Here is a 57,116-nt window from a genome sequence, read left to right as displayed (position 1 = left end):
CCGATGGCGAGCACGAGTGGTACGTGCGGTCACGTATGTACCTCTCCTTGTACGCCTACGAGGTCAGCTGTCGGGTTCGGGTGGGAGAAAGCACCCGGTCGAGCGGCCCGAGAACCGCCCGACTTCACCCCGAGGACGCACCCTGGCGCCCAAATTGGGTCCCCCGCCCCTGTCATGCGGGTTGTGGTGCCTCGGACGGTGACAGGGTTCGGCGTCCGTACGAGGACTCCGGCAGAGGAACTCTGCGGAGCGGTTCTGAACGTACCGGAAGCGTGGGGCGATGTCACGTTACCGTCACGGTCGCCCTGTGGCACCCGTCACAGTGGAGGCCGCTCGGCGCCCGGGGCACGACGTCGGCGCTGGTCAGGAGACCGCGACGAAGAGGTGCCGCGCCAGGTCTTCCGGGAGGTCGAGCACGCTCGGCGCGCCGTCCACGGACACCGTGTAGGTGCCGTCGGCGTGGCTCGCGATGATCCGGGCCCCGGGCACGAGGCCGGCGGCGGCGAGCCGCGCAAGGAGCTCCACGTCCGTCTGCAGGGGCTCGGCGATCCGCGTGAGCGACGCGCCGACCGGGCCGCGCACACCTCGCTTGGCCGCCGCCTCGAAGACCGCCGGCAGCGACACCACGCCCTCGAGGAACGGCACGTCGGCCAGATCCTCGCCGAGCTCTGCCAGGCCGGGGATGGGGTTGCCGTACGGGTCGTGGTGGGGGTGGTCGAGCAGCCCGACGAGCCGCTTCTCCACGAGCTCGCTCATGACGTGCTCCCACCGGCAGGCCTCGACGTGCACGTACTCCCAGTCGAGCTTGATGACGTCGGTGAGCAGGCGCTCCGCGAGCCGGTGCTTGCGCATCACGCGCATGGCCTTGTCGTGGCCCAGCTCGGTGAGCTCCAGGTGCCGGTCGCCCGTCACGACGAGGAGCCCGTCCCGCTCCATGCGCGCCACCGTCTGCGACACCGTGGGTCCCGAGTGACCCAGACGCTCCGCGATGCGGGCGCGCAGGGGCGTGATCCCCTCCTCGTCCAGCTCGTAGATCGTCTTCAGATACATCTCGGTGGTGTCGATCAGGTCGGTCACGTCAACTCCTGTCTCGCGTCTCGCGTGCCGCGCCGGGGAGCACGGGGTCGTCTCGGCCTCCGGCCGCACGCCGCCCCACGTCAACCCGGGTCCTAGTCTAGTTGGGGGCGCCCACACGCCCTTCATCCTGCCGCGCGTGCCTTCGGAGCAACCCATGACGCTGACCATCCCCGCACACCTGCTTCCCGCGGACGGACGGTTCGGCTCCGGACCCTCCAAGGTCCGTCCCGAGCAGGTCGCGGCGCTGGCGGCGAGCAGCCAGCTGCTCGGCACGTCGCACCGGCAGGCTCCCGTCAAGGACCTCGTCCACCGGATCCGCACGGGGATCACGCAGCTGCTCGGCCTGCCCGACGGCTACGAGGTCGCGCTCGGCAACGGCGGCTCCACCGCCTTCTGGGACGTCGCCACGCTGTGCCTCGTGCGCGAGAAGGCGCAGCACGCGGTGTTCGGCGAGTTCAGCGCGAAGTTCGCCACCGCCACGTCCCGCGCGCCGTTCCTGCGGGATTCGCAGGTGATCACGGCCGAGCCGGGCACCGTCGCCCACCTCGAGGCGGCCGGCGACGTCGACGTGTACGCCACGCCGCACAACGAGACGTCGACGGGCGCGATGATCACGGTCCGGCGCCCGGCGGGCGCCGCCTCCGACCAGCTCCTCCTCGTCGACGCCACCTCGGGCGCCGGCGCGCTGCCGGTCGACCTGCGAGAGACCGACGTCTACTACTTCGCCCCCCAGAAGGTCTTCGCGGCCGACGGCGGCCTGTGGCTCGCGGTCCTGTCCCCCGCGGCGGCCGAGCGTGCGGCTGTGGTCGAGGCGGGACGGTGGGTCCCCGAGTTCCTGTCGCTGACGACCGCGCTCGCGAACTCCCGCGCGGACCAGACGCTGAACACCCCGGCCGTGGCGACCCTGATCCTGCTCGCCGACCAGGTCGAGTGGCTGCTCAGCAAGGGAGGCCTGGACTGGGCCGTGAAGCGGTCGGCCGAGTCGGCGGCGATCCTCTACGACTGGGCGGAGACCCGCCCGTGGGCGACGCCGTTCGTCGCGCGCCCCGAGGAGCGCTCCACGGTGGTCGGCACGATCGACCTCGCGGCCGAGATCGACGCGCCGAAGGTCGTCGCGACGCTGCGCGCCAACGGCGTGCTGGACGTGTTCCCGTACCGCAAGCTGGGCCGCAACCAGATCCGGGTCGGCATGTTCCCGGCGGTCGACCCGGCGGACGTCGCGGCCTTGACCGCGTGCGTGGATCACGTCGTCGAGCACCTCTCCTGACGGTTGCCCGAATCACAGTTGTAATCCGCCCTAAACGGTCCCTACCAGGGGGTTATTCCGGTACGAACGGGTGAATCTGCCCCTGCTTCCGATTGTCCGCTCTGGTGACGGTATGTAACGTGGCCGGGGACCGGCGCCCATCACGCGCGCTGTGCACACGACTCCGGCGCGTCAAGCCACGGCGCGACGGTTCCGACGTTGTACCCCGAGGGGCCTGCATGCCAGTGATCGATCATTTCCTCTACGGGGCCGTCACGCCGGTGCTGGCGTACGCCCTGTCCTGCACGGGGGCCGCGACGGCCCTCTCCTGCACCTCCCGCGCCCGCGCGGCGACCCGCGCCGGCCGGCTGGTCTGGCTCGCCCTCGGTGCCATCTCCCTCGGCGGCACGGGCATCTGGGTCATGCACTTCATCGCCATGCTGGGCTTCGGCGCGAGCGGCGTGACGATCCGCTACGACATCCCGCTCACCCTGCTGAGCGCGCTGATCGCGATCGTGGTGGTCGGCGCGGGCCTGCTGATCGTCGACCTGGGCCGTGGCGCGGGTCCGTCGATCGTCGCGGGCGGCCTGCTCGCGGGCATCGGCGTCGCCGGCATGCACTACATGGGCATGAGCGCGATGAAGACGTCCGCCGAGGTGACCTACGACCCGGTGCTCGTCGCCACGTCGGTCGTCATCGCGGTGGTGGCGGCGATCGCCGCCCTGTGGTGCACGGTCCACATCCGCGGGATCGCGGCCATGATCGTGGCCACCCTCGTGATGGGCATCGCTGTGACGGGCATGCACTACACGGGAATGTCGGGCGTGTCGCTCGCCAACCCGACGAACACCGTGCCCGGCGGCGCCGACACCACCGAGCTGCTCCTGCCGCTCGTCATGGGCGTGTCCGTGGTCACGTTCATGCTCATCCTCGTGATCGGCCTGTGGCCGACCGAGTCCGAGATCCGCGCTCAGGCCGAGTTCGAGGCCAAGCTCAAGCAGCGCAGGATCGAGCGGGAGAACTCCCTCGTGGCAGAGCGGACCGTGACCGAGGCGGTCCGCCGGCAGGACCAGCTCCGCTGACCCCGGTTCCGCTACGCGGCGGCTCCGCTACGCGGCGAGCGTCGCCTCCTGCGCGCCCAGGCGGTCGGGGTAGACCACCTGGAGCTGGAGGCGCGGGAGCCAGGTGTCGTGCAGCACGCGGTAACGCACCGTGACGCGCCAGCGCCGCACCGCCCACACCGTCGCCGTGAGGGCGGCGGCGCCGGTCGCGACGGCACCGAGCAGCACGGCGTACCGCGGGCCGAGCGTCTCCCCGACCCAGCCGACCAGCGGCGAGCCGAGCGGCGTCGTGCCGAGCAGCACCATCATGTAGAGGGACATGACGCGACCGCGTATCAGCGGGTCCACGGAGAGCTGCAACGCCGCGTTCGCGGCGGTCAGCATCGTCAGCGACGCCAGGCCGACGGGGATGCACATCAACGCGTACGCGAGGTAGGTCGGCATGAGGGCCTGCACCCCCATCGCGAGGGCGAACGCGAAGGCCGCGCCCAGGACGAGGCGGACGCGCGGCCGGTCCCGCCGGGCGGCGAGCAGCGCACCGGCGAGCGACCCCACGGCCAGGACCGAGCCGAGAATCCCGTACTCGCTCGCGCCCCGGCCGAACTCGACGCGCGCCATCATCGCCGAGGTGAGCTGGAAGTTGAGCCCGAACATGGACGCCACACCCATCACGGCCAGGATGACGACGACGTCGGAGCGCCCCCGGACGTAGGCGATGCCCTCGCGGATCTGGCCCTTCTGGCGGGGCGCGCTCGGCACGGCGCGCAGGTTGCGCATGCGGGACAGCGCGAAGATGACCGCGGCGAACGAGACGCCGTTGATGACGAACACCCAGCCGCTGCCCACGGCCGCGATGAGCAGGCCCGCGAGGCCCGGGCCGATCAGGCGGGCGGCGTTGAAGCTCGTGCTGTTCAGGCCCACCGCGTTGGCGAGCCGCTCGGCGGGCACCAGCTCGGAGACGAAGGTCTGGCGCACGGGGTTGTCGATCGCGCTGACGACACCCAGGAGCGTCGCGAAGACGTACAGGTGCCACAGCTCGGCTCGTCCGCTCAGCGTCAGGGCGCCGAGGGCGAGGGCGAGCACTCCCATGGAGCCCTGGGTCAGCATGAGGAGCCGACGGCGGTCCATGCGGTCGGCGAGGAGGCCGGCCCACGCGCTGAGGAAGAGGGCGGGGGCGAACTGCAGGGCGGTCACGATCCCGACGGCCACGCCCGAGTTGTCCGTGAGGTCGGTCAGGACGACCCAGTCCTGCGCCACGCGCTGCATCCAGGTGCCGATGTTGGCGACCAGCGCCGAGGCGAACCAGATGCGGTAGTTGTGATACTTCAGGCTCGAGAACGTGGCACTCATCTGGCGGCGATCCGGCTCAACAGCGCGCCCGCGCGCGCGAGGACCGCTCGTTCCTCCTCTGTCAGGTCTTCCAGCTGGCGGGTGAGCCAGGCGTCCCGGCGGCGGCGGGTCTCCGCCACCTCCTTGATCCCCTTCGCGGTCAGGCGGACGACCACCTGTCGCTTGTCGCTCGCGTGCTCGTCCTTCTCCACGAGGCCGAGCTCTGCGAGCGCGTTCACGGCGCGCGTCATCGACGGGGGCTTGACGCGCTCGTGCTCGGCGAGGCTGCCGGGGGACATCTCGCCGTGCTTGTCCAGCACCGTCAGGACCCCGAACTGCCCCTCGGGCAGGTCGGCCTCGCCGCGCTGTGCGCGCAGGCGGCGGGAGATCCGGACCAGCGCCACGCGGAGCTCTCCGCCGAGGGTGGCCGGGGTCGTGGGTGTGGGCACATTCGTTAGCCTAGGTCATTACCTCGGCTAAGGGCAGGGCCTGTGCCCAACGTCACCTGCGCCTACTTCACGATGGCCGGCAGGACCGTCAGCTCGCCGGGGTGCTCCCCGATATAGGTCGCGACGGTGTCGCCGGCGACCGCTGCCATGAGCGGGTCGAAGCGTGGGCGGTCCAGCAGCACGATGGACTGCCCGCCGTCCGGCGAGCGGCCGGTGCCCGAGTACGGCGCGGTCATGAAGGTGACGTCCGAGATCGAGAGGTCGGCGGCGCTCAGCGCCAGCTGAGTCATCTCGTTGAACGTGAAGCCCTCGTCGACCGTGACCGACCTCGAGAAGGCCTCGACGAGCCGGGTCATCGCACCCAGGTCGTCCTTCTGGGTGTTGGCCTTGGCGAGAATTGCCCGCATCCAGTTCTGCTGGCGCTGTACGCGGCCGAAGTCCCCGTTCGCGAGCCCGTACCGCTCGCGCGCGTAGACGAGCGCCTGCTCGCCCGACATGGTGTACTCGCCCGCCGCGAAGAAGGTGTCGCCGGAGCCCACATCCTCCGGGATCAGGATGTCGACGCCGCCCAGGGCGTCGGTGAGCGTGGTGAAGGACACGAAGTCGGTGACTGCGAAGTGGTCGATGCGCACGCCGGTGAGCTGCTCGACCGTCTGGATCATCAGGGACGGCCCTCCCCACGAGAACGCCGCGTTGATCTTGGCGTCCCCGTACCCGGGGATGGGAACCCACGAGTCGCGCGGGATCGACATCACCTGGGCGGACTGCCGGTCGGCGGGCAGGTGCACCAGCATGATCGCGTCGGTGCGCTGTGCGCCCGCCTGCCACTGGCTCGGGTCGCCGGCGGAGATCCGGCTGTCCGAGCCCAGCACGAGGATGTTCATCGCGGCAAAGGGCGCCGCCGGATCGGACGGCGCCGCGGACGGGCGCGTGGCCTCGTCGATCGCCGCGAAGGGGTCCTCGAGGCGTTCGATGTTGTTGTTGATCGAGAGCTGGTAGACCCACAACGCCCCCGCCCCGCCGGCGATGACCAGCAGGAGAGCCCCGACCAGGACCGTGGCGACGAAGCGGGCGCCACGCCGCTTCCGGCGCGAGTGACGGAGGGTGCCGTCAGCAGTCGCTGAGGTGAGGAGATCGGTGATCCGATCGGGTTCGAACGCTGGCATACCCGGGATGCTACGACCGGGGCCGTTACTAGACTATGGCCGAGCCTGCAACTCGAGCGATTTCGCCCGCTCCCTTGCCGGGCCCCGGCGGTCCTCAGTCCGTGCCGTAGATGTCGCGCGTGTAGACCTTCTCGGACACGTCGTCGAGCAGCTCCGTGCGCCGGTTGGCGACGATCACGTCCGCGCGGGCCTTGAACTCCTCGAAGTCGTGCACGAGCTCCGAGTTGAAGAAGTGGTCGCCGCCGAGGCTCGGCTCGTAGACGATCACCTCGACGCCCTTGGCCTTGATGCGCTTCATGATGCCCTGGATGCTGGATGCCCGGAAGTTGTCGGAGCCTGCCTTCATGATGAGGCGGTACACCCCCACGACGCGCGGCTTGGTCGACAGGATGTCCGCCGCGATGAAGTCCTTGCGCGTCGTGTTCGCCTCGACCACGGCGTTGATCAGGTTCTGCGGCACGTCCTGGTAGTTCGCGAGGAGCTGCTTCGTGTCCTTCGGCAGGCAGTAGCCGCCGTAACCGAACGACGGGTTGTTGTAGTGCGAGCCGATCCGCGGGTCCAGCCCCACGCCCTCGATGATCTGCGCCGTGTCGAGGCCGCGCCGCGCCGCGTACGTGTCGAGCTCGTTGAAGTACGCCACACGCATCGCGAGGTACGTGTTGGCGAAGAGCTTGATCGCCTCGGCCTCGGTCGAGTCCGTCAGCAGGACGGGCACGTCGTCGTCGATAGCGCCCTCGAGGAGCAGCTCGGCGAACCGCTTCCCGGCCTCGGACCGGTCCCCCACGATGATGCGCGAGGGGTGCAGGTTGTCGTGGAGCGCCCGGCCTTCGCGGAGGAACTCCGGGGAGAAGAAGATGCTCGCTCCGGGGTGCTCCTCGCTGAGGCGGGCCGTGAAGCCCACCGGAACGGTCGACTTGATCACCATCGTCGCGGCCGGGTTGACCGCGAGGACGGCCTCGACCACCGACTCGACCGACCGCGTGTCGAAGTAGTTCGTCTTCTCGTCGTAGTCCGTCGGGGTCGCGATGACGACGAACGTCGCGCCGGTGAACGCCTCGGCTGCGTCCAACGTCGCCCTCAGCGAGAGCGGCTTCTCACGGAGGTATTCCTCGAGCTCGAGGTCCTCGATCGGCGAGACGCGATTGTTCACCTTCTCGACCTTGGACGGGTCGAGGTCCACGGCGACGACGTCGTGATGCTGGGCAAGGATGACGGCGTTGGACAGCCCGACGTATCCCGTGCCGGCGATCGCGATCTTCACGTTGGTCTCCTGTGGTCGGGTCGGCCGGACTCTACAAGCATCGTTCATCGCTCACACGAGCAACGGGTGAACACCGGGCTAACGCCCGGGCGACCCGGACCCGACGTCAGCCGCCGAGGAAGACCTGGCTGCACACGTACCGCGGGGCGGTCTGCGTCCCGCCGTCCTGGGCGCACGCGATCGCCCCTCCGGCGAACTCGGGCTTCACGATGTTGGCCATGTGCGAGGGCGAGTCCATCCACGCCCCGATCACGTCCTCGGGCGTGCTGTTGCCGCGCGACAGGTTCTCCCCTGTGATCGATGCATCGCAGCCGTCGAGCACCTCGGTCAGCGGTGCGTGCTTCAGCTCCGGAGCGCCCACGAGCGCCTGGGCGCGCTCCAGGGCAAAGCCCGCGGCGCAGTCGTCGTGAACAAGGAGCGCAAGTCCGGCGGCCCCCCGCTGGTCGTTGACGAGCCCCTCGAGCGCCTCGGCATACGCCTCGGCCCCGCTGCCCGACGGCGTCGCGCTCGGCTCGGGCGCGGGGATCACCTCGACCGGAGCGGACTCGGGCGGAGCGGACCCGGTCGCCACCACCGTCGGAGGGACGGGCGCGGCTGTGCTCGCCCCGCGCCCCGGCGCGGCTGACCCGCATGCGGCGAGAGCCGAGACCGCGGTCACGAGGACGAGGGTTCTGAGGATGCGCCGGGTCACGTGACGATCCGACACGGGCCGCAGCAATCGCGCAACCGGCATGGCCAGAGAGTCAGCCGGCGGACCTCGATCCCATGACGTCCTGGATCGCCTGGACGAGGTAGGGGCCGAGCGTTCGCGCCCACGTTGCCGTGACGTGTCCCGCCGTGTCTCGATAGACGACCACGTTCCCGACCACGCTCGGGCATCTTCCCTCCACGCAGTAGAACGACGTCAGGTCCACGACCGCCGCCCCGGGTACCCTGCGGGCCGCCTCGGCGAGCGGATCGTCCGCTCGGAGAGCCACCTCGACCGGCGTGCCGCACGGGTCGGTCGCCTCGAAGCCGAGCCGGGTGACGCAGTCGACGGCGTCCGGGCTCGGGTCAGGGTTGTCCGCGACGATCACGACCGCCGTGCCGGCAGCCACGACCTGCTCGATGGCTGCGACATGATCCGCAGCGGTGGTGGCCGCAACACCCCGCGACGCTGCGGCGACGACCAGGTCGAACCGGCCGGAGGACAGGGCGTGCTGGATCTGCACCAGGTTCCGGCCGCACCGTGCACGCTCCGGATCCTCCGGGACGTACCAGCGGCAGCCGTTGCCGACGAACGTCTCGACCCGCCAGTTCGCGTCCTCCAGCTGGGCTCGGACCATGGGAAGCATCGCGGCCGCATGGCTGTCGCCGACGAGCGCGACGCGCAGGGCGCCGGCGTCGCGGCTCCCGTAGACGCAGGTCTCGAGCGGCTCGCCCGCAGCCGCGTAGCAGTCGTAAGCGCCCTCGGTGTCGAACGGGGCGTCCGGCCCGTACGGGGCGAGCGACGGGCCGTCGTTGATCTGGTCGCAGTGATGTGCCGGATCGAGCGCCGCCGCACCGAAGCAGTCTGTCGGGCGGCCCGCGGTGTTCCCGGCAAGGACGACAGGCGCCGCCAGTGCAGGCGGCGCCGCGACGGCCCGTACCCAGGCAGAACCCACCACACCGAGGAGAAGGACCGCGACGGTCGCCGTCGCCGCGTGCCGCCAGCCCTTGGCGGGCCGGGGCAACCGGCGCGCGCCAGGCGAGTGGAACCACGCAGCGCGGCGCGCCGGCTGTTCCAGGTACCGGTACGTCATCGCGGACAAGACGAAGGTCAGCACGATCCCCGCGACCGAGTACGCCCACGAGCCCTTGGCGAGCGCCGTCAGCAGGAGCACCGCGACCGGGAAGTGCCAGAGGTAGAGCGAGTAGGAGATCTCGCCCACGTAGCGCGCCGTGCGGTTCGTCAGAAGCGGGTTGGCGACCGTCCCGCCGACCCCCGCCGCCAGCACCAGCGCGGTCGAGGCCACGGGAACCAGTGCCATCGGTGCTGGGAATCCCTGACCCGCCGTGACGATCGCGGCCGAGACGACGATCCCGGCGAGGCCGAGCAACGAGAGCACGGACCGCACCGCTCGGAGACCCACCGCCAACCACGGCGAGGCGATCGCGACCAGCGCCCCGGCGCCGAGCTCCCACGCGCGGGACGCCGTCGAGAAGTAGGCCCACGTCGGATGCGAACCGGTCTCGATCACGGCCCAGCCGAACGAGGCCGCCGAGATGACGGCGATCGCCACACCGGCGACGAGGCGGAGGTGCTCGTGCCGCCAGCCCACTCGTCGGTGCGCCAGCACGAGCAACCCCAGGAGAACCCACGGCCAGGCGAGGTAGAACTGCTCCTCGACCGCGAGAGACCAGTAGTGCTGGAGCGGCGACGCGGCCATCTCCTGCTGGAAGTAGTCCGTGCCCTTCTGCGCGAAGCGCCAGTTCGCCAGGAACGCGGAGCTCGCGACCGCGTCCTTGCAGATGTCGACGAACCGTACCGATCCCACCAGAGCAAATGAGACGCAGACAGTCACGAGCAGGACGAACGAGGCTGCGGGCAGGATCCTCTTGATCCGCCGGACGTAGAAGCGCGTGAACGAGATCGACCGGCTGATCTCGTATTCCCTGAGCAGCAGGCCGGTGATGAGAAATCCGGAGATGACAAAGAAGACGTCGACCCCGACGAATCCGCCGGCCGGACGCCCGGCCAGGTGGTCCGCGACGACTGCCACCACTGCTACGGCCCGCAAGCCCTGGACGTCCGGGCGAAAGCCGGGACGCTCTGTCTCCCCCTGCACAGGACGATTCGAACCGCGATCTGCTGTTGCCACAACCTGAGTCACAGCATCCCCAGAGGCATTCCCCGCTTCGGATGCCGGATCGGTTCGACCATGGTTCCCTGGTGAGTCGTCAGCCATCCGATCTGGGGGAATCGTGGTCGCGAAAGTACTCCGAAAGGCAGCCAAAGCGGGCAGGCTTGTTATGGCAGATCCGGCAGGGGTGATGCTGATCGAGCGGGTGCGCCGGAACCGGCTCACCTATCTGCCCCGGATCGCACTGCTGAACCTGCGGGAACGGATGCACCAGCTCGAGCGCGACAGCGTTCCTGGATCTGTCATCGAGGCGGGTTGCGCGCTCGGCGGCTCTGCGATCGTTCTCGCCGCTTCGAAGGCGAAGAGCCGGCGGATGACCGTCCACGACGTCTTCGGGACGATCCCGCCCCCGTCCGACAACGACGGGGACGACGTGAAGAGCAGGTATCAGATCATCCTCGACGGCCAGTCCGAAGGTATCGGCGGTGACGTCTACTACGGATACCGCTCCGACCTGAAGGCCCAGGTCGCGGCGAGCTTCGCCGACCTGGGCGTGCCCACCTGGCGCAACAACGTCACCCTCGTGCAAGGCCTGTTCGAGGACACCGTCGATCCGGAGGGGCCGGTCGCTCTCGCACACCTCGACGGCGACTGGTACGAGTCGGTCAAGGTCTGCCTGGAGCGGATCTGGCCGAAGGTGTCGGTGGGAGGTGCGGTGGTCGTCGACGACTACGACGCCTGGTCGGGCTGTCGGCGGGCGGTCGACGAGTTCCTGGGTCGGCAGGACGACGTACGGGTCGAACGCGCAGCCCGACCGCATCTGGTGAAGGTCGGCTGATCAACGAGGTATGGAAGCCTTCTCCTGGAATCCTCGGCGCAACAGGCTGCCGGGCCCACTGAACGGCCGGTTGATCGGCAGACGGACGAACAACTTCGGCGACCTCCTCGGGCCGCTCGTCGTCAAGGCCCTGTGCGAGCGGGAATCGCTCGCGTGGCCGCCGTCGCGGCCCGGCCGCCTCTTCTCGGTCGGCTCCGTCCTCCATCTCGCGAGGGACGGGGACGTCGTGTGGGGCTCGGGCGTCAACGGAAAGGTCGATCCTGCTGCGCATCGGTTCTCGCACCTCGACGTCAGGGCGGCACGGGGTCCGCGCACTCGCGCTTTCCTCCGAACGCGCGGTGTCGATGTGCCCGAGGTCTTCGGGGATCCCGCTCTGCTGCTCCCGCAGCTCGTTCCCGCCCTCCGCGAGTGGTCTGCCTCCAAGACACGTCAGGTCACGGCCGTTCCCAATCTGAACGAGTGGCACCTGTGGAGGTCCGCGCCCGCTGTCCTGAGTCCTCGCGCGAACGTCTGGCACTGCCTGCGAACGATCGCCGCAAGCGAGCGGGTCATCGCCTCATCGCTTCACGGGATCGTGGTCGCCGAGGCCCTCGGCATCCCGGCGACCCTCATCGCGAGCCCGATCGAGAGCCCGTTCAAGTACCACGACTACTTCGAGGGCACAGGCCGGGAGATGCCGGCCCCTTACCCCTCGCTCGAGCGCGCCTTCCTGGCAAGGCCTCGTGAACCAGACCTCTCGGGCTGGGACCCGGCATCCATGATTCGCGCCTTCCCTCGCGACCTGTGGGCCGATGGGCGCCACACATCGACCACGACCGTCGGCCAGACCGGAGAGCAATGACGACGCGCACCAGTGACAGCGTTCTTCTCGACGAGCTCCGGCAGGCGACGTCGGACGCCCTCGCCGCGGTCGTCGGCACGGGCAAGGACGTGGTCCTGCTCGACGCCCCGAACCAGCGCAACGTGGGGGACTCTCTCATCTGGGCCGGCGAGGTCGAGTACTTCCGTCGTCTGGGGCTCCGCACGCGATACGTGGCCGACCGCAGGAGCTACGACCCAGCGGCGCTGCGTGCCTCCCTGCGTCCAGGTGGCACTGTTCTCATCCACGGCGGCGGCAACTTCGGAGACCTCTGGGAGACGCACCAGTCCCATCGGGAGCAGATCGCGAGCGACCTTCCGGACTACAGGATCGTCCAGCTTCCGCAGTCGATCTGGTTCCAGTCACCGGCGCGGGCGCAGCGGGCGAACCGGCTCCTCGGCGCCCACCCAGACTTCCACCTGCTCGTCCGGGATCGAGAGTCGGCAGCCCGAGCAGCTGCACAGCTCCCCGATGTCTCGACGTCGTACTGCTGGGACATGGCGCTCGGCTGGCGGCCCGCCCGGCCCGTGACCCGGGGCACCGGTGTGCTGGTGCTCGCGCGCTCGGACCATGAGGGCACGTCAGGGTTGTCCTCCGCCGACCTCACGGGCGCGCTCGACCGTCCCGTCCCGTCCGTCGACTGGCAGAACCGAGGCCTTGCCGAGGGAGCCTGGCACGCGCTCCGGCTGGTCCCCCGGCTCGTTCACCGCTTCCCGGTCCTCCGCCGGCCCGCTCTTCGTCCACTGACGACGGCAGCCATCACCGGGATCAACCGCATCAACATCGACGGTGGTGTCCGCCTGCTCGGCGGGGCAGGTCTGGTCGTCGTCGACCGGTTGCATGCGCACATCCTGGCCGTTCACCTCGGTATCCCGCACGTCCTCCTGGACAACAGCTACGGCAAGCTGAAGGCCGTCTACGACGACTACACGGGGAGGTTCAGCACCGCGCACTACGCGCGAGACCTCGATGAAGCGATCGCGCTCGCCGCCGACCTCCACGACCAGAGCAGGCGGTGATCGCGTGCTGGCCTTCGTGACGTCGCTTCGCCACCCGCTGAACTCCGACGACTACGGGAGGGTCGAAGCGTTGCTGCGAGAGACCCTGCGGTCGGTGTGTGCGCAGACCAGCGACGAGTACGCCGTCTTCGTCGTCGGCAACAAGGAGCCCCGGTTCCCGCTGCCGGAGCCGGTCACGTTCGTTCCCGTCGACTTTCCGCCGCCCGTCCAGCACCACGGCCCGGTGACTCCTCGCGAGCCGTTCGTCTGGGACAAGGGGACGAAGATCGGCATCGGCCTCGCTGCGGCGCGTCAGGTCCGCCCGGACCACGTCATGATCTTCGACGCCGACGACTTCGTGCACCGGCGCCTCGCGGAGTACGCAGCAGATCGCCGGGCGGAGCCGGGCTGGGTCCTGACCGAGGGCTACATGTATTCGAGCCGCCGCCGCAGTCTCCAGCTGCGGCGCGACTTCAACCGCACGTGCGGCACGTCACACATCGTCCGTTTCGACGCCTACGGAGTACCGGACGACCTCGCTCCGTCTGCGACGCAGCAGGAGGTCGCCCACGCCTATGGCGACCGGCTCGGCGCCATTCTCGGTGCGCACCGTGACGCCGTCCATTGGCTTGCCGACCGCGGGTACGCGCTCGCACCGCTGCCCTTCCGTGGCGCCGTCTATCAGGTCGACACCGGAGAGAACCACTCCGGAAAGGGAATGCGTGGCCTTGCCCGGCCGCTCGGAGCGTCGACGGCGAACGCCTTCACCATCCCGCTCCACGGCTCACCGGTGCGGCGCGCCTGGACCGCCTTCGGGCCCGCCTACGTCGCCGAGTCAGCAGGAGGACTCGCACGGCGCGCGCTCCTGCGCCTCCGCTGACCGGACTATCCCTCGGTACCGACGCTCACCGGCTCGCGTCGCGACCTGCCGAGCAGCTTCCGGGTCCGGACGAGCTGGCGCGCGTCGTGACGGAACGCAGGCCACAGGACGAGCTCCAGCCCGAGGATCACCGTCATCACGACGCCGCCAAGGAGGATCGCCACCCACGGGTGGTCGGGACCGACCAAGGCCGCGACGAAGCCGGCACCCGCCGCCGCCCCGCTGTGCGCGACGACCGTGCGGGCCCCGCTGACGAACCACGGTCGCACCGAGATCCCGGTGACCCGCCCGACCCACCAGAGCGACGCCGGCCAGATGAGCGCCATCATCGCCGAGTAGCCCGCCGCAACTCCGATCACGCCCCAGATGCTGCCCAGGAGCACCCCGACGACCACCAGCGGCCTGGACACCAGCGCGAACTGGAGCTGTGCTCGCGTGTTGCCTGTCGACATGAAGACCCAGTTCGGCGCGAACCCGGCAGCCTGGAAGATGCCGCCCACCGCCAGGACGGCAAACACCGGGACGACGTCGACCCACATCGGACCCAGCACGATCTCCACGACCGGGCCCGCCAGGGCTGCGGCGAGCGCCAGGAACGGGACCATGGCGTTGAGCAGGATCGTCTGTCCGCGCACCAGAAAGCGGGAGAACTGTTCCGCGTCGTCCTGGAGGCGCGAGAGCACCGGCATGGCGACCTTCGCCGCCGGCCAGGTGAGCTGACGGATCGGAAGCATCATCATCTGGAACGCGCGGTTGTACAGCCCCGCGGCGGAGGCCCCGAACCGCGCACCCACGACCACGGTGTCGACGTTCATGCTCACGTAGGTGAGAGTCTGTGCGCCGAGGAAGTGGAGACCGTACGAGACGAACGTCCTCACCGACTCGTGACGTTTGGGCAGGCCCGGCCACCAGCGTGCGGCGAGGATCGCGCCGAGGGCCATCACGCCCGAGGCCACCACCTGCTGAGCGACGAGCGCCCAGTACGAGCCCTCGGCGGCCGCGATGGCGACGGCGACGACCAGTCCGAGGAGCGGACCGACGACGTCGATCACAGCGCTGACTCCGAACCTCAGGTCGCGGAGAAGGCCGGCGCGGAACTGTGCGGCCATCCCGCCGACCACGAACGGGATGGCGAGCCAGCGCGTGATCACTGCGAGTGCCGGCTCGCCGTACAGCAGGGCGACGAGCGGCGCGGCGACGAACACGGTGAGACCGGCAGCCGCACCGAACGCAAGATTGAGCCAGAACAGGTTGTCGCGCTGGCCCCTGGTGATCGACGGCGCCTGGATCGCCGCGCGCGACAGCCCGAAGTCCTGGAGCAGGTCGGCGATCCCGACCACCGCGGTCACCATGGCGACAAGGCCGTAGTCCGCGGGTCCCAGAAGGCGCGCCAGAAGGATGATGGAGGTGATCTGGATGCCGATGCGCAGCCCCTGCCCGGCCAGCGTGACGGCGCCACCACGAGCGGCGCTTCGACCGAGCGCACGGACGTTCGGCTGCGAGCCGCCGGAACTCATCGGACGTCCTCCCTCTGCGTCGGCCGCCGCGTACTGGTTCTGACCGTCACGAAGACCTGGGTACGCGAACCGACCACACGGCTCGGCGGAGCCTGCGCGCAAGACCCCTCACCAGGCGGTCCCGGCGTGACTGCTGACCGGCGGGACGCCCACCCGAACCTTCGACGTTCAGGCGCGGGAACGGCACCGCGTGGACGGGTCGTCCGAGGTGGCCAGGTAGGTACGCGAGCGGATCCTGGCCCTCGGCGATCGCACGACTCGACAGCACCTCGACACGTCGTGCCGGATAGAAGGCGGACTCATGATGGAAGGTCCGGAACCCGAGGATCTCGAGGGCCCGCACGAGCGTCGTGATCCCGGTCTTGTTGAGGCCGACGCCGAAGATCTTCCCCTCCATGCCGCTACTCCTCCCCGTCGTGTCGTGCACTCGCCCGTGCGGTCCTGACCCGGCTCCGGCTGTTCGCTCCGGCGAGCGACCGATAGAGCTCCGCGTGCCGTTCGCCCACGCGACTCCAGTCACGCGCCGTGAGGTTCGGCCTGCTCCCCGACGGGCGCTGTCGCGCTGTCGTCAGCGCCTTCGCGAGATCGGCCACGGCGAGATCTCCGTCGAAGAGGTACACCCAGTCCTGACCCACCTCCTCCGCCAGGGCGCTGGTCGCCGGGTTCCGCGGCAGGAGGACGGGACGATCGAGCGAGAGCGCGAGCAGCGCCGCCCCGGAGTTGTGCACGTCGCGATACGGCAGGGCGACGAGCTCGGCCTCGCGGATCTCGGTCGCGAGACGCTCATCGCTCACCCGATGCAGAGCGCTGGTCACGCGAGGGTCCTCGACCGACGCTGCCGTGATCGCCGCGACGACGTCGTCTCCCCAGGGCTCGCCGACGATCCGGAGGCTCGCCGGCTCGTCCCATGCCCGGAACGCCTCCAGCAGGCGCTCCGTACCCTTGTACGGCCGAAGCTGACCGAACTGCAGCAGTCGGCCGGGTACCTGACTCACCCCTGGGGCGACACCACGGTAGACGTCTCGGTAGTGACCGTGCGGGATGGTGACGGCACGAGCGTCGTCGGCGAGTGGCGTGACCGGGTTGAGCCGGACCCACGCCGCGGTACGCCTGGCGATGGCGACGAACAGGAGCCGCTCCGCCGGGCGCGTCGCCTCGTGCGGCTGCAGGTTGTGCATCGTCCGCACCACCGGTGTCCGGGAGAGCTGGAGTCTCGCGAGGAGCAACCAGGCGAGCCCGTGCTTGGCGAGCCGCTGGATCGCCCTGGGTGACCGCACGAGGTGTTCCGGCCAGTGGAGATGAAGGACGTCGTATCGGCCCAGGAGTGCTGTACGCCACGAGAACGTGAAGATCTCCACGTCCGCCGGCGCCCCTCCGATCATGTGGTCCACGTACTGCGTGGTCCCGTCGGGCCGGGGGAGCGCGTGCAGGACACGGATCCGGCGGTTCGTCTGGAACGTCACAATCGCACAGCACCACGACGGGCAGGGCGTCCGATCCCGCGCAGACCTCGGAGCTGGACGAACTGCCAGGCACGCCCGGAGAGGTGAACCGGGTGAGAGATCGCGGCCTGGGCAAGGCGTGCAACGGCCTCCGCGTCACGCCCCAGAGCCTGCGCCCGGCGCGCGCGCTGCAGGAACGCCTGGCACCTCAGGGCACGCTGCGACATCCCGACGTCGGGCACACCGATCCACGCGGCGTAGTACCGGCGGATCCGCTCCTTGCACTCCAGCACGGCGGCAGGGTTGCGGCTCGACTTGCCTTCGAACACGTGATAGCGAATGGACGGGATCGAGTGACGGAGGACCCTTCCCACCAGAGCCAACCGGACGAAGAGCTCGTAGTCCTCGGCGAACCGGGGGTTCAGCGGCAGCGGCAACGTGCGATCAGCACGGGCGAGGGACTCCCTCCGGACCACGGCCGCACCAGGCGGCCACGGGCCGAAGCCCGCGCGGACCATCGACGCGGCGGTGTTGTCCTCGTACTTCACCGGGATCACGCGCTCAGCGCCGTCCGGCCACACACCCACTGTCGCTCCCCCGGCCACGGACGCGCCCGCGTCGTCCCGCAGCAGCTCGACCGAGTGCGCGATCCCGTCAGGAATGAGCTCGTCGTCGGCGTCCAGGAACACCACGAACTCGCCCTGCGCACGGGCAAGCCCTGCGGCCCTCGCCCGGGACGGGCCCTGGTTCGCCTGTGAGACGACGGTCGCGCCGGCGGCTCGCGCAACGCCGGCAGTGTCGTCGGAGGACCCGTCGTCGACCACCATGACCTCGCTCGCGCCCGCGGCCCACGCGCTCTCGACCGCGGAACGGATGGTTCCGTCGGAGTTGTACGCAGGAATGACCACCGAGATCATCGACACGACCATCAGACCTCTTCCTTGACCGGAGCTCGCAACGCCGCCGCGTGCGCGAGGCTGCGCTCTTCACGCTCTCGCACGGGCGCCTGCGCGAGAACAGTGAGCTGGCGCTCATAGGCCTCGAGGACTCCCCGCCACGAATAGAGCGAGCGGGCGCGCTCGACCAGCGCACGACTCGTCGACTCCTGCCCTGCGGGATCGTCCAGAAGGGCGCCGAGCGAGTCGGCGATCGAGCGCGGCGACACCGAGGTGAAGATGCCGGAGGCGCCCAGCACCTCGCGGTTGAACACCGTGTCCCGAGCGACGACCGGGGCACCGCACAACATCGCCTGCACGAGAGCGGGGTTCGTCCCCCCGACGCTGTGCCCGTGGAAGTACGCACCCGCGTGGTGCCAGAGCGCATGCAGTCGACGGTCGTCGCTCACGTGGCCGAGCCAGTGGACCCGCGGGTTCCTGCGCGCCAGCTCGTCGACCGACCTCTCCAGGTCTCCGCCGTGCCCCGAGGAGCCGACGATGACGACGTCGCGGCTGTCGGCGATCATCTCTGCGGCGGCGACGAACTCGGACACCGAGTTCTCCGGGACCAGCCGGGCCACGAACAGCACATACTTCCTGCGCGGAAACTCCGGCGGGCGATGGTCGGCAACGTACTCGTCGCCTCCGTACGGGATGTAGACGCCCTCCCGCCCGAACTCGGCGGCCCACAGGCGGCCGATCTCCCTCGAGTCCACGATCAGCTCGTCGGCGGTTCGCGCTGTCACGCGCGCGCCCGCGGCAAAGACCCCTCGGGCTATCGGGCCCCACTTGTCGCGCTTCCACTCCATGCCGTCGACGTTGACGAGCGTCGGCACCCCCAGCGACTTCAGGAGCGGCAGCCAGAAGCCGTTCGCCACGTTCATCACGAGCGCGACGTCCGGACGCTGCCCGGCCGCATGCCACGAGGCGGTCGCTCCATGGGTCAACGTGCTCAGCGAGCGCGAGCTGACTCCCCGCGTCTCCACGACCCGTGCGCGGTGGTCGCGCGAAGGGTCGTCCGGGACGGTCGCTCCCGGTCGTCCATAGACCGTCACATCCCATCCCGCATCGATGAGATAAGGCGTGAGATGCCGGACGGCGGTCTCAAAACCCCCGTAATAGCTCGGATATCCCCGTGTTCCGATGATTGCGACGCGCGGATGCGAACCGAACATACCGATACCCCCCTGTCGGCAGCCGCTGTACCAATACCTGAACAGACCCACACGGATCTGGCAACTTGAAGACGGGAATCAGCAGTTTGCGACAACAGGAAACTTTGGCGCGACGCGCCTAGCATCCGGATGTACAAGGTCAGAAGGGATCAACAGCCCGCACCGCGTGCATGCCGGCATCGATTGGGAGACGTCAGAGAGTGGCTATCACATCAACTGTCCGACGGCGAGGTAAGTCCGAATCAACCAGCATTGTCCCGCTATGCCTGCTCGGCCTGTTCGTGGCGGGCCTCCTGCTCGCACCGCTCTTGCCGACCACCGCCTATGTCGTCACGGTGCTCTGCCTCGGATTCCTCACGATCGTCGTGCCGCTTGCCCTCCATCTGCAGCGGCAACGCGACATCGCGTTCTTTCTCCTGATCCCCACCATCATCTCGGCGACGCAGAACGTCTATCTGCTCACAGCCGTCGACGCCTTCGACAAGGCGGAGCTGCAGTTCGCGGTCGTCATCAACTTCGTGATAGCCGGCGTCGTCTGGGTCATGCTCTGCGGATCTCGTTCGCGGGTCGCGGTCGCTCGGACCGGCGAGTGGCGCACGCTCCATCGCGTCACAGCCGCCACCCTGATCGCGATCACGGCCTACGGCATGGCCTTGACCCTGCTGTTCCAGGCGTCGATCATCCCGGCGCTGGCGTCGTACCGAAACCTGATCACGCCGATGCTCTTCTTCTCCATCGGCCTGCTCGCCAGCCGGTTCGCCAGCCCGCGCAAGTACCTGTCGTCGCTCGTCGCACTCTGCGTGCTCGCCGTCGTGTTCGGCCTCGTGGAGGTCACGACGCCCCGCTTCTGGCAGGAGCTCGGCATCGCCGGCCTCTGGGAGGGCAAGGACATCGGCGTGAACGGCACGACCGGTATCCCGAACAACTTCTACTCGTCGGAGCTGATCGGTGGCCGACAGACACGCAGGATGGTCGGCCCGTTCGCCGACCCGGTCAACTTCGGCACGTTCCTGTTCGCCGCTTTCATGGCCGCGTGGGCGCTGCGGTCCAGACTGGCCGCGGTCCTTGCGGTCTTTGCCAGCGTCCTGGCCCTCAGCAAGGGTGCGCTGGTCAGCTTCCTCGCCTTCAGCGCGTTCTGGACCCGGTACTTCTCGTCACGGACGAACCATTTCCTCGCCGTCGTCGCTGCCGGCGGGGCGGGCCTCTACTTCTACGGATTCGCCACCGACAACTCGACGGGCAGCGTCGATGCGCACGTCGGCGGACTCCTCGCAGCATTCGTCGAGCTGCCCCAGCATCCGCTCGGCCGTGGGATGGGGAACATCGGCGTACTGTCGACGCTCTTTACCGAAGGGGCCGAGACCGATGTGAGCGAGAGCGGGTTCGGGATGGTTCTCGGCCAGCTCGGGCTGGTCGGCGGGATCGCCTATGCCGTGTTCTTCGTCGCCCTGGTGCGCGCAGCGCTGCGAGTTCGCTCCCGGCGTGCGCGCCTCCTGACCGTCGGACTCCTCATCGGGATAACCATCAATGCGGCGTTCAACGAGGTTGCGCTGAGCCCGAACTCGTCCGCGCCGTACTTCATCATCATCGGGCTGGTTATCGGTCGTGACCTCATCCTGAACCAGACCCGCGAGGACTACGGGACCATCTCGGAGCGTGACCTGTCGATCGAGTGGGGGCCGGCCCGGGACATCCCGGCAGACGCCGGGAGTGCTCAGGGCTGACGTGCACTGCCGAGGTCACACGGTCCGTACCCGGGCATCGCGCGTGCGTGCCGCCCCACCCTGGAGCGCGGTCGCCTCGTCCTCGGGGATCGCCCCGGGGGCCCCGTCGGTCACCGGTGAGAACGGGTGGGCTGCCACGCCCTCGGGCGACGCCTGCACCCCGCCGACGGGTCCGCGCCGGGGCCCAGGCTCCGGGACCGCCTCCACCGATGCGGTCGAAGGGTGCCAGTCAGGCGGCCTGCGCACGTGCCGCGGCCTGCCGAATCCCATCCGCCTGAGCCCACGCTGCAAGCGGCTCGGCGCGGCCCCGGTGTGAGGCTCCTCGGAGGAGTACTCGTAGTACCGGTACCGGTACCCGGCGTCCTCCTCGAGGGACATCCTGTTGAGGACGATGCCGTGGACACGGGCATCGACGGCGGCGAGCGCATCCATCGCCTCCGCGAGCTGTGGCCGGTGCGTCAGTCCCGCGCCGACGACGATCACCGCGCCACCGGCCAGCTTCGCGAGGACGGCACCGTCCGTCACGGGAAGAAGCGGTGCGGTGTCGAGGATGACGATGTCGTACGTGTCCCGCAGCACCTTGAGCAGGTCCGCCATCTGCCGGGACCCGAGCAGCTCGCTCGGGTTCGGGGGGATCTGCCCTGATGGCAGCACGTGAAGGTTCTGGTTGCCCCACGGCTGGACCGCGTCCTCGAGGGTCGTTCGCCCGATGAGGACGGTCGTGAGACCCACGGCTCCCTCGAGTCCCATGTACTTCGACACCGAAGGACGACGCAGGTCCGCGTCGACGATGATCACGCGCGAGCCTGCATCGGCCATCGTGATCGCGAGGTTGATGCTCGTCGTGGACTTGCCCTCCCCCGGGATCGCCGACGTCATGACCAGAGTCCGGCCGTCACCGTCCAGCGTCAGGAACTGGAGGTTCGTCCGAACTCTTCGGAGCGCCTCCGCCCGGGGACTGTGCGGGCTCTCCTGGACGATGAGCGGGTGCTGCGTGGCCTCCTCGTCGTACGAGATCATCCCGATCACCGAAGCATCCGTGACGGCCCGCACGTCTTCCGGCGTCCGGACCCTGGTGTCCAGGATCTCGCGGAGAAGGATCGCGGCGACCCCCAGTGCCAGGCCGAGCACGAGCCCGAGCCCGGCGTTCATCCTGGTGTTCGGCGACGCCGGCGCACCCGGCGGTGTCGCTGACCTCACGACGCTCAGCTCAACCGTCGACTCGCTCGCCGCCGGCGAGTTCTCGATCTCCGCCACGAGCACCGCGAGGTTCGCAGCGGTCGCGTTCGCGATGTCGGCGGCGACGGTCGGTGACGCGTCTGTCGCCTCGATGTTGATCAGGACGGTGTCCTTGGGCACTGACGCCTCCACCCGGCCCGCGAGCGAGGTCGCAGTGGCGTCGAGGCCCAGCTGCTCGATGACCGGTTCGAGGGCGCGCGGGCTCTTCACCAGCTCCGTGTACGACCTCACCTGCTTGGCGGTGAACGTCGTGCCCTGGACGAGCTCACTGGTCGAATCACCACCGCGCAGCGAGACGAACACCTGGGCGGACGCGCGGTACATCGGTGTGGAAGCCAGCGAGTACAGAAGGCCGATCGCCAGCCCGATCGCGGCGAGGGCGACGAGCCATCCCCAGCGGTTCCGTACCAGCCTGATGTAGTCGGCAAGCTCCATGAGTCCCCCTGCGTGCGTCGCGGCACGGTCAACGTCGGTACTTTTCAATCTGAGTCGGTCAAATCAGTTCAACACGAGGCATTCGTTCGCGCATGTTCGTTCCGGGACAGCCGTCAGTAGGCACCGCTCGGGAACATGACCGCCCGAGCCGTCCGCAACAAGATGGCCACGTCCCCGAGGAAGGACCAGTTCTCCACGTAGTAGAGATCCAGCCGCACGCTGTCCTCCCACGAGAGATCGGACCGCCCGCCGACCTGCCAGAGCCCGGTGACGCCCGGTTTGACGAGCAGTCGCCGACGAGCGGCGGCGTCGTACCGTTCCACCTCGCGCTCGAGCGGCGGACGAGGGCCGACAAGGCTCATGTCGCCCCGCAGGACGTTCCAGAGCTGGGGGAACTCGTCGAGCGAGTACCTGCGCATCAGCCGTCCGAGCGGCGTCACGCGGGGGTCGTTCCGGATCTTGAAGAGGACTCCCGCTCCCTGGTCGAGCGCGTGCAGGTGCTGCCGTCGCTCGTCGGCGTCGACGTACATCGACCGCAGCTTGTAGAGCGTGAACGGCCTGCCGTTGAGCCCGACCCTCCGCTGTTTGTAGAGAGCAGGACCCGAGCTGGTCGATCGCACCAGGCAACCGAGCACCAGGAGCGGCCCGAGCAGGATCGCGAGCATGACCGCCGACAGGACGACGTCGGCTGCTCGCTTCACGACGTGCTGAACCCCCGTGTAGCCGGGCGGCGTCACCTTCAGGACCGGGAGACCGTCGACCGTCGTCACCACCATCCTCGGACTGGAGACGTCCGCGAGGCCCGGGGCGACGACGAGCTCCGCCCTCAAGGGCTCGAGGTCCCAGGCGAGCTGCTTGATGACCTTGGGTGTCGCCTCGTTGGCTGCTGCGACGACGACAGCGTCGACTCCGAAGCTCTCGGCGACGGCCGCGGCCTGCTCCATGGTCCCCACGATCGGAGCATCGGCGACCGGAGACGAGCCGACGTCTCCGATCGGTCCGGCGAGACACACCCCGACGACGTCGAAACCGGCGCCCGGCTCGCGCTTGAGGCGGAGCCCGAGATCGTGAACCGGCCCCCACGCCCCGACGAGCAGGGTGCGCCGCAGGTGCAAACCCCGGCTGCGCTCTCGGTGCAGGCGAATCACCAGCAGCCAGCGCGCGAAGAGCACGAGGGTGAGCCCGACGGGCAGTGCGACGGCGACGTACGACCGCGCGAGATCGAACTTGATCAGGTAGCAGACCACCGCGACGAGCCCGAAGAGCCCGAACGATGCCCTGGCGACCCGGACGGCCTCCTCGCGACCGTGACCGAGCACCTGCGGGCTCCGGGAGCCGGCGACGCCCAGCGCGATCACCCAGGCCTCCACCAGGACCACGGAGATCAGGGCATACATGCCGCCGCGCGGCTCGAGCAGGCTCACGTCCGTGTGCGTGTCGAACCGCACGAAGTACCCGGCCGCCACGGCGACGGTCACCGCGACGACGTCCACCGCGAGCGTTCGCCGCACCAGGATGTCCTGCCAGCGCAGCGTCCGCCGCTTGTCCGGCCCCTGCGCGGGGTCGGCTACGGCGACCCGGCGAGGCTGGCGATCCGACGGATGGCCGGCGAGCAGGTCGGCAGCCGCCACGTCCCTCTCGATCGTCACGATCTACTCCTCGGCCCGAACTGACCGCCGCAGGAAAGCCGCGCGCTGCGCCCCGCCGTCTTTCGCGGCAGAGCGCAGCGCGTGCGGCAGCCCAGCAGCTCAGACGGCGGTCGACTCGGTCCTGCGGCCGCGAGCGCGAGCGCGGATCGCCACGAGCGCCGTCACACCTGCAAGCAGGAGTGCACCTGCCAGCACGAGGTACGGAGTGCTGCTCGCACCGGTCACGGGCAGAACGCCGCCGGTGGCAGCAGCCACGGCGGTGATGGTGGCGACGTTCGAGATGACGTTCCCGGCCGCGTCGGTGACGTAGACCTGGTAGGTGCCCGCCGCCGGAACGGTCACCGACCTGGTGGTGCCGTCCGCGTCGACCACGATGGTCTCCGTGGTCACACCGGCGATCTCCACCGCGCCGTCCGCCGCTGCGGCGCCGGACACGGTGAGGAACACCTGACCGTCCGGTCCGGTCGCGAGCACGCTGAAGGGCGTGCCGGCGGTGATGGTGCTCGACGAGACGAAGACCGTGTACGGCTCCGGGTCGGGCGTGTAGATGTCGGCGGCGGCCGTCCCGGCCGGCGCGACGAGGACCGCGAGAGCGATCCCAGCAGCACTGATAAGGCGTCGAAGCATGGCTCTGCCCCCTGTATTGGCCAACTGTTGCGCGTAAAGTGCCGAGGCTCCTCAAGCACCTGACCGCGCGCCCGGGCATGTTCAGCCGCGGTGCGCGCCCCCTGGGTCGTGTTGTCGTTCTGGGCGGGGATTCAATTCCTGAATGTCACCGAGGCCGGCCGAGCGCCTGGCGTGACCCGTATCAGGACATCCCCGGTTTGACGCTTCCCGGTGATAATTGCATAGGTCATGGCGGTTGTCTCGCCAGGGCGGATCACGACAGAACGTGATGCAACAGGCAACGCGTTGTGCACCTGGGGGGAAAGTCCGATTTCCTCGCCATTTACGGTGGAATTGATCAACGATCCACCGGCAGGTGCATAGACGAGAGAACGAATGCGGATCTCGCCTGCGTGCGCGAGATCTGGCCCGGTGACGTAGGCAGGGAGTTCTCCCACACCCGCGGCGTCCACCCTCGAGGTGTACTGCACGGTGACCTCGAGCTCGCGCGACCCGTCGGGCCGCGTCCTGCGCTCGGCCACCTCCACCGCCGTGTCGAGGTAGTAGCCGATCTTCGCCGCGTCGACGCCCTCCGCGAAGATGCCGATCACCGGCGACTCCTCGTTCACGCCACGCAGCGCCCCGTCCAGGACCGTCCCCGCGAGCAGGTCCTCCTCGTCACGGTCGGCGGACCACACCAGGAGGCGCCCCTCCCGTGCGGCGATCGAGAGCGCGTTGATCAGCCCCACCGAGTCCCCGGTGCCCTCCGACAGCGTCTCGAAGGCACGCTCCGCGACATCGGCGAAGATCGCGTCCTGGACGCTCGGCTCCTGAGTCCTGTAGACCCCGTTGAGCAGGTAGTCCACGAGCGCGTCACCCTGGAGCGTCCCGCCCGGCCCGGCGTCGATCGGCCCCGCCACGGCGAGCAGATCGGCCAGGAGCACCGGGTCGACGGCGAGCACACCGCCGACCTCCTGCCCCGTGTGAGCCCGCCACATCTCGCGCGCCACCTGCGCCGCCCGCGGGAAGTCGGGCGTCATGGTGACGTTCTGCATCCACCGGGCCATCTCCTCGTCGCCGAGCACCAGCTGCTCGTCCTCGCTCAGCGGGACGACCGGCTCGGGGAACGGACCGACCTTCTGCCCGGGCAGCTGCTGGACCAGAGACACGACCCCGCCCTCTGCGCGCAGCACGAGCACGGAGCCCACGATCCCGCCGAGCGCACGTGGCTCGGCGTTGTTCTGCACCAGGACCAGGTAGTCCCTCGGCCCGTCGGCCCCGAGCATCGGGGGGATGAGCCGGGCGGCGCGCGCGGCGGTCGCGGAGGTCATCCGTAGGTCCTCGAGCTGCCCACGGAGCTGCGTCACGGCCTCGCGCACGGGGGGCAGCATCGCCCCGTCGAGGCGCGTCACGCGCTGCAGCGCGGCGTCGATCGACTCGTCGGCCCGCACGACGTCGGGCGCGACCTCCTGCAACGGGCCGAGGTCGACCCGACCGTCGACGGGTGCGAACGTCGCGGGGCTGGCGAGCCGTACGACGCCCGCGAGATCGGGCAGCGGCCCGTTCGCCAGGTCGTCGACGACGTCGGCCATCGTCGCGACGGCAGCCACGGTGGGACCCACGCCGGGCAGCCGGCCCGCGATCGCCCAGTGCGGGCCGCTCGTCGCCGCCCGCGCCTGACCGGCGTCCTCCTGGAGCGCGGCGATCGTCACGTCGAGGTTCTCGGTGCGCCCGGCCACGGCGTCGGCCTTCAGCCGCGACACCTCGGTGGCCGCGTCGGCCAGCGCCGCCCGGGCGCGGACGGAGTCGAAGGCGACGAGGCCCAGGAGCACCAGCAGCACTCCCGCCACGCCGCCGAGCCACCTCAGCGCGATCCGCAGATTCCTGCGTCGCCGATGCGTCCAGAGGGTCCGCTTCGGCTCGGGCGGCTTCTGCCACACCTTCGCCGGCCGGCCCCGGGAGCCGCCCGACGGCGGTCGAGGTGCCCGGACCTCGCGAGGTTGTGTGCCGGCAACCCTCGGGACCGGACCGCTCTCCACGAATGGCGTGGTGCGCGCCGGTCTCGTTCCGACGGGCCCCTGGCCCGGCACGAGCTCCGACGCGTCCGTCCACTTGTCGCCCCAACCCGGATGAGTCATCCGGCCCCCTCCGCCGACGTCGACAACGTCCGCCACCACCCCGGGCGAAATCCCCCGATTCGGCGCGAGAACGGTGACAGTAGCCGTTACGTTACCTGCGGCGGTTCATCTGGTCCTGCCGAAAGACACGGCATGAATTCACCGCCGAGGCCCTCGCGCGCAACACCCGGGAAACACGCAATGGCGAATACCATGCCCATTCCCGCGCCGCCTCTCGATGAGCCGTGCGAATCAGACATATTTCTGGGAGGATATTCCATGCCCTTTACCGTCCTGACCGTGTGCACCGGGAACATCTGCCGCTCTCCAGCGGTCGAGACGCTGCTGCGCGCAACGCTCGACCCGAGCGTCGCGGTCGCAAGCGCGGGGACGAACGCGGTGGTCGGGGCGGGGATCTCGCCGCCGATGGGCGCGCTGCTCACTGCCGACGGGTTCGGGTCCGGCGGGTTCGTGGCGCGCCAGGTCACCACCGAGATGATCCGAGGGGCAGACCTTGTCCTGGCCTTGACCATTGCCCACCGCGCGTGGATCGTCGACCGCGAGCCGGCCGCCGTGCGCCGCACCCTCACCCTGCGCGAGCTCGCCCGGCTCGCCGGCACCCTCGCTCCCGGGTCGGCTCCCGGCAGCTCCGACGCGGAACGTCTGGCAGCCCTCGTCCCCGCTGCGCTGCTCGAGCGCCCGCGGCACGCCGGGCGCAGCCACGACGACGACGTCGTCGACCCCTACGGACGCTCCGAGCGCACGTACCGCGAGTCCTACCAGCAGATCCGGACCGCCCTCGTGCCCATCGTGATGGCCCTGCGCTCGTGAGCCTCAGTAGGCTCCCCGGCCTGACACCACCGCGCGCGCCGTCCGCATGAGGATCAGGGCGTCGTCGAGGAGGCTCCAGTTCTCGGCGTAGAAGACGTCGAGGCGGACCGACTCCTCCCAGGACAGGTCGGACCGGCCGGCGACCTGCCACAGGCCCGTCAGGCCCGGCTTCACCAGGAGCCGGCGGCGCATCCGGGACGAGTACCTCAGAACCTCTCGCTCGAGCGGGGGCCGGGGGCCCACCAGGCTCATCTGGCCGGCGAGGACGTTGAAGAGCTGGGGCAGCTCGTCGATCGAGAACCGCCTGAGGATTCGTCCCAGCCGGGTCACCCGAGGATCGTTGCGGATCTTGAACAGCGGGCCGGCAGCCTCGTTGGAGTCGGTCAGTGTCACGACCTGGCCGTCAGCACCCTGACGCATGGTGCGGAACTTGACCATCTTGAACGAGCGCCCGTCGCGTCCCACGCGGCGCTGGAGGTAGAACGGCGAGCCCGGGTCGTCGAGCACCACGGCCAGCGCGACCAGCATCATCACCGGCGCGCCGAGCACGGTGAGCAGGGCCGCCCCGCACCAGTCCAGGACGTGCTTGACCACGAGCTTCGCGCTGCGGAACCGGGGCGCCGCCACGTGCACCAGCGACATCCCCGGCGCAGGTGCAACAGCCGCGCGCCGCGGGGCCACGTCGGCGAGCTCGGCGGCCAGGAAGAAGTCGGCCCCTGCCCGCTCGGCGTCCCAGCCGACGCGGCGGACGTCCTCGGACGTGATCTCGTCCGACCCGCTCACCACGACCGCGTCGGCCCCGACCAGTGCCGCGGCCTCGCCCGCGAGGCTCACGTCGCCCAGGACCGGCACGCCGTTGATCTCCTCGCCCAACGCCATGTCGCCGGCCGGCACGCACACTCCCACGACCTCGTAGCCGTGCCCGATCGGCGCGTTCAGCCGCTCGATCAGGAGGACCGCGTGCGCGCGGCTCGCGACCGCCAGCACCTTCGTGGTCCAGCCCTCGCGCCGCAGCTGCAGTCTGTGCAGCCACTGCCGCCAGGCGTAGCGAGCGGTGACCAGACCCAGGAGTCCCACCGGGGCGACGACCACGAGGTAGGCGCGCGCCTCCGCGACGCCCCCGAGGAAGGCCGCCACGGCCAGCAGCCCGAAGAGCCGCCACGTCGCGTCGACGAGGCGCCGGTACTCGGTACGTCCCCGCCCGAGCAGCCGCTCGTCGTAGGCCCGACCGGCCAGCAGCGCAACGAGCCAGAGCACCGCCACGCAGGCGGAGAGGAGCAGCGAGCGGCCCGAACCGGGGGCCTCACGCAGGCTGTCCAGAAGCGGCAGGTGGACGATCGCGGTGATGGCCACGACGACGACGGCGTCGGTCGCCAGCACGCGGCGGCGGTAGCCGACCTGCCATCGGGTCCGCGCCGGCGCAGCGGGGCGGACGTCTCGGACTCGGGGCACGGGAAGCGTCACGGGCCCGCTCAGCAGGTGCCGTGCCCTACTTCTTTCGTCCAGTGTCGTCACGCTCAGGGTCCTCTCCGGGAGGGGCTCGGACGTCTCGGCGGTTATCCCGATATAGATTCCGAAACGGTCATTTGTTCCGGAACCGGGCTCGCCCCGTCTGACGGGCGGACGTGCCGGGGATGGACGGACGTCCTGCGTCGACGGGGCGGCTGCTCGGAATGCTAGGAGCGCAAGCCGCCGGAGCGAGGAGTCGTGGGCCCTTTCACCCGGGGTTTCACCCGGGCTCTGACCTGGGGTTTCACCCTGTCGGCCGGTTGGCCCGAGCACGTCTGGCGGCCCGCCTCCCGCGCCGGTGCGGTCAGCCTCCCTAGACTGGCCGCGTGCCCTCCTTCGCGACTTTCCTGGCGCACCCGGAAAAGCGCCGGCCGAGCCCGCCTCCTCCACGTGCCGACCTGCGCACCGTCTTCCAGCTCGGCATGACGCTCTGGGCGGTCGCTCTCGTCGTGAACCTCGTCCTGCTGCTCACCGGGGCCGGCGACGTCCGGGTCCTCGCGACGTGCGGCGCCGGCATCGGGCTAGGCGGCCTCGGGCTCCTGTGGGCGCGACGGCACCCGGAGGAGTTTCCGCCGGAGGAGCCGGCAGCCGAGGCCGCGCCGGCTGCCGGAGAAGGCCCGGCGGAGCGCGGCGCAGACGCCGCCGCGGACGCCTTCGGAGGCGTCGCCGAGGACCGCACCGAGGACCGCACCGAGGACCAGGGAGAGTCCGCCAGAGCCCGGAAGGCTGAGGATCCGCCCCGCTCCTGACGGGGCGGTAGCGCCCATCAGGCCAGCCAGGCCTGTTCCGCCGCGAGGGTACCGGCCCGGCCGGGCTCGCGCAGCGCCGCCTCCAGCAGCAACCGGTCGACGCCCGAGACCTCGGCGAGCGCGCGGGCGAGGCCCTGCTCGCCGGTGGCGTGCGCGGTCCCGTCCGGGTCGACCCACCATGCGACCTCGCGCCCGTCGACCGTCAGCCGGTCGTGCGCCTGCCACGTTCTGGGCAGACCGGGTGCGAGGGCCTGCACGCGCGGGTCGAGGTCGCGCGGGTCACCGGCGTCGTCGGCGCGCAGCCGGCCGACGTCGTCCGGGTCGCCCACCAGTGGCAGGTCCAGCATCTCGGCGACGGCCCGTGCGACGTCGGCCGGTGCGGGGACGACCGCGTTGCCGTCCGCCCACTCGAGCTGGCCGCCGAGCTCGGACGCGGCGACGACCAGGTCGTCCGCGTCCACCACGGTGATGCCACCGCCCGGACCCATCGCGGGGAGCCGGTCCGGCAGCGGGTCGAGCACCGGCGGCGTGCCGCCCCGCCGGCCCCTCTGCGCGAGCCCAGCCAGGCCCGACCACACCGCCAGGGCGACGTCTGCCGGGAGGCGGGCTCCAGCTTCGGGCAACGCGGCGAGAACCGCCGGCCAGTCACGCGGCCCGACCGCCGCGAGGTCCGGGACGCCGCCGAGGGCGCGCAGGACGGGTACGTCGAGGCCGGACACCACCGGCGGTGCGGGCGGGAGCAGGGGCGCTCCGCGGTGGAGCGCGAACGGCGCGCCGAGCTCGCGGCGCAGCCACCACGCCGTGTACGACGGCGCCGAACCCGTGCCGTCGGGCGAGCGCACCGGGGTGAGGAGCGCCTGGCGAGCTGCCGGGTCGTCCGCGAGGCGGGCGAGGACCTCGCGCCACCGCCGGGCGAGTTCGTCAGTGGGTGCGTGGCCGTCGTCGTCCCCGGCGACCGCGTCCAGGTCACCGACGGCCTCGAGGTCGCCCGCCCACGCCCCGGGGCCCAGCAGCCCGGCGAGATGGTCGAGGTAGTCCTCCCAGCCGTCGAGCCAGCCGGCCACCTCGTCCTCGCCGGGCTCCTCTCCCGCGTCAGGGGTCACGACGTTCACGACCCGGTAGACCACAAGATCCAGGTGCGCGCCCGCGGCGGCCAGGACGGCGGGTCCCCACGCGCCGACGGCGTCGTCCGCGACCGGCGCCAGGCCCGGGAACGCGCCCTCCGCCCACGACCCGGGAACTGTGGTCTCCCGCAAGGGCGCGAGGTCGCCGTCCGCGGTCACCACAGGTAGCTCGCCGAGCCAGAACGGGAACGCGGCGTCGGAACCGTCGTCGGCCAGGGCCAGGCGGACGAGCTCGAGGACCGCCTCCACGACCGCCCACGGGTCTGGCTCGGCGTCGTCGGCCCACGGCTCGGCGCCCACGCGGGGGCCGGGCGGCAGGCGGTCGTCGAGGATCGCCCCGGCGGCGCCGAGGGCCGACGCGCGGACCGACGGGTCGTCCAGCAGGGCTCGCGGCGTCGTCGGCAGAGCGCCGACGCGCGCGAGGACCGGGTGCGCGGCGGCCGGGTGGACGACGCGGAGGCCGAGGGCGCGCGCGAGGTCACCCATCCGGCCGGCGTCGGCGGGAAGGAGGACCGCGCCGCGCGCACCGCGAGCGGTCCGGCCGTCGGCGAGCGGCACCGGAGCCGCCGCGAGCGCCTCCAGCACGGCCGGGTCCCCGACGTGCGCGGCGAGCGCCTCGTACGCCGCACGGGCCGTCTCGGGCTCGGCGGGCAGGGCGTCGAGGAGGTCGGCGAGGTCCGCGGTGCGCGCCCCGAGCGATCGGGCGAGCGCGTGGTGCCGGCGCGGCAGGGCGACGAGCGACCCGTCGGGCGCCGCCGGCGCGAGCGCCGCCGCGACGGCGGGGTCCTCGCCGAGCGGCCCGGTGAGTAGCAGCGCGTCGCGCGGCGCGACCAGGCGGGCGGTGCGCAGGGGCGCGTCGGCGGAGGCCCCGTCAGCGCGGTCGGTGTCGGCGTCCGCGTCGGTGTCGGCGGGCTTCCCGTCCGGCGCGACGGCCCGCAGGAGCGCGGTGTCGCGCAGCGCGTCGGCGGCCGCCGCGCGGATCGCGGCGTCGAGCTCGCCGGCGGGCAGGCCGGCCGGTATGAGGTCGAGCACGTCTCCCACCCAGCTACCGCCCTCGGCGAGCTCGCCGAGGAACGCCGCGTAGGCGCGTCCGGACTCGGCGGCGAGGCGGTCCGTCGTCGCGCCGGGCAGCACGCTCCGGCGGCCCGGGTCGACGGGAAACGACGCCACGAGCAGCGCGGGGAACGACAGCGGCACGTCGGTCGGCGTCGGCGCGTGCAGCACGGCCGGCACCCGACGGGCGCCCGCGGGGCCCGGACCCTCGCCGAAGCCGCCCGAGACGTCGATGGCGCCCGGGCGAGGAAGCGCCCACAGGACGGACCAATCCTGCCGGCGCGCCTCCAGGGGCAGGTCCGGGTCGACGTCGAGCCCGCCCGACGCGCGATGCACGAGCCGCCGGTCGCCGACGTCGCGCAGCACGCGCCGCTCCCCCGCGGCCTCCACGACGACCTCCGTCAGCGCGGGCAGGGCGAGCAGCAGCGCGTCGTCGAGGGCGGCGAGCTGGGCGCGCACCGCCGCGACGGCGGCGTCGTCCCGCAGCACCAGCTCGACCACGGTGTCCGGCTCGTCCGCCCCTGTCGCAGGCGCGGGGAACGGCAGGCGAAGCACAGGCAGGGCGCTTCCCCGCTGCACGACGGCGGAGCTCACCCAGGCGGGCACCCCGCCTCGGTCCGCGCTCGTCCCGGGCGGCGGCGCGTGCTCGCCGGTCGCCACGTGCGAGGTCCCGGAGGCGACGGCGTAGGGAGCCATCCCTTCGGCGAGGCGCCTCAGCACCCGCTCGGTCGCGGCCAGCGAGAACCGGACGCCGCCGGCGCGGGAGCGGACGGTGACGTCGTCGGACACCGAACGCACGGCGGCGAACCCGACGCCGAACCGCCCCACAGGCCCGGCCTCTGCGCCGTGGGTAGGTGCGTCCGATCCACCGGAGCCGCCGGAGGCGTGCCCGTGGTGGGAGGGACCGGAGCTCTTGGCCGACGCGCGCAGCGACGCCAGCGACGCCACGCCCTCGGCATCGAGAGGCGCGCCCGTGTTCGCGGCGAGGAGGCGCCATCCCGCCACGCTGAGGTCGCCAAGGTCGCCGAGCGACCCGACGTCGGCCACGGGCTCGAGGCGGAGCCTCAGCCGACCGGGCGTGGCCGCGCGGGCAGCGGCGTCCGCCGCGTTCTGCGCGAGCTCGACGACCACGCGGTCGCGGTAGTAGCCGCGCGCGTGGTCCTCCTCGGTGTTGGCGTCCTCCCGCAGGCGCGTCGGGGACGCGAGCCACGCCTCGACGACCGCGCGCCGGAGCGCGGCGGTGCCGAAGACGTCGGCGGTCACAGGGTCGCGTCGCGGCCCGGCGCGTCGGCCTCGTCGCCCGTGGCTCCGGCGTCTGCCGGCTGTGCGTTCGCCACGACCTCCAGCTGGAGCTCGTCGATGAGCGGCGCGGCGTCCGGCCACTCGCTCGGCTGCGGCTCAACGTCGGTCTCGGAGTGGGCGCCGCACCCATGGTCGAGCGAGACGACGCGGCCGTCGTCGGGCGACCACTCGTTCGTGCAGACCCCGAAGAGCTGCCCGAGCGACCCGGACAGCGGCACGAGGAACGCGCAGGTCATGCACTCTGCGGCGGCTGCGACGGCCACGGGCGCGGTGGGCCCGCGCGAACCGCGGTACCAGCGCTCGGCGGCCTCGTCACGGCCCCGCGGCGACAGGACGCGGGCGCGGGCGAGCGCCAGCTCCTCGATCGCGACGATGTCGGCCTCGGGGTCGCTTCCGGGGGTGTACCCGGGCTCGAGGCGCGGGTCGTCGGCGCGGAACGGCAGCACGTCGCCCGAGCCGATGTCGCCCGGGCGCAGGCGCTCCGCCCACGGCAGCCACGCCGGCGCGAGGATCGCCTCGTCACCGGGCAGCAGCTCCACCTCGCTGACGGTGGCGGTGCGTCCGCGCGGCACGCGCGCGACCGTCACCGTCCAGTGCCAGCCGCGGTAGCCCCGCATCGTCGCAGCGAACCGGTGGGAGACCACCCGCTCGCCCTCGAGGAGCGTGCCGAGGTGCTCGCCGACGTCCTCGGGCCGCTCCGCCACCTCCTGGGCCGCGGCGCGCGCCATCTCCAGGGCACCGTTCAGCACGGCGTCGCGGCTCACGCGCGCCGTGACCCGCCGTGTCAGGGACCGGAGGGCCGGCTCGGCAGTCGTCGTCACCATGTACGGGCCTTCATGTCTGGGCCTGAGCGGACTCAGGCGTCGAAGTCGTCCGCGACCTTGCGCAGTGCCTGGGCAAGCTTGGCGGAGTTCGCGGGGTACTTGCCGCGGCTGAGCTGCTCCATCGCCTTCTCCAACGTGGGGATCAGGTCGCCCACCAGGACCGCCATGTCGTCCGGCGCCATCCGCTTCACCTTCGCGACGGACGGCGCCGGATCCAGCAGCTTCACGGCCAGCGCCTGCGGTCCGCGGCGCCCGTCGGCCACGCCGAAGTCGACCTTGGCCCCCTGCTTGGGCACCACGCCTTGGGGCAGCGCGGAGGCGTGCAGGAACACCTCGCCGCCGTCCTCGCTGGCGATGAAACCGAAACCTCGTTCGGCGTCGAACCACTTGACCTTGCCGGTGGGCACCTGAACCTCGTTCGTGCTCGTGGGAAACTCTCGCGGGTCCGTACGCCGTGCATGCGCGCATTCCGGACCAGGTCTCCAAGATTACCGGTCTCAGGCCCACCCCGTCGCATCCTCTACCTGCAGGCGAACACGACCGTAACCCGAGACGCGTAACATCGCTTCGATGGCCACCACGCTGCGCGACCCAGCGCCGGCGGCGCCCACACGGCACTTCGCCGACGACCTGCGCGAGCGCTCAGACGAGGCGCTCGTCGCCCTCCTGCGCGCCCGGCCCGATCTCGCGACGCCCTCGCCGTCGACGCTCCGCTCGCTGGCGGCGCGCGCCTCCAGCCGCACCTCGACCGAGCGGGCCCTCGCCCGCACCGACGCGCTCACCCTGCAGGTGCTCGAGGCGGTCCTCGCCCTCTCGCCTGCCCGCGCTGTGCCCGAGCACCGGGGAGCACCGCCGGGCGCGCACGCCGCCCGCCCGCCCGCCGCCGTCCGCGTGACCCCGGCGGTGGTCGCCCGGGCCCTGGGGGTGTCGGAGGACGACGCGTCGCTCTTCGGCGAGGCCGTGGCGCACGCGCTCGAGTCGGCGCTGCTGTGGGACGCCGACCCCGGGGCACCCCTGCGCGCGACCGGCGTCGGACACGAGCCCGACCTGCGGACCGCCCCCGGCCTGGACGAGGTGCTGGGGCCGTATCCCGCCGGGCTCGGCCCGGACACGGAGACCGCGGCGACGCGCGCGCTCGACGCCCCGGGATCCCAGGCCGGCGTGCCCCCGCTCGACGAGGTGCCTGCCGGGGCGCGCGCCGTGCTCGACGCGCTCGCGTGGGGCCCGCCCGTCGGCGTGCTGCCCGCCCCGGGCAGCCGGGCACGGGACGCCGTCGACCGGCTGGTGCGCCAGGGCTACCTCGTGCGGTCCGACGCACGGCACGTGATGCTGCCGCGCGCCGTCGGGCTGGCGCTGCGCGGCGGGCACACGCACCGGGAGCCGGCCGCTCGCCCGCCTCGCCCGCAGGGCCGGTCCGTCGCCCGCACGACCGTCGACGCCGAGTCGGCGACCGCCGCCCTCGAGATCGTGCGCCGCATCGCCGTGCTGCTCGCCACCTGGACGGACGCCCCTGCGCCGCTCCTGCGCGCCGGCGGCCTCGGCGTGCGCGACCTGCGCCGCGTCGCGGCGGCCATGGAGACTGACGAGGCGTCGGCCGCGTTCGTGCTCGAGCTCGCCTCGACCGCGGGTCTCGTTGCCGACGACGGCGAGGCGCCACCCTCGTACGTCCCGACCGTCTCCGGCGTGGAGTGGCTCGACGGCGCGCTCCCCGGCCCCGACGACGCCGAGCGCTGGGCCGTGCTCGTCCGCGCCTGGGCCGCGTCACGGCGCACCCCGTGGCAGATCGGCACGCGGGACGAGCGGGGTGCCCTGCGCGCGACCCTCGCGCCCGACCTGAACCGGCCCTGGGTCCCCCGCCTGCGCGCGCAGGTTCTCGAGGTCCTCGCCACGGCGCCCGACGCCGACGGCGCCGCCATCTCGCTGACGACGTCCGCCGTGAGCGACGTCCTCGCGTGGAGCACGCCCCGCGCCGTGCCGCCCGAGCGGGCCGTCGACGGCCTGCTCATGGAGGCGGCGTGGCTCGGCGTCACGGGCGCCGGTGCGCTGTCCACCGCGGGCCGGGCCCTGCTCGACGAGATCGGCACGAGCGCGACGGCGGGCGCCGATCCGGCACCTGAACCGCGCGGCGCCGCCGACCGCAGCGCTGCCGAACGGGGTGCCGGGGCGCGCGGCACCGCGGACCCCGTCGTCGCAGCCCTGCGCGCGGCCCTGCCGCCCGAGGTCGAGGAGGTGCTGCTCCAGGGTGACCTCACCGGGATCGTGCCCGGCCGGCCGTCACGCGAGCTGGCGCGACTGCTGAGCCGCGCGGCCGACAGCGAGTCCCGCGGCGCGGCGACGACCGTGCGGTTCACGGCGGAGTCCGTCACACGGTCGCTCGACCACGGCACCACCGCCGACGACCTGCTCGCCGAGCTCGCACGCCGCTCCCCCGTGCCCCTGCCGCAGCCGCTCGAGTACCTCGTGCGCGACACGGCCCGCCGGCACGGCGCGGTCCGCATCGGCAGCGCCGGGAGCTACCTGCGGGCCGCGGAGCCGACCGTCCTGGCGGGGCTGGAAAACGACCCGACGCTCGCGCACCTCGGCCTCGTCCGGCTCGCTCCGACGGTGCTCGCCGCAGCGGCCGACGCCGTCGAGCTGCACGAGGCGCTCCGCGCCCGTGGGCTCGTCTCCGCTCTCGAGTCACCGGGCGGGCAGGTGCTCGACCTGCGCCGCGCACGGCCGGGGCGTGCCGTGCCGGCACCACGTTCCGCGCTCGTCGTGGGCGGGCGGGTCGCGGCAGCCGTCTCGAGCGCGCCGGACTACGCGGCGCTCGTCGCGAGCCTGCGCGCCGCCGACGTGGCGACCCGCGACACCGACAACACGGCCTCGCGAGCCCGGGCGGAGGCCCGTGACGCCGCCCGAGCCGCGGCGGGAGCGCTGCTGCGGGACGACACCCCGGAGCCCGCGCCCGCCCCCGCAGCCGGCACCCCCACCCCTTCTGCCGAGGCAGAACCTGCCGAGGCCTCACAACACCCGGAACCGCGGTACCACCTCACTGACCTGGGCGTTCACCAGGGCCCGCAGGTCTCGCCGGGGTCCGGTTCCACGTCGGCACGTTCCGGTTCGGCAGGTTCTCCACCGGGCTTCGGTGACCCCTCGGCCGGGCGGGGCGGTGCACCCACGGCCGCGGCCGGCGTCGGGCACGACGTGACGGACGCCCCCGACGGCGAGGGAACACAGCATCCTGCGGACGCGTTGGCCATCCTGCGTGACGCGATCCGCGACGGCGCGCACGTGTGGGTGGAGCTCGTCGGCCGGACCGGTTCGCCCGAGCGGCGCCGGCTGCGCCCGCTGCGCCTCGACGGGGGCCGGCTGCGGGCCGTCGACCCCGCCCGCGACGCCGAGCTGACGGTCGCGGTCCATCGCATCGCCGGCGTCGACCCCGACAGGCCCGGCACCCCGGCGTGAACAACGGCGCCCCGCCGCACACCCCCGCGGCCAGGACAGAGGAGACCGGATGACCGACGGCCCGCTCATCGTGCAGAGCGACAAGACCCTCCTGCTCGAGGTGGACCACCCGCGCGCCGGCGAGGCGCGCCGCGCGATCGCGCCGTTCGCCGAGCTGGAGCGGGCGCCGGAGCACATGCACACCTACCGCCTGACCCCCCTGGGTCTGTGGAACGCGCGGGCGGCGGGACACGACGCGGAGCAGGTCGTCGACACGCTCATCGAGTTCTCCCGCTATCCCGTGCCGCACGCCCTCCTGGTCGACGTCGCCGAGACGATGTCCCGGTACGGACGCCTGCAGCTCGCCTCGGACCCGGTGCACGGGCTCGTGCTGACCGCCACGGACCGCGCCGTGCTCGCGGAGGTCCTCAAGTCGAAGCGGACCGCCGGCCTCGTGGGGGCGCGGCTCGACGACCTGACGGTCGTGGTCCACCCGTCGGAGCGCGGGCACCTCAAGCAGGTCCTGGTGAAGCTGGGCTGGCCGGCGGAGGACCTCGCGGGGTACGTCGACGGCGAGAAGCACCCCATCGAGCTCTCCCCCACGGTCCCGGGCCGCGCGCCCGGGGAGCCCTCGAGGCCGTGGGAGATGCGGCCCTACCAGGAGCACGCGGTAGACGGGTTCTGGCACGGCGGGTCGGGTGTCGTGGTGCTGCCCTGCGGCGCCGGCAAGACGATCGTGGGCGCGGGGGCGATGGCGAAGAGCGGCACGACGACGCTCATCCTCGTCACGAACACCGTCAGCGCCCGCCAGTGGCGCGACGAGCTGGTGCGCCGCACGTCGCTCACCGAGGAGGAGATCGGCGAGTACTCGGGCGCGCGCAAGGAGATCAAGCCCGTCACGATCGCGACGTACCAGGTGCTCACCACGAAGCGGAAGGGCGTGTACACGCACCTCGAGCTGCTCGACGCGCGGGACTGGGGCCTCGTCGTCTACGACGAGGTGCACCTGCTGCCCGCGCCGATCTTCCGCATGACCGCCGACCTCCAGGCCCGCCGACGCCTCGGCCTCACCGCGACGCTCGTGCGCGAGGACGGCCGCGAGGACGAGGTGTTCAGCCTGATCGGCCCGAAGCGGTACGACGCCCCGTGGAAGGACATCGAGGCCCAGGGCTACATCGCCCCGGCCGACTGCGTCGAGGTGCGCCTCACCCTCCCCGAGAGCGAGCGCATGGTCTACGCGACCGCCGAGCCGGAGGACAAGTACCGGCTCGCGGCCTCCGCCACCGGGAAGAAGCGCGTCGTCGAGCAGATCGTGGCGCAGCACCCCGACGACCAGATCCTCGTCATCGGACAGTACCTGGACCAGCTCCAGGAGCTGTCCGACCACCTCGACGCCCCGCTGATCACGGGAGCCACGACCGTCCGCGAGCGGCAGCGGCTGTTCGAGGCGTTCCGCTCGGGCGAGATCTCCCGCCTCGTCGTGTCGAAGGTCGCGAACTTCTCGATCGACCTGCCGGAGGCGTCGGTCGCGATCCAGGTGTCGGGCTCGTTCGGGTCGCGCCAGGAGGAGGCGCAGCGCCTCGGCCGCGTCATGCGGCCCAAGCAGGACGGGCGCACCGCGCACTTCTACGCGGTCGTCGCGCGCGACACGGTGGACCAGGACTTCGCGGCCCACAGGCAGCGCTTCCTCGCCGAGCAGGGTTACGCGTACCGGATCGTGGACGCGGAGGACCTCGACGCGGCCGAGGCCGCCTGACCCGTCCCGTCGCCGCCCCGGCCGCGCGGGGGGGGGGGGGGGGGGGCGGGGGGGCCCCCCCCCCCCCCCCCCCCCCACCCCCCCCCCCCCCCCCCCACAGCGCTGGCTGACACCGGCGACCTTCGGTCGGATCAGAGGTAACGCACCGGGTCGAACTCGTCGATCGGGATGATCCGGACGCGCGGCAGCATCGTGGTGAAGGCGTCGGCGTCGCCCTCGAGGTCGAACATCTCGAGGCCGTGCTCGGTCAGGTCCGCGAAGCGCGCGTTGACGAACTCGCGGAAGCCGAGGAGGCCGACGCGGCGGTCGTCGTCGTCGAGGAGGGCCTCGATCTGCGGGAGGAAGTCGCCGTCGTGGCTGGCCAGGAGCACGTCGCCCGGGCGGCTCGCCAGCGCCTCGAGCGTGCGCTGGATACCGACGTCGACGACCTTCTCCGTGCCGTTGCCGGCCAGCGGGATCGGCTTGTAGCCCATCGCCAGCAGGGCCTGGACGAACGGCATCGGCATCTGGCCGGACGTCGCGTTGAGGAAGAAGAGCGGGACGACCTCCTGCGCCCACACCTTCTCGGCGAACGCGGAGATGCGGTCCCAGCGGGGCCGCTCCTCCGGGGCGGGACGACGGTTGAGAACGTTCATCCCGAGCGTCGCGTCGATGTTCTCCCCGTCAACGATGAGGTACGTGCGACGGGCGGAGACTGCAGGTGACGGAGCCGACATGGACCCCAGCGTATCTGTGGTTGTACTTTGGGCGACCGTGTCTGAGCACATGCCACGCATCACCGTGATCCAGAGCTCGCCCGACGTGCCGATGGACCGGTTCGCCGCCCGCCTCGGCGGCGGCGTCCGCCTCGTCCTGGCCTTCGCGGGCGAGGAAGTTCCGTCGCTCGCCGAGGCGGGCGACGCCGTCGTCGTCCTCGGCGGGCAGATGTCCGCCTACGCCGACGCCGAGGCGCCCTGGCTGCCCGCCACCCGCGCCCTGCTCGCCGACGCCGCAGGCGCCGGCGTGCCCGCCCTCGGTATCTGCCTGGGCGCGCAGCTCCTCGCCGTCGCCGGCTCCGGGCAGGTCGCCGTGGCCGCCCCACCGGGGCGCGAGGCCGGGCTCGTGCGCGTCCGCTGGCGCGACGCTGCGGCGGCCGACCCGGTCCTGGGGCCTGTCGTGGCCGCCGCGGCCTCGCGGGCGGGCGGCGGGGTCGTCAGCCGGTTCGTCAGCATGCATGCCGACGCCGTGGTGGAGCTACCGCCGGACGCCGTCTGGCTCGGCGCGTCGGCAATGTACCCGTACCAGGCGTTCCGCCTCGGCTCGGCGCTCGGGGTGCAGTTCCACCCCGAGGCATCGGTCGAGCTGGCGCTGCGCTGGGCCGAGGGGCACGACGACGTCGACACCGCGGCGCTGGCCGCCGAGCTGGAGCCGCACGCTGACGAGCTGGATGCTGCGGGCGCGGTGCTGGCAGACGCCTTCCTGGCCCAGGTGCGCGCCCATGCGCACGCGGTCAGGGCTCACTCCTCGTAGAACTCCACCGGGTTCTCCTCCGCCGGGGTGACCTGCGTCGGCGCGATCTGCGGCGCGGGTGCCCTGCCCGACTTGAGCGCCGCGAAGCGCGCCTCGATCTCGATCGCGTCGCCGCCCGCCTCGAGCTCCTCGAACTGCGCGTCGATCGAGGTCGCGGCGATCTCCGCCTGGCCGACCGCGAGCGCCTCCTCGCGCCGCACCACCTCCTCGAACCGCGACAGCTCGCTCGTCGGGTCCAGCACGTTGATGGACGAGATCGCGCCCTGCACGGTCTTCTGCGCCGCGGCGGACTTGTGCCGCGCCACGAGCGAGTCGCGCCTGGTCCGGACGTCGCCCAGCTTGTCCCGCATGGACGCGAGCCCGGACTTGAGCTTGTCGACGGTGTCGCGCTGGCTGGCGATCATCGGCTGGGCCTGCCGCACCTCCGTCTCCGCGTCGAGCTGCTTGCGCAGCGCCACCTTCGCCAGGGCGTCGAACGTGTCGGCCTTGGCGGCGTCGCCGGCGCTCCGGGCGGCGTCGGCGGCCTGCGACGCCGCGAGCGCCTTGCCGCCCCACTCGCGGACGGCGGCGACGTCCTCGTTGTAGTCCTGCTCGGCCAGGCGCAGGTTCCCGATCGTCACCGCGACGGCCTGCTCAGCCTCCACGATGCTGTTCGTGTAGTCGCGCACGAGCTGGTCCAGCATCATGTGCGGGTCCTCGGCCCTGTCGATGATCGCGTTGATGTTCGCCCTCGCGAGCTGGGCGACCCGCCCCAGGATGCTCTGCTTCTCCGCCATGGTGCTGCCTTTCGTCGGTCTTGCTTGGCCTTGCTGCGTCGGACACCGGTGTCAGAAGCGCCCGCCGCGTGACCTGCCGCCGCGGCCGCCCGACGACCGGCCGCCGCCGAACCCGCCGCCGCCGAAGCCACCGCCGATACCGCCGCCACGCGACCGGCTCCCGCGCGAGCCGCCGACCCCGCCGCCCCCGAACCCGCCAGACCACCCGCCGCCGGAGGAGCCGCCGCGCAGGATGGAGTCGAGGAGGATGCCGCCGAGGACCATGCCGCCGACGTTGGACCCCATCCCGCCGCTTCCGGTGGGCGCGGACGCGTCGCGCTGGGCGAGCTGCGCCGCCTGCTGGGCGTAGGAGTCGGCCTGCTGGGCGCGCTGGAGTGCCGCCGCAGGGTCGGTCGCCTGGAGCGCGTGGGCCTCGCCGACGAGGCGGATCGCCTCGGCCAGGCGCGTGCGCGGCTCGGGCCCGACGGCGCCGCGGCGCGTCTCGATGAAGTCGCTCGTGGCGCGGATCTGCGACTCGACGCGACCGAGCGTGTCCCGCAGCAGCGCCGAGGCGCGTGCCCGCGACTCGGCGTGGTCGCGCGCGGGCACGAGGACGGCGTCGAGCGCCGCCTCGGCGGCGGCGATGCGGCTGAGGGCGGCGATCGGGTCCCCGCCCTCGCGGGCGACCCGCGCCTGCACGACGGCGGCCTGCGCCTCCGTGCTCGCCGCAGTGACGGCTGGGTCGGACGGGGAGAGGCGGGTGGCGTCGGCGATGTCCTGCGAGATCGACGCGACGGCCTTGTCGAGCCGCGGCCCGGCCTCGGCGAGCTCTGTACTGGCGTTCGCGACGGCGTCGAGGAGCTTCACGGCCTGCCCGAGCGCGTTCTGCGCGCCGCGGACGTGCGCCACCGCGACGGACCGGTTCCGGGACGTGAGCGCGGCGCGGCCCTCCGTGACCGCCTGCAGCGCGTTCGCGATGAGCGCCTCCGCCTGGTCGGGGTTGGCGGAGACCGACGCGAGCGACGGCGCCGGGTACGTCGAGCCGAGCCTGGCGAGCTCCTGCCGGGCCACGCCCACGCGCGACGCGACCTCGTCGGACCGCTTCTCCACGTCGTCGAGCAGCTCCGGTGCGCGCTCCTGGAGGCGGCGCATGTCGTCGAAGGCAGCCGTCTGCGCGTCGAGGGCGTCGGCGGCACCCTCGCAGAGTGCGACGATCCGGGCGAGCATCTGCCGACGCTGCGGCTCCGTCTCGACCCGCTCGTCGTCGAGCGCCTGGCGGACCGCGAACGCCTCCGCCACGTCGGCCTTCGCCTTCTCGAGCGTCGCGGAGAACTCCTGGGTGGCCTGGAGGCCGAACTCCGCCTGCGCGAACCCGACCTCCTGCTCGGACGTCTTCAGCGCGTCGTCGATGCTGACCAGGGCGGACGCGGCCCGGCGGTCCAGCTCCTCGGTGGGCAGTGCCGCCAGCTCGTCCGGCGTCGGACCGCCGGGTGCGGACGGCGCGGAACGACGCTGCAGGCCCCGGTACACGGCATAGCCGACCCCGCCGAGGAGCGCGACCCCGGCGATCCCGCCGACGACCGCGCCGACGGGCACGCCGTCGCCGGACCCTGTCGTCGCCTCCAGCGCGGTGTCGGCCAGCGCGACGGCTGCGCCCGCCCAGTCGTCCTCACGCAGCCGGTCCTCGGCGGCGTCCTCGAGCTCTCCGATCTGGTCGTCGCTCAGCGGCACGTTCGTGTCGACCGACAGCCCGTGCACGCGGTCCTCGGTGGCGACGGCGAGCAGCAGGTCGTCGACGCCGAGGCCCGAGTTGTTCGCGGTCGCGTTGGCCCAGTCGACCGGGTCGGCGCCGTCGAAGCTCTCGACGTAGACCACGAAGAGCTGGAGGGTGGAGCCCGTCGCCAGGCGGTCGAGGGCCGCCTGCACGTCGCCCAGGCCGTCCGCGGTGAGAACGCCCGACTCGTCCGTGACCTCCTGGGTCAGCGTGAGCGGCGGGGACGCCGGCAGCACGTCCTGCAGCGACGCGGCCTGAGAGGCCGCGGACAGGATCGACGGCGAGACGCTCGGCGCGGGGGTCGCGGCCGTCGCCGCCCGCGCGGGGTCGGCGGCGGCGCCCACTGCTGCGGCGCCCGTCAGCAGCACGAGCGCTGCGACGGCCAGGGCACTCGAGCGCCTCGTATGGTCTGCGGGAACGGTCACGCCCCGATCGTCGCGCCCGGCCGCGAGCACCGCAATCGGAGGACGCGCGCCTGTGGAAACCCGCCGTGACCCGGTGAGACATGGGCACTTCTCCCCCGGAGATTCCCAGACAACCTCCAGACATCGGAGGCACACTGGACCTATGTCCACTCCCGAGGCGCGGCTGGTCGTCGTCGACGACGAACCCAACATCCGCGAGCTGCTGTCCACGTCCCTGCGCTTCGCCGGCTTCGAGGTCCATGCCGCCGCCGACGGCAACGGCGCCCTGCAGCTCGTTCGCGACCTCGAGCCCGACCTCGTGGTCCTGGACGTCATGCTGCCCGACATGGACGGCTTCACCGTGACCCGCCGCATGCGCGCGACGGGCCGGCACACGCCGGTCGTCTTCCTCACCGCCCGCGACGACACCCAGGACAAGGTCCAGGGCCTCACCGTCGGGGGCGACGACTACGTGACGAAGCCGTTCAGCCTCGAGGAGGTCGTGGCCCGCATCCGCGCGGTGCTGCGCCGCACCGGTGGTCCGGTGCCGGAGGACACGTCCGTGCTGCGGGTCGGCGACCTGGAGATGGACGAGGACTCGCACGAGGTCCGGCGCGCGGGGGTCGAGATCGACCTCTCGCCCACCGAGTTCAAGCTGCTGCGGTACCTCATGCTCAACGCGGGCCGCGTCCTGTCGAAGTCGCAGATCCTCGACCACGTCTGGCAGTACGACTGGGGCGGCGACGCCAACATCGTGGAGTCGTACATCTCGTACCTGCGGCGCAAGATCGACAATCTGTCGGTCCCGACCTCCGAGGGCGAGGCCACGCTGCCTCCGCTCATCCACACCAAGCGCGGCGTGGGCTACCTCCTGCGCGCCCCGATGACGGCCCGTGCCTGACACGCTGCCCGACGCCGGTCGCGCGCCCTCGGCGGACCGTTCGCGCGAGGCGGAGGTTCCCGCGGGCACGGCCGGCGTCGGCCCCGACGAGGCCCTCACACGCGAGTCTCCCGAAGGCGCCCCGGCCGACGAGGTCGGTCCCGACGGCGCCACACCCGGAGGCACCACACCCGACGACGACGCAGCCGAGGTCGGTCCCGACGACGCCGTCGCCCCCGGCGACGCGCGCCCGACCCTGAGCGTCCGTGTCACCCGCTGGCTGGCCGGGATGCCGCTACGCGCCCGGCTCGTCGGCATCATCGTGCTGCTGCTCGCGGCCGGCCTGATCCTCGCCGCGATCGTCACGCGGACCGTCGTCTCCAACTACCTCGTGGGGCAGGTCGACGCCCAGCTCTCCCACACGGCCGCCGGCCTGGCGAGCAGCCCGTTCCAGGGGCCGGGCCTGACCAGCAAGTCGCTGCCCAGCGACTACTACGTGCTCTACCGGTTCGAGGACGGGACCGATACCCCGTGGCGGCTGGGCGACACCGAGGCCCAGTACGGCGCCCCGGACATCCCCGACCTGTCGTACGACCAGGTCAAGGACCAGCTCGGCCAGGCGTTCACCGTGCCCGCCACGGGAGACGGCACGAAGGGGACGAGCTGGCGGGTCTGGCCGCTCGTGCGCGACCAGTCCGACGGTGCGTCCGAGGACGTGGCGTTCGTGGCCCTGCCCCTGACCGGCATACACGAGACCGTCGCGTTCCTCGCCCGGTCCCTCGCACTGTCGGCCCTGAGCATCGTCCTGCTCGGCGGGCTCGTCGCGTGGCTGCTCGTCAGGCGCTCGTTGCGGCCCCTGCGCGAGATCGAGGTCACCGCGGCCGGGATCGCAGCCGGCGACCTGTCCCGCCGCGTGCCGAACGCGCCGCCGTCGACCGAGGTCGGGTCGCTCTCGATGTCGCTCAACGCGATGCTCGCGCAGATCGAGCGGGCGTTCTCCGCCCAGGAGGCGTCCGAGGTGCGGATGCGCCGCTTCGTGTCCGACGCGTCCCACGAGCTGCGCACCCCGCTGGCCACCATCCGCGGCTACGGCGAGCTGTACCGGATGGGGGCGCTCGACGAGCCCGCCAAGGTGCGGGACACGATGGGCCGCATCGAGGACGCCGCCCGTCGCATGGGGACCCTCGTGAACGACCTCCTCGTCCTCGCGCGCCTCGACGAGGGACGGCCGATCGCACGCGAGGCGGTCGACCTCACCGCCCTCGCCGACGACTCCGCCCAGGACCTGCACGCCCTCGACCCGACCCGTGAGGTGCGGGTGGTCCCCCTCTCGCACGCGAGCGGCGAGGCGGTGCAGCCGGGCGACCGGCCGACGTCGGACCGCCTGGTCACCACCGGCGACGCCGAGCGGCTGCGGCAGGTCCTGACCAACCTCATCGGGAACGTCGCCCGCCACACCCCCGCCGGGTCGCCGGCCGAGATCGCGCTCGGCGCCGACGGCGACGACGTGGTGCTCGAGGTGCGCGACCACGGTTCCGGTGTGAGCTCCGAGCAGGCGCAGCGCATGTTCGAGCGGTTCTACCGTGCGGACTCGTCGCGGAACCGGGAGTCCGGTGGCTCGGGCCTGGGGCTCGCGATCGTCGCGGCGATCATCGGCGCGCACGCCGGTCACGTCGAGGTGGCGCCCACGCCCGGCGGCGGCCTCACCGTGCGGGTGCGTCTCCCGCGCACCCTGTCCCGGTAGCTGCCGGGCATCGGCCGGGTCGAGGGCGCGGGGCCCGGCAGATGCCCAGGACCAACCGATCAGGGCAGGCTGTGGCTAGGATGTCGGCTCGGTCCCGGCTCCGACGTTCGGTCGTAGGCTGGACGAGACGACTGTCCCTGCCCCCTGATCGAAAGCCTGATACTCATGGGCGTCATGCACGACGCACCGCAGTGGTTCCTCTCGTCGTTCGTCCGCAGCGTCGTCGGTGTGGGCGCCACCGCCCCCTCGGAGGAGATCGAGGAGGTCGGTCAGCGCCTGATCGAGCGCTGGTCCGGGGGCGACAGGCACTTCCACAACCTGCGCCACCTCGCCGCGGTGCTGCACCGCGTCGACGAGCTCGCGCAGGAGACCCACGAACCCGACCTGGTGCGGCTCGCAGCCTGGTACCACGGCGCCGTGTTCGACGCCGAGAAGAAGGCGGCCTACGCGACCCAGGGCGGCGAGCAGACGCACGCCAGCGCCGACCTGGCCCAGAGCGAGCTGACGGACCTCGGGGTGCCCGCCAAGCAGGCCGAGCGGGTCGCGCACCTCGTCAACGGCCTGCTGCGGCACGCGCCCGACCCCACCGACCTCGACGCCGCCGTGCTCAACGACGCCGACCTCGCGATGCTCGCCGCCGAGCCGCAGCGGTTCAAGGAGTACACGGCGGATGTGCGCGCCGAGTACGCGCACATCCCGATCGAGGACTACCTCAACGCGCGGATCAAGATCGTGTCGAAGCTGCTGTCCCGCGAGTCGCTGTTCTTCTCGCCGATGGGGGCCGCGTGGGAGGAGCCCGCGCGGCAGAACCTCGACGCGGAGCTGCACCGGCTGCTGAAGGAGCAGTCGAAGCTGGACAGCGCGACGTAGGACCCGCCGGCTCGCCGACCGTTCCGACCGCCCGTCACGCCTGCCCGTCCCGGCTGCCCGGGACGCGCCGACGGCCGACCACAGCCGGGCCGTTCCGGGACCTGTGCACAGTGCGTCGGTGGCGCACTCCGGCGTCGGCCCGCGCGCTCCTAGCGTCGTCCCTGGAAGCGCCGGACCGGCCGGCGCGGAGAGGGGGCGACATGCGGTTCGAGGTCGACAGCGAGCAGGTCGGCATGGCGAGCGCCGCCGTGGCGGGGTCCGTCGCGGCCGTGCGAGCGGAGGTCGGCGGCCTGGTGCGGAACCTGGACGGCCTGCAGGCGAGCTGGCACGGCGGCGCGGCGACCGCGTTCGGCGGCGCCGTCACGCAGTGGCGGGGGGCCCAGGCCCAGGTGGAGGCCGCACTGGACGCGATCCAGGCTGCCCTGGCCGCTACCGCCCAGACCTACGCGGACGCGGAGGCGGCGGCGACGCGGCTGTTCACGTGAGGTGAGGTCCCGGCCCGGGCGGCGAGCACCGGCCGCGGCGGAGGCCGACGCGCAGACGGCGGAGGCCGACGCGCAGACGGCGGAGGCCGACGCGCAGACGGCGGAGGCCGCCTCCCCGAGGGGGAGACGGCCTCCGCAGAGGTCAGGCGTGGATCAGAAGTCCATGCCGCCCATGTCGCCACCGCCGGCCGGTGCGCTGACCTTCTCCGGCTTGTCGGCCACGACGGCCTCGGTGGTGAGGAACAGCGCGGCGATCGACGCGGCGTTCTGCAGCGCGGAGCGCGTGACCTTGACCGGGTCGTTGACGCCCGCGGCCAGCAGGTCCTCGTACACGCCGGTCGCGGCGTTCAGGCCGTGACCCGACGGGAGGTTGCGCACCTTCTCCGCCACGACGCCGCCCTCGAGGCCGGCGTTGATCGCGATCTGCTTGAGCGGGGCCGAGATGGCGGCGGCAACGATCTGCGCACCGATGGCCTCGTCACCCTCGAGCTCGAGCTTCGCGAACGCGATGGCGCCGGCCTGGATGAGGGCCACGCCACCACCGGCGACGATGCCCTCCTCGACGGCAGCCTTGGCGTTGCGCACGGCGTCCTCGATGCGGTGCTTGCGCTCCTTGAGCTCCACCTCGGTCGCGGCACCGGCCTTGATGACGGCCACGCCGCCGGCCAGCTTCGCGAGGCGCTCCTGGAGCTTCTCACGGTCGTAGTCGGAGTCCGACTTCTCGATCTCGCCGCGGATCTGGTTCACGCGACCGGCGATGAGGTCGGCGTCGCCGGAGCCCTCGACGATCGTGGTCTCGTCCTTGGTCACGACGACCTTGCGGGCCTGGCCGAGCAGGTCGAGCGTCGCGTTCTCCAGCTTGAGGCCCACCGTCTCGGTGATGACCTGGCCGCCGGTGAGGATCGCGATGTCCTGCAGCATGGCCTTGCGGCGGTCGCCGAAGCCCGGGGCCTTGACGGCGACGGACTTGAACGTGCCGCGGATCTTGTTCAGCACGAGGGTCGCAAGGGCCTCGCCCTCGACGTCCTCGGCGATGATGAGGAGCGAGCGACCGGCCTTCATGACCTGGTCGAGGATCGGCAGCATGTCCTTGACGTTCGTGATCTTCGACTCGACGATCAGGACGTACGGGTCCTCGAGCACGGCCTCCTGGCGCTCGGGGTCCGTCTCGAAGTAGCGCGCGAGGAAGCCCTTGTCGAAGCGCATGCCCTCGGTGAGCTCGAGCTCAAGGCCGAAGGTGTTGGACTCCTCGACCGTGATCACGCCCTCCTTGCCGACCTTGTCGAGTGCCTCGGCGATGAGCTCGCCGATGGCGGTGTCGCCGGCGGAGATGGCGGCCGTGGCGGCGATCTCCTCCTTGGTCTCGACCTCCTTGGCGGCGTTGAGCAGCTGCTCGGTGACGGCCTCGACGGCCTTCTCGATGCCGCGCTTGACGGCGATCGGGTTGGCGCCGGCGGCGACGACCCGCAGGCCCTCCTTGACGAGCGCCTGCGCGAGCACGGTCGCAGTGGTGGTGCCGTCGCCCGCGACGTCGTCCGTCTTCTTGGCGACCTCCTTGACGAGCTCGGCACCGATCTTCTCGAGCGGCTCCTCGAGCTCGATCTCCTTGGCGATGGAGACACCGTCGTTGGTGATGGTCGGCGCGCCCCACTTCTTGTCGAGCACGACGTTGCGGCCCTTCGGGCCGAGCGTGACCTTCACGGTGTCGGCGAGGATGTTGAGCCCTCGCTCCATGCCCCGACGAGCCTCCTCGTCGAACGCAATGATCTTGGCCATGGGGATGAATCCTCCGCTGGTGGCTTGTACCGGCCGGCCGGTGCCCGCGACGGACGGCCCGTCACCCCTACGACCATGTCTCGCCGGGGCGGCGCGCCTCACCTTTCGACCGTGCTGTCACTCTCGGTCCGAGAGTGCTAACCCATTATTGGCACTCTCGGGGTGCGAGTGCAAGGCGCCCGGCGTGGGGGCCAGCGACGGCGCCGACCGCACGTCGAAGTCCCGCACGAGCGCCCGCCGCGCGGCGTGCCACCCGCCCATCCCGTGTACTCCCGGCCCCGGCGGCACGGACGCCGAGCACAGGTACACGCCCTCCGCGCCGCCCGCGTACGGGTCCCACCGGCCGGCAGCGCCGGGCAGTCCGAGGTAGCGGCCCAGGGTCGCGGCGCCGGCGGCGATGTCGCCACCCACGTAGTTGGCGTTGTGGTCGGCGATGCGGTCGGCCGGGGTGCAGCGCGCGGCGACGACGAGGTCCCGGAACCCGGGAGCGAACCGCTCGATCTGCGCCGTCACCTCCTCGGTCACGTCGCGCGACGAGAACGCCGGCACGTGCGCGTACGTCCACAACGGCCGCAGCCCGCCGACCTCGCGCGCCGGGTCGGTGACGGCCGGGTCGCTCAGCAGGGCCACGGGCCGCTCCGCATGATGACCCCTCGCAACGGCCGCCTCGGCGGCGGCCACCTCGGTCCGCGTCCCGCCGAGGTGGACGGTCCCGGCCAGCTCGACCCCTGGCGCCGCCCAGGGCACCGGCCCCGACAGCACGAAGTCCACCTTCGCGACCCCGTTGCCGTGCCGGAACGCCCCCAGGGAGCGGCGCGGCCGCCGCCCCAGGCGGCCCCCGAGGATCTGCGCCACAGCGCCGGGAGCCGTGTCGAAGAGGTACGCCCGCGCGGGCGGCAGGTCGCGCCCGGTCCGGACGGGACGCTCGGTCTCGATCTCGCCGCCGTGCGCGACGAGGTCCGCGACGAGTGCCGCCGTGATCGCCCCCGACCCGCCCACGGGCAGCGGCCACCCGCCCGGCCCGTGGGCGAGCGCGGCCAGGAGGAGGGCCGCGCCGGCCGCGGCCGCCGACGGCACCCGCGCGATCCCGTGGGCCGCCACCCCCGCCAGCAGCGCGGGTGCCAGGTCGCCCGAGAACCGGCGCACGTCGCGCCCGGTTCCGAGCTCCAGCAGCCCGGTGCCGTATCGCAGCGCGGCGCGCACGCCGGCCACCGTCGGGCCCCGGTGCACCGCCTCGCCGTGGGCGGGACTCGGCCCGGGCACCCCGAGGCTTCCCGTCATGCCCGTCACCGTGCGCTTGTCGCCGAGGACCAGCGCCGCGACGTGCTCCCACGACTCGGCGAGCGTTCCGATCAGCGCGCGCCAGGCGGGTCCGTCGGGCCCGAGCCCTGCGACGGTGCGGTCGAGGTCGTGGAACGCGAGGGCGGCGCGGCCGCCGTCGAGCGGCTGGGCGTAGGAGACCTCGGGGACGCGCAGCTCCACCCCGCGGGCGGGCAGGTCGAAGGCGCTGAAGAAGGGCGACGCCCACGCCATCGGGTGGACGGCCGAGCAGAGGTCGAAGAGGAGCTCGGGCCTCGTCGGCGCACCCGGCTCGGTGCTCGGGTCCGTGCCCGCTGGGGGCGCTACGCCCGGGGCGACGGGACCGGCGTCGGGCAGCGTGAAACCCATGGCGGAGGCGGAGAGCGTGCGGGCGCCCCCGCCGGCCGTGGGCTGCGCCTCCAGCACGCGGACGCGGAGCCCCGCGCGGGCAAGTGTCACGGCGGCGGCCAGCCCGTTGGGCCCGGAGCCGACGACGACGGCGTCTAGCAGCGTCATGCTCCCATCACAACACCGTCGGCGGTGCTTGTCAGACGCGTCACAACACCGTCGGCGGTGCTTGTCAGACGCGCCGGCGACGGTGCCGGGCTCCTGACGACCCTCTGTGCCCGCGCGGCGTGCGTGGTCGCCGCCCCGGGGACGAGGGGCCGGGCGACGGGCGGGTGGCCCCGCCCGTCGGCCCGTCGGTCACAGCGGGCGGACCTGCTCCGCCTGCGGGCCCTTCTGCCCCTGACCCACCTCGAACTCGACCTGCTGGCCCTCGTCAAGGGTGCGGTAGCCGTCGGTCTCGATCGCGCTGTAGTGGACGAAAAGGTCCTGACCACCGGAGGTGGGGGTGATGAAGCCATACCCCTTCTCGGCGTTGAACCACTTGACGGTGCCCACGGCCATGTACTTCTCCTACCTCTCGCACGGGACATGCGGTCGACCCGTGGTGATTCGAGCCTAGTGGTCCGACTCACACCACGGAAGCAACATTGTCGCGGATGCCCGATTTAGCGCACAGCGAACGCGCAGGTCAGGCCGGTTGGGACACGCCGGGCCGACGCGCCGGTAAGGACATATCACGGACTGCGATATTCGCCGGTCGGGCAACGCGTCACGCAATGAGTCCGCCGAAGCGGAACGCGCCGAAGGTGAACCGAACGCGGGCACCCGGATATGCCGGGTGCCCGCGTTCAGTTCACCTTCGGCGCGTCCTGCACTTCGCTTCGCCGCCGGCACGACCTCAGGGGATCGGCGTGACGATCACGACCCAGACCGCCTGGGCCGAGTCGGTCACGTCCTCCGACTCCTGGAGGTTCGTGATGCCGAGGGCCTGCGCGACCGCGGTTGCCGTGTCCGCCCGGTCCGCGCCGTACAGCACGGTGTTCGCAGGGTTGGCGGCCACCATCTCGTCGCCCGCCGTCTCGGCGGCGATCTCACCGGTGAAGCCCGCTCCCTGCAGCTTCTCGACCGTGCTACCCGCGACGCCCTGCTGTCCCGAGGCGTTGTAGACAGCCATGACCGCCGCCAGGTTCGCCTGAGCGGGGTCGCCCGGATAGGTGGGTGCCGGGGGCTCCGCCGCCGGCGTGGGGCTGGCGGACGCCGCCGGGTCGGCGGGCGCGCTCGCCGAGGCGGACGGGTCCGGCGACGCGGAGGCGCCGGGCGTCTCCGCCTGGGCCGCACCCGGGTCGCCGTTCAGAAGCGTGATGCCGCCCCAGGCGACGCCGGCGCAGATCACCGCGACGAGAAGGAACGGCCAGACCGAGCTCCACCCGCTGCGCGGCGCGCGGTGCACGCCCACCGGGGCGCCGCCGGGCACGGCGACGTCGAACTCGTCAGGCGGGTACGGGTACGTGCTCTTGGTCACGGCCCACAGGGTAGCGTCTCCGGATGGGGTTTCAGGCCTTGCCATCCGCGAGGCGACGGGCGGAACGGGCCCGCTGACGGGTGGAACGCACGCGTCGCAGGCGCCTGACCAGCATCGGGTCGTGCGCGAGGGCCGCCGAAGAATCGACAAGAGCGTTGAGGACCTGGTAATAGCGCGTCGCGGACATACCGAACAACTCCCGCACTGCCTCCTCCTTCGCGCCGGCGTACTTCCACCACTGACGCTCGAAGGCGAGGATCTCGCGGTCGCGGTCGGTCAGGCCGTCGGCACCGGGCTCCTGCGCCGTCTCGTGGTCCGCCTCCTGCGCCGTCTCGGTCTCCGCGCCCGGCGCGGCCTCGACGACGGCGGCCGAGGGCTCCGCGCTCGGCACGGGAACGTCCGCTGCGAGCAGCTGGACGGTCCCCACCACCTCGCCGACCTGGTTCTCGCTGTCGGTCTCGGGTGCGGTCGCCGTCGTCTTGCTCATCCCCCCACAGTAGGACCGAAGAACACCCATGTCATTCACCTCTTGTTCGCCTCCCGCCCGCCTCCCGAGCACCCCGCCCACCCGCGCCGGCGGTGCGGGGGTGCTTGTCGGTGGCGGCGAGTAGCCTCACGCCCGTGGAGACGACGACTCAGCAGCCCGCCCCGACCCAGCCCCCTGCCGGCGCCGTGACGGCGGACCGCCCGCCCTTGTCGCAGGTCATCGCACCCGACTGGGCTCACGTCCTGCGGGGCGTGGAGGGCCAGATCCACGCCATGGGTGACTTCCTGCGCGCCGAGTCGGCGGCCGGCCGGGCCTACCTCCCAGCGCCCGGCGACATCCTGGCCGCGTTCCAGCGCCCGTTCGGGGACGTGCGGGTGCTCGTCGTCGGCCAGGACCCGTACCCGACGCCCGGTCACCCGATGGGCCTGTCGTTCTCCGTCCAGCCGAACGTGCGGCCGATCCCGAAGTCCCTGGTCAACATCTTCAAGGAGCTTCAGGCGGACCTCGGCCTGCCCCTGCCCGCCAACGGCGACCTGCGGCCGTGGGCCGACCAGGGCGTGATGCTGCTGAACAGGGTCCTCACGGTGCAGCCGGGCGAGCCGGGCTCGCACCGCGGCAAGGGCTGGGAGGCGGTGACCGAGGCGGCGATCCGCGCGCTGGTCGCGCGGGGCGGGCCGCTGGTCGCGATCCTGTGGGGTCGCGACGCACAGTCGCTCAAGCCTTGGCTGGGCGACGTGCCGTACATCGAGAGTGCCCACCCGTCACCGTTGTCGGCGAGCCGCGGCTTCTTCGGCTCCCGTCCCTTCTCGCGGGTGAACGGGCTGCTCGAGGCGCAGGGCGCGGCCCCGGTGGACTGGGCCCTCCCGACGCCCTGACGTCCCGCTCTACGGTCCACGTCCTGGTCCGACGTCGGACGGTTCGCCCGTGCGTCGTCGGACCAGGTGACAGGCAAGCGGACACTTGCCTATGATGGCGGGGTGGGCGACGTCTTCAAGGCTCTGGCCGACCCGACCCGGCGAGCGCTCCTCGACGAGCTGGCTGCGCGTGACGGGCAGACCCTGTTCGAGCTCTGCGGCCGGCTCATGACCCGGCACGGCCTGAGCTCGTCGCGCCAGGCAATCTCGCAGCACCTCGATGTGCTCGAGTCGGCCGGGCTCGTCCACACCCGGCGCGAGGGCCGGTACAAGTTCCACGACCTCGACACCACGCCGCTGCGCGAGATCACGCGACGGTGGCCCGTCCCGAAGGAGTGACCATGCGCATCAATGTCTGCAGCGTGCTCGTCGACGACCAGGACAAGGCCCTGCGCTTCTACACCCAGGTGCTCGGTTTCGTGAAGAAGACCGAGGTCCCGGTGAGCGACGAGTACCGCTGGCTCACGGTCGTCGGCCCCGGTGAGCCCGATGGCGTCGAACTCCTGCTCGAGCCGGACAGCCACCCGGCCGTCCGCCCGTTCAAGGAGGCTCTCGTTGCCGACGGCATCCCGTTCACGTCGTTCGCCGTCGAAGACGTGCAGGCCGAGTACGACCGGCTCACCGCGCTCGGCGTCGTCTTCACGCAGCCGCCCACCGAGATGGGACCGGTGACCACGGCCGTCCTGGACGACACGTGCGGCAACCTGATCCAGATCGCCGAGATGTCGGCCTGACCGGCACGCGAGCACGCTTCTGCCGCTCCAGGGCGGCCCTGGATGAGTTCGCAAGATCACCACCGGCCGGGCCCCACGAGGGCCTGCGCCTGAGGCAACATAGGGGCGTGAGCACGACGACGCACCCCGAACCGGACGCCACGAGCACTCCGCCGACCACCCCCATCCGCTGGGAGCGCTACGTCGCGATCGGCGACTCCTTCACGGAGGGCCTGTGGGACCCGCACCCCGGGCTCGACGACACCCAGCGCGGCTGGGCCGACCGGCTCGCGGAGACGCTCAGCGCGCGGCGCGTCGCCGCCGATGCCGAGCCGCTGCAGTACGCCAACCTCGCGATCCGGGGCCGCCTCCTGCGCTCGATCCTCGCCGAACAGCTGCCGGTCGCGCTGGAGGCGAAGCCCGACCTCGTGTCGCTCGTGGGCGGCGGCAACGACATCCTGCGGCCCGCTGCCGACATCGACGCCCTGAGCGGCGTGCTCGAGGATGCCGTGGCCACCATCCGGGCGACCGGCGCCGACGTGCTCCTGGCGACCGGCTTCAAGGCAGGCGGCGCGCTGAGCTGGACGAACGGCCGCGTGGGGGTCTACAACGCGAACCTCTGGACCATCGCCCGCCGGCACGGCGCGCACGTCCTGGACGTGTGGGGCATGCGTGCGCTGCAGGACCTGCGGGTGTGGTCCGACGACCGCATCCACCTGATCCCCGAAGGCCACCACCGGGTGGCGCAGGCTGCGCTCGTGGGCCTCGGCCTTGAGCCCGATGACGACGAGTGGGACGTGCCGCTTCCCGTCGGCCCGATCGCGACGCTCGCCGAGCGGGCCCGCGCGAATGCCGCGTGGGCTCGCATGCACGTGGCGCCGTGGATCAGGCGACGGCTGACGGGCGCGTCGAGCGGCGACGGCCGCACGCCCAAGTGGCCGGCGCCGGAGGCGTGGCCGCACGCCTGACGCCGCTCTCCCGCTGAGCCGGGACCCGACCGGGACAACCCGCGCGATCCGCCGCTCTGACCGAACCCCGCGCCGGAAAGGTTGCGCGTCGCGCGCGATTCTCGCGCTCCCGCCGTAGCCTCGCTTCATGGCTGACATCGCCGAGGAGCTTGCCCGCGCAGACCTGGCCTTCTACGACGTCGAGGGCCACTGGCCCGAGCGTCCGCGCCTCGATCCCGACCTGCGCGCCCGGGTGCGCGAGGTCGCCGAGGCGCTGCTGGCCGAGCGCGACTGATCGGCTCGCGGGCTCTGCCGGCGAGGTTCCGACCCACGGGTCCGAACGTCGCCGGCAGAGGTCCCCGTCAGTCGGCCCAATCGACCTGGTGCGGTGGCACACCGTGCGCAAGGGCATGCTCCTGCGCAGCCCGTCGCCCTGTCGCGTCGCCCTTTCGGTAGCGGAAGGAACGATCTCCGAAGACGACGACATGCTCGGTCTCGTCACGGAAGTCTGCGTACCAGCCGCCGTCGGTCCGGATCGACCGCTCGAGGACCTCCCTCAGCGGATCGACGCTGGGACGTTCGACACTGATCTCCAGCAACGTCCAGACCGGTGGCTGCCTGGGTCCCGGATCGCTCACCCGGAACCGACTCACACAGGTCACGTGCACGCCGTCGACTTCGATGCGGGCATCATCGCGCAGAGACTCGGCGACGATCGATCCAGTGAACATGGGCCCCTCTCGAGTTGGCGTCGTGTGCTCAGGCACTCCCGTCGCCCTGCCGGTCCTGGTCGCTCTCGACCGCAGTGATGCGTTCCTCGAGCCGCCGGACCCGGTCGTACAGGTCCACCAGCGTCGCGCCGTTGGCGACCACGCCGGACCGGTTCTGGTGCCTGCGGACGAAATCTTCGCGGGACTCTCCGGCCGCCTGCTGGAAGCCATTGACGGTCGGCCGGCCCGCCAGCGCCGAGGCCCTCGTGCCGATCTTCTTCTGCTGGCGCGTGATCAGCACGCCACCCAGGATGATCGCGAGCAGCGCGCCCAGCGGGATCAGCAGCCAGACATAGGGGGTTATGGACATGGTGCCAGGCTAGGGCGTCGATGGCGTGGGGTATCCGGACCCGAAGAGCGTGGCGTCGTAACTCGCGCCGGACGGAGCACCTGACAAAGTGGACCGATGCTGAATCAGGTGGCCGACGGCGTCTGGGTCCGGCAGAGCGAGTGGGTCTGGAGCAATGCCACCGTGGTGCGCGGGGATGGTGGGTTGATCCTGGTCGATCCCGGCATCGAC

53 protein-coding genes and 1 riboswitch (2 of these 54 running past the window's edge) are annotated in these 57,116 nt (G+C 72.0%); of the genes, 22 read left to right on the top strand and 31 right to left on the bottom strand.

Features of this window, described 5'->3' with window-relative positions; genetic code table 11:
- Together L1785_RS14815 and L1785_RS14810 are read right to left on the bottom strand one after the other, a co-directional pair.
- Window positions 1-33, bottom strand: partial view of a C40 family peptidase gene (locus L1785_RS14815; RefSeq protein WP_236090043.1) — the beginning only. It extends 693 nt beyond the left edge of the window; the window shows 33 of its 726 coding nt (coding positions 1-33); its start codon is at window positions 31-33; the stop codon falls past the left edge of the window.
- A gap of 3 nt (window positions 34-36) precedes the next feature.
- Window positions 37-224: riboswitch (cyclic di-AMP (ydaO/yuaA leader) on the bottom strand.
- Between the two features lie 139 nt (window positions 225-363).
- Window positions 364-1,077: an iron-dependent transcriptional repressor DtxR gene (locus L1785_RS14810; protein WP_236090042.1), complete on the bottom strand. Its 714-nt coding sequence runs from the start codon at window positions 1,075-1,077 to the stop codon at window positions 364-366.
- 154 nt (window positions 1,078-1,231) lie between these two features.
- On the opposite strand from L1785_RS14810, the gene serC reads away from it, so the two are divergent.
- Together serC and L1785_RS14800 are read left to right on the top strand one after the other, a co-directional pair.
- Window positions 1,232-2,344 carry a phosphoserine transaminase gene (gene serC / locus L1785_RS14805; protein ID WP_236090041.1) on the top strand — a complete coding sequence of 371 codons (1,113 nt, stop codon included), beginning with the start codon at window positions 1,232-1,234 and terminating at the stop codon, window positions 2,342-2,344.
- A 218-nt stretch (window positions 2,345-2,562) separates the two neighbouring features.
- Window positions 2,563-3,405, top strand: a complete 843-nt coding sequence (locus L1785_RS14800) for an MHYT domain-containing protein (RefSeq protein ID WP_236090040.1) — start codon at window positions 2,563-2,565, stop codon at window positions 3,403-3,405.
- A 27-nt stretch (window positions 3,406-3,432) separates the two neighbouring features.
- Here the strand turns inward: L1785_RS14800 and L1785_RS14795 are convergent, their stop codons facing one another.
- The 6 genes from L1785_RS14795 to L1785_RS14770 all read right to left on the bottom strand — a co-directional run bounded on the left by L1785_RS14795 (window position 3,433) and on the right by L1785_RS14770 (window position 10,396).
- Window positions 3,433-4,734, bottom strand: coding sequence for an MFS transporter (locus L1785_RS14795; RefSeq protein WP_236090039.1), 1,302 nt, complete (start codon window positions 4,732-4,734; stop codon window positions 3,433-3,435).
- The gene (locus tag L1785_RS14790; protein ID WP_236090038.1) at window positions 4,731-5,162 is read right to left on the bottom strand and encodes a MarR family winged helix-turn-helix transcriptional regulator; all 432 of its coding nucleotides are present in this window, start codon (window positions 5,160-5,162) and stop codon (window positions 4,731-4,733) included. Before L1785_RS14790 ends, L1785_RS14795 begins: the two co-directional genes overlap by 4 nt.
- A 62-nt stretch (window positions 5,163-5,224) precedes the next feature.
- Window positions 5,225-6,328 (bottom strand): LCP family protein, encoded by a 1,104-nt coding sequence (locus L1785_RS14785; protein WP_236090037.1) that lies wholly within the window; start codon window positions 6,326-6,328, stop codon window positions 5,225-5,227.
- Window positions 6,329-6,422: 94 nt separating this feature from the next.
- On the bottom strand, window positions 6,423-7,589 hold the full coding sequence (locus L1785_RS14780; protein ID WP_236090036.1) for a nucleotide sugar dehydrogenase: 1,167 nt from the start codon (window positions 7,587-7,589) through the stop codon (window positions 6,423-6,425).
- 106 nt (window positions 7,590-7,695) lie between these two features.
- On the bottom strand, window positions 7,696-8,280 hold the full coding sequence (locus L1785_RS14775; protein WP_236090035.1) for a CAP domain-containing protein: 585 nt from the start codon (window positions 8,278-8,280) through the stop codon (window positions 7,696-7,698).
- 52 nt (window positions 8,281-8,332) lie between these two features.
- Window positions 8,333-10,396, bottom strand: a complete 2,064-nt coding sequence (locus tag L1785_RS14770) for an acyltransferase family protein (RefSeq protein WP_236090034.1) — start codon at window positions 10,394-10,396, stop codon at window positions 8,333-8,335.
- A 184-nt stretch (window positions 10,397-10,580) separates the two neighbouring features.
- Here L1785_RS14770 and L1785_RS14765 point away from each other — a divergent pair, with 184 nt between their 5' ends.
- The 4 genes from L1785_RS14765 (at window position 10,581) to L1785_RS14750 (ending at window position 13,986) form a co-directional block, all read left to right on the top strand.
- The gene (locus L1785_RS14765) at window positions 10,581-11,249 is read left to right on the top strand and encodes a TylF/MycF/NovP-related O-methyltransferase (protein ID WP_236090033.1); all 669 of its coding nucleotides are present in this window, start codon (window positions 10,581-10,583) and stop codon (window positions 11,247-11,249) included.
- Window positions 11,250-11,319: 70 nt separating this feature from the next.
- Window positions 11,320-12,090, top strand: coding sequence for a polysaccharide pyruvyl transferase family protein (locus L1785_RS14760; protein WP_236090032.1), 771 nt, complete (start codon window positions 11,320-11,322; stop codon window positions 12,088-12,090).
- Window positions 12,087-13,127, top strand: coding sequence for a polysaccharide pyruvyl transferase family protein (locus tag L1785_RS14755; protein ID WP_236090031.1), 1,041 nt, complete (start codon window positions 12,087-12,089; stop codon window positions 13,125-13,127). The genes L1785_RS14760 and L1785_RS14755 overlap by 4 nt, the downstream gene beginning before the upstream one ends.
- 4 nt (window positions 13,128-13,131) lie before the next feature.
- Window positions 13,132-13,986: a hypothetical protein gene (locus L1785_RS14750; RefSeq protein ID WP_236090030.1), complete on the top strand. Its 855-nt coding sequence runs from the start codon at window positions 13,132-13,134 to the stop codon at window positions 13,984-13,986.
- 5 nt (window positions 13,987-13,991) lie between these two features.
- On the opposite strand, the gene L1785_RS14745 is transcribed toward L1785_RS14750, so the two are convergent.
- Genes L1785_RS14745 through L1785_RS14725 form a run of 5 tightly spaced genes read right to left on the bottom strand, consistent with a single transcriptional unit; the run spans window position 13,992 to window position 19,055 of the window.
- Window positions 13,992-15,503, bottom strand: coding sequence for a lipopolysaccharide biosynthesis protein (locus L1785_RS14745; protein ID WP_236090029.1), 1,512 nt, complete (start codon window positions 15,501-15,503; stop codon window positions 13,992-13,994).
- Window positions 15,504-15,549: 46 nt separating this feature from the next.
- Window positions 15,550-15,900 (bottom strand): hypothetical protein, encoded by a 351-nt coding sequence (locus L1785_RS14740; RefSeq protein WP_236090028.1) that lies wholly within the window; start codon window positions 15,898-15,900, stop codon window positions 15,550-15,552.
- A 4-nt stretch (window positions 15,901-15,904) separates the two neighbouring features.
- On the bottom strand, window positions 15,905-16,966 hold the full coding sequence (locus L1785_RS14735; RefSeq protein ID WP_236090027.1) for a glycosyltransferase family protein: 1,062 nt from the start codon (window positions 16,964-16,966) through the stop codon (window positions 15,905-15,907).
- Window positions 16,963-17,874 carry a glycosyltransferase family 2 protein gene (locus L1785_RS14730; protein WP_236090026.1) on the bottom strand — a complete coding sequence of 304 codons (912 nt, stop codon included), beginning with the start codon at window positions 17,872-17,874 and terminating at the stop codon, window positions 16,963-16,965. The genes L1785_RS14735 and L1785_RS14730 overlap by 4 nt, the downstream gene beginning before the upstream one ends.
- A complete protein-coding gene (locus tag L1785_RS14725; protein WP_236090025.1) occupies window positions 17,874-19,055 on the bottom strand; it encodes a glycosyltransferase in 1,182 nt (393 codons plus the stop codon). The genes L1785_RS14730 and L1785_RS14725 overlap by 1 nt, the downstream gene beginning before the upstream one ends.
- Window positions 19,056-19,336: 281 nt before the next feature.
- Between L1785_RS14725 and L1785_RS14720 the strand changes: the two genes are divergently transcribed.
- On the top strand, window positions 19,337-20,779 hold the full coding sequence (locus L1785_RS14720) for a hypothetical protein (RefSeq protein WP_236090024.1): 1,443 nt from the start codon (window positions 19,337-19,339) through the stop codon (window positions 20,777-20,779).
- A 15-nt stretch (window positions 20,780-20,794) separates the two neighbouring features.
- On the opposite strand, the gene L1785_RS14715 is transcribed toward L1785_RS14720, so the two are convergent.
- The 4 genes from L1785_RS14715 to L1785_RS14700 all read right to left on the bottom strand — a co-directional run bounded on the left by L1785_RS14715 (window position 20,795) and on the right by L1785_RS14700 (window position 26,558).
- A complete protein-coding gene (locus L1785_RS14715) occupies window positions 20,795-22,453 on the bottom strand; it encodes a tyrosine-protein kinase domain-containing protein (protein ID WP_236090023.1) in 1,659 nt (552 codons plus the stop codon).
- 113 nt (window positions 22,454-22,566) lie between these two features.
- Window positions 22,567-24,102, bottom strand: a complete 1,536-nt coding sequence (locus tag L1785_RS14710) for a sugar transferase (RefSeq protein WP_236090022.1) — start codon at window positions 24,100-24,102, stop codon at window positions 22,567-22,569.
- A 99-nt stretch (window positions 24,103-24,201) separates the two neighbouring features.
- Complete coding sequence (locus L1785_RS14705; RefSeq protein WP_236090021.1) at window positions 24,202-24,729, bottom strand: LPXTG cell wall anchor domain-containing protein; 528 nt, start codon at window positions 24,727-24,729, stop codon at window positions 24,202-24,204.
- Between the two features lie 131 nt (window positions 24,730-24,860).
- A complete protein-coding gene (locus tag L1785_RS14700) occupies window positions 24,861-26,558 on the bottom strand; it encodes a DUF4012 domain-containing protein (protein WP_236090020.1) in 1,698 nt (565 codons plus the stop codon).
- A 546-nt stretch (window positions 26,559-27,104) separates the two neighbouring features.
- Between L1785_RS14700 and L1785_RS14695 the strand changes: the two genes are divergently transcribed.
- Window positions 27,105-27,656, top strand: a complete 552-nt coding sequence (locus tag L1785_RS14695) for an arsenate reductase/protein-tyrosine-phosphatase family protein (RefSeq protein WP_236090019.1) — start codon at window positions 27,105-27,107, stop codon at window positions 27,654-27,656.
- A gap of 3 nt (window positions 27,657-27,659) precedes the next feature.
- Here the strand turns inward: L1785_RS14695 and L1785_RS14690 are convergent, their stop codons facing one another.
- Window positions 27,660-29,171, bottom strand: coding sequence for a sugar transferase (locus L1785_RS14690; RefSeq protein ID WP_236090018.1), 1,512 nt, complete (start codon window positions 29,169-29,171; stop codon window positions 27,660-27,662).
- A gap of 320 nt (window positions 29,172-29,491) precedes the next feature.
- Here L1785_RS14690 and L1785_RS14685 point away from each other — a divergent pair, with 320 nt between their 5' ends.
- A complete protein-coding gene (locus L1785_RS14685; RefSeq protein WP_236090017.1) occupies window positions 29,492-29,914 on the top strand; it encodes a DUF2530 domain-containing protein in 423 nt (140 codons plus the stop codon).
- 17 nt (window positions 29,915-29,931) lie between these two features.
- On the opposite strand, the gene L1785_RS14680 is transcribed toward L1785_RS14685, so the two are convergent.
- Genes L1785_RS14680 through L1785_RS23060 form a run of 3 tightly spaced genes read right to left on the bottom strand, consistent with a single transcriptional unit; the run spans window position 29,932 to window position 34,624 of the window.
- Window positions 29,932-33,354 (bottom strand): sacsin N-terminal ATP-binding-like domain-containing protein, encoded by a 3,423-nt coding sequence (locus L1785_RS14680; protein WP_236090016.1) that lies wholly within the window; start codon window positions 33,352-33,354, stop codon window positions 29,932-29,934.
- A complete protein-coding gene (locus L1785_RS14675) occupies window positions 33,351-34,217 on the bottom strand; it encodes a DUF3027 domain-containing protein (protein WP_236090015.1) in 867 nt (288 codons plus the stop codon). Before L1785_RS14675 ends, L1785_RS14680 begins: the two co-directional genes overlap by 4 nt.
- Window positions 34,218-34,249: 32 nt before the next feature.
- Window positions 34,250-34,624 carry a cold-shock protein gene (locus L1785_RS23060; protein WP_236090014.1) on the bottom strand — a complete coding sequence of 125 codons (375 nt, stop codon included), beginning with the start codon at window positions 34,622-34,624 and terminating at the stop codon, window positions 34,250-34,252.
- A gap of 163 nt (window positions 34,625-34,787) precedes the next feature.
- On the opposite strand from L1785_RS23060, the gene L1785_RS14665 reads away from it, so the two are divergent.
- Both L1785_RS14665 and L1785_RS14660 read left to right on the top strand, forming a co-directional pair.
- A complete protein-coding gene (locus L1785_RS14665) occupies window positions 34,788-37,664 on the top strand; it encodes a helicase-associated domain-containing protein (RefSeq protein WP_236090013.1) in 2,877 nt (958 codons plus the stop codon).
- Window positions 37,665-37,713: 49 nt separating this feature from the next.
- Window positions 37,714-39,399 (top strand): DNA repair helicase XPB, encoded by a 1,686-nt coding sequence (locus L1785_RS14660; RefSeq protein WP_236090012.1) that lies wholly within the window; start codon window positions 37,714-37,716, stop codon window positions 39,397-39,399.
- Between the two features lie 131 nt (window positions 39,400-39,530).
- Here the strand turns inward: L1785_RS14660 and L1785_RS14655 are convergent, their stop codons facing one another.
- Window positions 39,531-40,115, bottom strand: a complete 585-nt coding sequence (locus tag L1785_RS14655) for an NYN domain-containing protein (protein ID WP_236090011.1) — start codon at window positions 40,113-40,115, stop codon at window positions 39,531-39,533.
- Window positions 40,116-40,152: 37 nt separating this feature from the next.
- Between L1785_RS14655 and L1785_RS14650 the strand changes: the two genes are divergently transcribed.
- Entirely contained in the window at window positions 40,153-40,908 is a 756-nt protein-coding gene (locus tag L1785_RS14650; protein ID WP_236090010.1) for a type 1 glutamine amidotransferase, read from the top strand.
- Here L1785_RS14650 and L1785_RS14645 read toward each other — a convergent pair.
- Together L1785_RS14645 and L1785_RS14640 are read right to left on the bottom strand one after the other, a co-directional pair.
- On the bottom strand, window positions 40,896-41,684 hold the full coding sequence (locus tag L1785_RS14645) for a PspA/IM30 family protein (RefSeq protein ID WP_236090009.1): 789 nt from the start codon (window positions 41,682-41,684) through the stop codon (window positions 40,896-40,898). The genes L1785_RS14650 and L1785_RS14645 overlap by 13 nt on opposite strands.
- Before the next feature lie 51 nt (window positions 41,685-41,735).
- Window positions 41,736-43,862, bottom strand: a complete 2,127-nt coding sequence (locus L1785_RS14640) for a TPM domain-containing protein (RefSeq protein WP_236090008.1) — start codon at window positions 43,860-43,862, stop codon at window positions 41,736-41,738.
- Window positions 43,863-44,004: 142 nt separating this feature from the next.
- Here L1785_RS14640 and L1785_RS14635 point away from each other — a divergent pair, with 142 nt between their 5' ends.
- From L1785_RS14635 to L1785_RS14620, 4 genes are all read left to right on the top strand, one after another.
- The gene (locus tag L1785_RS14635) at window positions 44,005-44,742 is read left to right on the top strand and encodes a response regulator transcription factor (RefSeq protein ID WP_236090007.1); all 738 of its coding nucleotides are present in this window, start codon (window positions 44,005-44,007) and stop codon (window positions 44,740-44,742) included.
- On the top strand, window positions 44,735-46,465 hold the full coding sequence (locus L1785_RS14630; protein WP_236090006.1) for a sensor histidine kinase: 1,731 nt from the start codon (window positions 44,735-44,737) through the stop codon (window positions 46,463-46,465). The genes L1785_RS14635 and L1785_RS14630 overlap by 8 nt, the downstream gene beginning before the upstream one ends.
- Before the next feature lie 165 nt (window positions 46,466-46,630).
- Window positions 46,631-47,335 (top strand): HD domain-containing protein, encoded by a 705-nt coding sequence (locus L1785_RS14625; RefSeq protein ID WP_236090005.1) that lies wholly within the window; start codon window positions 46,631-46,633, stop codon window positions 47,333-47,335.
- Between the two features lie 200 nt (window positions 47,336-47,535).
- Entirely contained in the window at window positions 47,536-47,820 is a 285-nt protein-coding gene (locus L1785_RS14620) for a WXG100 family type VII secretion target (RefSeq protein ID WP_236090004.1), read from the top strand.
- A 153-nt stretch (window positions 47,821-47,973) separates the two neighbouring features.
- Here the strand turns inward: L1785_RS14620 and groL are convergent, their stop codons facing one another.
- The 5 genes from groL to L1785_RS14595 all read right to left on the bottom strand — a co-directional run bounded on the left by groL (window position 47,974) and on the right by L1785_RS14595 (window position 53,045).
- Window positions 47,974-49,596 carry a chaperonin GroEL gene (gene groL, locus L1785_RS14615; RefSeq protein WP_236090003.1) on the bottom strand — a complete coding sequence of 541 codons (1,623 nt, stop codon included), beginning with the start codon at window positions 49,594-49,596 and terminating at the stop codon, window positions 47,974-47,976.
- Window positions 49,597-49,713: 117 nt separating this feature from the next.
- Window positions 49,714-51,411 carry a phytoene desaturase family protein gene (locus L1785_RS14610; RefSeq protein WP_236090002.1) on the bottom strand — a complete coding sequence of 566 codons (1,698 nt, stop codon included), beginning with the start codon at window positions 51,409-51,411 and terminating at the stop codon, window positions 49,714-49,716.
- A 189-nt stretch (window positions 51,412-51,600) separates the two neighbouring features.
- Window positions 51,601-51,804 carry a cold-shock protein gene (locus tag L1785_RS14605; protein ID WP_236090001.1) on the bottom strand — a complete coding sequence of 68 codons (204 nt, stop codon included), beginning with the start codon at window positions 51,802-51,804 and terminating at the stop codon, window positions 51,601-51,603.
- 337 nt (window positions 51,805-52,141) lie between these two features.
- Window positions 52,142-52,765, bottom strand: a complete 624-nt coding sequence (locus L1785_RS23255; RefSeq protein WP_236090000.1) for a LytR C-terminal domain-containing protein — start codon at window positions 52,763-52,765, stop codon at window positions 52,142-52,144.
- 31 nt (window positions 52,766-52,796) lie between these two features.
- Window positions 52,797-53,045: a DUF3263 domain-containing protein gene (locus L1785_RS14595; protein WP_236090075.1), complete on the bottom strand. Its 249-nt coding sequence runs from the start codon at window positions 53,043-53,045 to the stop codon at window positions 52,797-52,799.
- A 413-nt stretch (window positions 53,046-53,458) separates the two neighbouring features.
- Here L1785_RS14595 and L1785_RS14590 point away from each other — a divergent pair, with 413 nt between their 5' ends.
- From L1785_RS14590 to L1785_RS14570, 5 genes are all read left to right on the top strand, one after another.
- A complete protein-coding gene (locus L1785_RS14590) occupies window positions 53,459-54,127 on the top strand; it encodes a uracil-DNA glycosylase (RefSeq protein ID WP_236090074.1) in 669 nt (222 codons plus the stop codon).
- 102 nt (window positions 54,128-54,229) lie between these two features.
- Window positions 54,230-54,505, top strand: a complete 276-nt coding sequence (locus tag L1785_RS14585) for an ArsR/SmtB family transcription factor (protein ID WP_236089999.1) — start codon at window positions 54,230-54,232, stop codon at window positions 54,503-54,505.
- A gap of 2 nt (window positions 54,506-54,507) precedes the next feature.
- Window positions 54,508-54,900 carry a VOC family protein gene (locus L1785_RS14580; protein ID WP_236089998.1) on the top strand — a complete coding sequence of 131 codons (393 nt, stop codon included), beginning with the start codon at window positions 54,508-54,510 and terminating at the stop codon, window positions 54,898-54,900.
- 107 nt (window positions 54,901-55,007) lie between these two features.
- On the top strand, window positions 55,008-55,847 hold the full coding sequence (locus L1785_RS14575) for an SGNH/GDSL hydrolase family protein (RefSeq protein ID WP_236089997.1): 840 nt from the start codon (window positions 55,008-55,010) through the stop codon (window positions 55,845-55,847).
- A 127-nt stretch (window positions 55,848-55,974) separates the two neighbouring features.
- Window positions 55,975-56,121, top strand: coding sequence for a hypothetical protein (locus tag L1785_RS14570; RefSeq protein ID WP_236089996.1), 147 nt, complete (start codon window positions 55,975-55,977; stop codon window positions 56,119-56,121).
- Between the two features lie 67 nt (window positions 56,122-56,188).
- On the opposite strand, the gene L1785_RS14565 is transcribed toward L1785_RS14570, so the two are convergent.
- Window positions 56,189-56,557 (bottom strand): hypothetical protein, encoded by a 369-nt coding sequence (locus L1785_RS14565; protein ID WP_236089995.1) that lies wholly within the window; start codon window positions 56,555-56,557, stop codon window positions 56,189-56,191.
- A 28-nt stretch (window positions 56,558-56,585) separates the two neighbouring features.
- The gene (locus L1785_RS14560; protein ID WP_236089994.1) at window positions 56,586-56,906 is read right to left on the bottom strand and encodes a hypothetical protein; all 321 of its coding nucleotides are present in this window, start codon (window positions 56,904-56,906) and stop codon (window positions 56,586-56,588) included.
- Between the two features lie 108 nt (window positions 56,907-57,014).
- Between L1785_RS14560 and L1785_RS14555 the strand changes: the two genes are divergently transcribed.
- Window positions 57,015-57,116: the beginning of an MBL fold metallo-hydrolase gene (locus L1785_RS14555; RefSeq protein ID WP_236089993.1), read on the top strand. 645 nt of this gene lie beyond the right edge of the window; 102 of the gene's 747 nt are visible here — the first part of the coding sequence; its start codon is at window positions 57,015-57,017; its stop codon lies beyond the right edge, outside the window.

Origin of the sequence: Antribacter soli (genome assembly GCF_021568775.1) — a bacterium.
In the GTDB taxonomy this organism is placed as follows: Bacteria; Actinomycetota; Actinomycetes; order Actinomycetales; family Cellulomonadaceae; genus Antribacter; species Antribacter soli.
The sequence above is the reverse complement of the archived record's forward strand: the minus strand, read 5'-3'. Positions and strand labels throughout refer to the sequence as shown.

Excerpts from the sequence above, each read along its gene's own strand:
- serC (WP_236090041.1), top strand. The coding sequence starts at position 1,232 with ATGACGCTGACCATCCCCGCACACCTGCTTCCCGCGGACGGACGGTTC.
- L1785_RS14800 (WP_236090040.1), top strand. The coding sequence starts at position 2,563 with ATGCCAGTGATCGATCATTTCCTCTACGGGGCCGTCACGCCGGTGCTG.
- L1785_RS14795 (WP_236090039.1), bottom strand. The coding sequence starts at position 4,734 with ATGAGTGCCACGTTCTCGAGCCTGAAGTATCACAACTACCGCATCTGG.
- L1785_RS14785 (WP_236090037.1), bottom strand. The coding sequence starts at position 6,328 with ATGCCAGCGTTCGAACCCGATCGGATCACCGATCTCCTCACCTCAGCG.
- L1785_RS14765 (WP_236090033.1), top strand. The coding sequence starts at position 10,581 with ATGGCAGATCCGGCAGGGGTGATGCTGATCGAGCGGGTGCGCCGGAAC.
- L1785_RS14755 (WP_236090031.1), top strand. The coding sequence starts at position 12,087 with ATGACGACGCGCACCAGTGACAGCGTTCTTCTCGACGAGCTCCGGCAG.
- L1785_RS14745 (WP_236090029.1), bottom strand. The coding sequence starts at position 15,503 with ATGAGTTCCGGCGGCTCGCAGCCGAACGTCCGTGCGCTCGGTCGAAGC.
- L1785_RS14740 (WP_236090028.1), bottom strand. The coding sequence starts at position 15,900 with ATGGAGGGGAAGATCTTCGGCGTCGGCCTCAACAAGACCGGGATCACG.
- L1785_RS14730 (WP_236090026.1), bottom strand. The coding sequence starts at position 17,874 with ATGGTCGTGTCGATGATCTCGGTGGTCATTCCTGCGTACAACTCCGAC.
- L1785_RS14725 (WP_236090025.1), bottom strand. The coding sequence starts at position 19,055 with ATGTTCGGTTCGCATCCGCGCGTCGCAATCATCGGAACACGGGGATAT.
- L1785_RS14715 (WP_236090023.1), bottom strand. The coding sequence starts at position 22,453 with ATGGAGCTTGCCGACTACATCAGGCTGGTACGGAACCGCTGGGGATGG.
- L1785_RS14705 (WP_236090021.1), bottom strand. The coding sequence starts at position 24,729 with ATGCTTCGACGCCTTATCAGTGCTGCTGGGATCGCTCTCGCGGTCCTC.
- L1785_RS14695 (WP_236090019.1), top strand. The coding sequence starts at position 27,105 with ATGCCCTTTACCGTCCTGACCGTGTGCACCGGGAACATCTGCCGCTCT.
- L1785_RS14675 (WP_236090015.1), bottom strand. The coding sequence starts at position 34,217 with ATGGTGACGACGACTGCCGAGCCGGCCCTCCGGTCCCTGACACGGCGG.
- L1785_RS14665 (WP_236090013.1), top strand. The coding sequence starts at position 34,788 with ATGGCCACCACGCTGCGCGACCCAGCGCCGGCGGCGCCCACACGGCAC.
- L1785_RS14660 (WP_236090012.1), top strand. The coding sequence starts at position 37,714 with ATGACCGACGGCCCGCTCATCGTGCAGAGCGACAAGACCCTCCTGCTC.
- L1785_RS14655 (WP_236090011.1), bottom strand. The coding sequence starts at position 40,115 with ATGTCGGCTCCGTCACCTGCAGTCTCCGCCCGTCGCACGTACCTCATC.
- L1785_RS14645 (WP_236090009.1), bottom strand. The coding sequence starts at position 41,684 with ATGGCGGAGAAGCAGAGCATCCTGGGGCGGGTCGCCCAGCTCGCGAGG.
- L1785_RS14635 (WP_236090007.1), top strand. The coding sequence starts at position 44,005 with ATGTCCACTCCCGAGGCGCGGCTGGTCGTCGTCGACGACGAACCCAAC.
- L1785_RS14625 (WP_236090005.1), top strand. The coding sequence starts at position 46,631 with ATGGGCGTCATGCACGACGCACCGCAGTGGTTCCTCTCGTCGTTCGTC.
- L1785_RS14620 (WP_236090004.1), top strand. The coding sequence starts at position 47,536 with ATGCGGTTCGAGGTCGACAGCGAGCAGGTCGGCATGGCGAGCGCCGCC.
- groL (WP_236090003.1), bottom strand. The coding sequence starts at position 49,596 with ATGGCCAAGATCATTGCGTTCGACGAGGAGGCTCGTCGGGGCATGGAG.
- L1785_RS14610 (WP_236090002.1), bottom strand. The coding sequence starts at position 51,411 with ATGACGCTGCTAGACGCCGTCGTCGTCGGCTCCGGGCCCAACGGGCTG.
- L1785_RS14605 (WP_236090001.1), bottom strand. The coding sequence starts at position 51,804 with ATGGCCGTGGGCACCGTCAAGTGGTTCAACGCCGAGAAGGGGTATGGC.
- L1785_RS14580 (WP_236089998.1), top strand. The coding sequence starts at position 54,508 with ATGCGCATCAATGTCTGCAGCGTGCTCGTCGACGACCAGGACAAGGCC.
- L1785_RS14570 (WP_236089996.1), top strand. The coding sequence starts at position 55,975 with ATGGCTGACATCGCCGAGGAGCTTGCCCGCGCAGACCTGGCCTTCTAC.
- L1785_RS14565 (WP_236089995.1), bottom strand. The coding sequence starts at position 56,557 with ATGTTCACTGGATCGATCGTCGCCGAGTCTCTGCGCGATGATGCCCGC.
- L1785_RS14560 (WP_236089994.1), bottom strand. The coding sequence starts at position 56,906 with ATGTCCATAACCCCCTATGTCTGGCTGCTGATCCCGCTGGGCGCGCTG.